The 54680-nt window shown below is 61.8% G+C and carries 60 protein-coding genes (2 of these 60 cut by a window edge); 30 read left to right on the top strand and 30 right to left on the bottom strand.

From position 1 onward, the window contains the following. Together BM131_RS06055 and BM131_RS06050 are read left to right on the top strand one after the other, a co-directional pair. Nucleotides 1–445, top strand: the end of a protein-coding gene (locus BM131_RS06055) for a LysR family transcriptional regulator (protein WP_090187029.1). 461 nt of this gene lie to the left of the window's left edge; only the last 445 of its 906 coding nucleotides appear in the window; its start codon lies beyond the left edge, outside the window; the stop codon is at nucleotides 443–445. A 124-nt stretch (nucleotides 446–569) separates the two neighbouring features. Next, on the top strand, nucleotides 570–908 hold the full coding sequence (locus BM131_RS06050) for a VOC family protein (protein WP_090187025.1): 339 nt from the start codon (nucleotides 570–572) through the stop codon (nucleotides 906–908). On the opposite strand, the gene BM131_RS06045 is transcribed toward BM131_RS06050, so the two are convergent. The 4 genes from BM131_RS06045 to BM131_RS06030 are packed head-to-tail and all read right to left on the bottom strand — an operon-like array spanning nucleotide 905 to nucleotide 3850. Beyond that, complete coding sequence (locus BM131_RS06045; RefSeq protein ID WP_090187022.1) at nucleotides 905–1840, bottom strand: OmpA family protein; 936 nt, start codon at nucleotides 1838–1840, stop codon at nucleotides 905–907. The genes BM131_RS06050 and BM131_RS06045 overlap by 4 nt on opposite strands. Next, nucleotides 1837–2403, bottom strand: coding sequence for a peroxidase-related enzyme (locus BM131_RS06040; protein WP_411914390.1), 567 nt, complete (start codon nucleotides 2401–2403; stop codon nucleotides 1837–1839). The genes BM131_RS06045 and BM131_RS06040 overlap by 4 nt, the downstream gene beginning before the upstream one ends. Before the next feature lie 8 nt (nucleotides 2404–2411). Then, nucleotides 2412–3131 (bottom strand): GNAT family N-acetyltransferase, encoded by a 720-nt coding sequence (locus tag BM131_RS06035; protein WP_090187017.1) that lies wholly within the window; start codon nucleotides 3129–3131, stop codon nucleotides 2412–2414. Continuing rightward, on the bottom strand, nucleotides 3128–3850 hold the full coding sequence (locus tag BM131_RS06030; protein ID WP_090187015.1) for a competence/damage-inducible protein A: 723 nt from the start codon (nucleotides 3848–3850) through the stop codon (nucleotides 3128–3130). Before BM131_RS06030 ends, BM131_RS06035 begins: the two co-directional genes overlap by 4 nt. On the opposite strand from BM131_RS06030, the gene sfsA reads away from it, so the two are divergent. The 4 genes from sfsA to BM131_RS06010 all read left to right on the top strand — a co-directional run bounded on the left by sfsA (nucleotide 3819) and on the right by BM131_RS06010 (nucleotide 7806). Further along, complete coding sequence (gene sfsA, locus BM131_RS06025; RefSeq protein ID WP_342713947.1) at nucleotides 3819–4589, top strand: DNA/RNA nuclease SfsA; 771 nt, start codon at nucleotides 3819–3821, stop codon at nucleotides 4587–4589. The genes BM131_RS06030 and sfsA overlap by 32 nt on opposite strands. Nucleotides 4590–4654: 65 nt before the next feature. Next, the gene (map, locus tag BM131_RS06020; RefSeq protein ID WP_090187012.1) at nucleotides 4655–5524 is read left to right on the top strand and encodes a type I methionyl aminopeptidase; all 870 of its coding nucleotides are present in this window, start codon (nucleotides 4655–4657) and stop codon (nucleotides 5522–5524) included. After that, nucleotides 5521–6678 carry an MFS transporter gene (locus tag BM131_RS06015; protein ID WP_090187009.1) on the top strand — a complete coding sequence of 386 codons (1158 nt, stop codon included), beginning with the start codon at nucleotides 5521–5523 and terminating at the stop codon, nucleotides 6676–6678. Before map ends, BM131_RS06015 begins: the two co-directional genes overlap by 4 nt. Before the next feature lie 90 nt (nucleotides 6679–6768). Continuing rightward, the gene (locus BM131_RS06010; RefSeq protein ID WP_090187006.1) at nucleotides 6769–7806 is read left to right on the top strand and encodes a TRAP transporter substrate-binding protein; all 1038 of its coding nucleotides are present in this window, start codon (nucleotides 6769–6771) and stop codon (nucleotides 7804–7806) included. A gap of 40 nt (nucleotides 7807–7846) precedes the next feature. Here the strand turns inward: BM131_RS06010 and BM131_RS06005 are convergent, their stop codons facing one another. The 3 genes from BM131_RS06005 to BM131_RS05995 are packed head-to-tail and all read right to left on the bottom strand — an operon-like array spanning nucleotide 7847 to nucleotide 10247. Further along, the gene (locus BM131_RS06005; RefSeq protein WP_175499198.1) at nucleotides 7847–8488 is read right to left on the bottom strand and encodes an HAD family hydrolase; all 642 of its coding nucleotides are present in this window, start codon (nucleotides 8486–8488) and stop codon (nucleotides 7847–7849) included. Continuing rightward, on the bottom strand, nucleotides 8485–9039 hold the full coding sequence (gene rsmD, locus BM131_RS06000) for a 16S rRNA (guanine(966)-N(2))-methyltransferase RsmD (protein ID WP_090187210.1): 555 nt from the start codon (nucleotides 9037–9039) through the stop codon (nucleotides 8485–8487). The genes BM131_RS06005 and rsmD overlap by 4 nt, the downstream gene beginning before the upstream one ends. Further along, complete coding sequence (locus tag BM131_RS05995; protein ID WP_090187000.1) at nucleotides 9036–10247, bottom strand: NAD(P)/FAD-dependent oxidoreductase; 1212 nt, start codon at nucleotides 10245–10247, stop codon at nucleotides 9036–9038. Before BM131_RS05995 ends, rsmD begins: the two co-directional genes overlap by 4 nt. A gap of 84 nt (nucleotides 10248–10331) precedes the next feature. Between BM131_RS05995 and BM131_RS05990 the strand changes: the two genes are divergently transcribed. Next, nucleotides 10332–10823 carry a peroxiredoxin gene (locus tag BM131_RS05990; RefSeq protein ID WP_090186998.1) on the top strand — a complete coding sequence of 164 codons (492 nt, stop codon included), beginning with the start codon at nucleotides 10332–10334 and terminating at the stop codon, nucleotides 10821–10823. Nucleotides 10824–10923: 100 nt separating this feature from the next. On the opposite strand, the gene BM131_RS05985 is transcribed toward BM131_RS05990, so the two are convergent. The 8 genes from BM131_RS05985 to BM131_RS05950 all read right to left on the bottom strand — a co-directional run bounded on the left by BM131_RS05985 (nucleotide 10924) and on the right by BM131_RS05950 (nucleotide 18377). Further along, nucleotides 10924–11553, bottom strand: a complete 630-nt coding sequence (locus BM131_RS05985) for a hypothetical protein (RefSeq protein ID WP_090186995.1) — start codon at nucleotides 11551–11553, stop codon at nucleotides 10924–10926. 159 nt (nucleotides 11554–11712) lie between these two features. Next, nucleotides 11713–12564, bottom strand: a complete 852-nt coding sequence (locus BM131_RS05980; protein WP_090186992.1) for a mechanosensitive ion channel family protein — start codon at nucleotides 12562–12564, stop codon at nucleotides 11713–11715. Then, nucleotides 12565–12852: a 4a-hydroxytetrahydrobiopterin dehydratase gene (locus BM131_RS05975; RefSeq protein WP_090186989.1), complete on the bottom strand. Its 288-nt coding sequence runs from the start codon at nucleotides 12850–12852 to the stop codon at nucleotides 12565–12567. Beyond that, nucleotides 12849–14027 carry a GNAT family N-acetyltransferase gene (locus BM131_RS05970; RefSeq protein ID WP_090186987.1) on the bottom strand — a complete coding sequence of 393 codons (1179 nt, stop codon included), beginning with the start codon at nucleotides 14025–14027 and terminating at the stop codon, nucleotides 12849–12851. The genes BM131_RS05975 and BM131_RS05970 overlap by 4 nt, the downstream gene beginning before the upstream one ends. A 31-nt stretch (nucleotides 14028–14058) precedes the next feature. Beyond that, entirely contained in the window at nucleotides 14059–14808 is a 750-nt protein-coding gene (locus tag BM131_RS05965) for a glycerophosphodiester phosphodiesterase family protein (protein ID WP_090186984.1), read from the bottom strand. Beyond that, nucleotides 14808–15269, bottom strand: a complete 462-nt coding sequence (locus tag BM131_RS05960) for a RidA family protein (protein WP_090186981.1) — start codon at nucleotides 15267–15269, stop codon at nucleotides 14808–14810. Before BM131_RS05960 ends, BM131_RS05965 begins: the two co-directional genes overlap by 1 nt. Before the next feature lie 61 nt (nucleotides 15270–15330). Beyond that, the gene (locus BM131_RS05955; protein WP_090186978.1) at nucleotides 15331–16635 is read right to left on the bottom strand and encodes an HlyD family type I secretion periplasmic adaptor subunit; all 1305 of its coding nucleotides are present in this window, start codon (nucleotides 16633–16635) and stop codon (nucleotides 15331–15333) included. Next, complete coding sequence (locus BM131_RS05950; RefSeq protein ID WP_090186975.1) at nucleotides 16632–18377, bottom strand: type I secretion system permease/ATPase; 1746 nt, start codon at nucleotides 18375–18377, stop codon at nucleotides 16632–16634. Before BM131_RS05950 ends, BM131_RS05955 begins: the two co-directional genes overlap by 4 nt. 222 nt (nucleotides 18378–18599) lie before the next feature. Between BM131_RS05950 and BM131_RS05945 the strand changes: the two genes are divergently transcribed. After that, nucleotides 18600–19028, top strand: coding sequence for a hypothetical protein (locus BM131_RS05945; protein ID WP_245754149.1), 429 nt, complete (start codon nucleotides 18600–18602; stop codon nucleotides 19026–19028). 8 nt (nucleotides 19029–19036) lie between these two features. On the opposite strand, the gene BM131_RS05940 is transcribed toward BM131_RS05945, so the two are convergent. Further along, a complete protein-coding gene (locus BM131_RS05940; protein WP_090186972.1) occupies nucleotides 19037–21175 on the bottom strand; it encodes a transglycosylase domain-containing protein in 2139 nt (712 codons plus the stop codon). 273 nt (nucleotides 21176–21448) lie between these two features. On the opposite strand from BM131_RS05940, the gene BM131_RS05935 reads away from it, so the two are divergent. From BM131_RS05935 to BM131_RS05890, 10 genes are all read left to right on the top strand, one after another. Further along, nucleotides 21449–21787: a P-II family nitrogen regulator gene (locus BM131_RS05935; protein WP_090186969.1), complete on the top strand. Its 339-nt coding sequence runs from the start codon at nucleotides 21449–21451 to the stop codon at nucleotides 21785–21787. Nucleotides 21788–21817: 30 nt separating this feature from the next. Further along, nucleotides 21818–23185: an ammonium transporter gene (gene amt, locus BM131_RS05930; protein WP_090186966.1), complete on the top strand. Its 1368-nt coding sequence runs from the start codon at nucleotides 21818–21820 to the stop codon at nucleotides 23183–23185. Between the two features lie 211 nt (nucleotides 23186–23396). Beyond that, nucleotides 23397–24131: a DKNYY domain-containing protein gene (locus tag BM131_RS05925; RefSeq protein WP_090186963.1), complete on the top strand. Its 735-nt coding sequence runs from the start codon at nucleotides 23397–23399 to the stop codon at nucleotides 24129–24131. A gap of 249 nt (nucleotides 24132–24380) precedes the next feature. Beyond that, the gene (locus BM131_RS05920; RefSeq protein ID WP_090186960.1) at nucleotides 24381–24719 is read left to right on the top strand and encodes a P-II family nitrogen regulator; all 339 of its coding nucleotides are present in this window, start codon (nucleotides 24381–24383) and stop codon (nucleotides 24717–24719) included. A 25-nt stretch (nucleotides 24720–24744) separates the two neighbouring features. Continuing rightward, on the top strand, nucleotides 24745–26055 hold the full coding sequence (locus BM131_RS05915; RefSeq protein ID WP_090186956.1) for an ammonium transporter: 1311 nt from the start codon (nucleotides 24745–24747) through the stop codon (nucleotides 26053–26055). Nucleotides 26056–26152: 97 nt separating this feature from the next. Further along, nucleotides 26153–27154 (top strand): N-acetyltransferase DgcN, encoded by a 1002-nt coding sequence (gene dgcN, locus BM131_RS05910; RefSeq protein ID WP_090186953.1) that lies wholly within the window; start codon nucleotides 26153–26155, stop codon nucleotides 27152–27154. Nucleotides 27155–27234: 80 nt separating this feature from the next. Continuing rightward, nucleotides 27235–28200: an N-acetyl-D-Glu racemase DgcA gene (dgcA, locus tag BM131_RS05905; RefSeq protein WP_090186950.1), complete on the top strand. Its 966-nt coding sequence runs from the start codon at nucleotides 27235–27237 to the stop codon at nucleotides 28198–28200. A gap of 67 nt (nucleotides 28201–28267) precedes the next feature. Then, nucleotides 28268–29128 (top strand): D-amino-acid transaminase, encoded by an 861-nt coding sequence (locus BM131_RS05900; RefSeq protein ID WP_090186947.1) that lies wholly within the window; start codon nucleotides 28268–28270, stop codon nucleotides 29126–29128. Between the two features lie 156 nt (nucleotides 29129–29284). Continuing rightward, nucleotides 29285–30451, top strand: a complete 1167-nt coding sequence (locus BM131_RS05895; protein ID WP_090186944.1) for an MFS transporter — start codon at nucleotides 29285–29287, stop codon at nucleotides 30449–30451. Between the two features lie 63 nt (nucleotides 30452–30514). Then, on the top strand, nucleotides 30515–31537 hold the full coding sequence (locus tag BM131_RS05890; RefSeq protein ID WP_090186942.1) for an aspartate-semialdehyde dehydrogenase: 1023 nt from the start codon (nucleotides 30515–30517) through the stop codon (nucleotides 31535–31537). Nucleotides 31538–31620: 83 nt separating this feature from the next. On the opposite strand, the gene BM131_RS05885 is transcribed toward BM131_RS05890, so the two are convergent. Beyond that, nucleotides 31621–34113, bottom strand: coding sequence for a methyl-accepting chemotaxis protein (locus BM131_RS05885; protein ID WP_090186939.1), 2493 nt, complete (start codon nucleotides 34111–34113; stop codon nucleotides 31621–31623). Between the two features lie 142 nt (nucleotides 34114–34255). Continuing rightward, nucleotides 34256–34903 (bottom strand): carbonic anhydrase, encoded by a 648-nt coding sequence (locus BM131_RS05880; protein ID WP_090187208.1) that lies wholly within the window; start codon nucleotides 34901–34903, stop codon nucleotides 34256–34258. A 147-nt stretch (nucleotides 34904–35050) separates the two neighbouring features. On the opposite strand from BM131_RS05880, the gene BM131_RS05875 reads away from it, so the two are divergent. From BM131_RS05875 to BM131_RS05865, 3 genes are all read left to right on the top strand, one after another. Further along, nucleotides 35051–35425: a hypothetical protein gene (locus BM131_RS05875; protein WP_139222588.1), complete on the top strand. Its 375-nt coding sequence runs from the start codon at nucleotides 35051–35053 to the stop codon at nucleotides 35423–35425. A 61-nt stretch (nucleotides 35426–35486) separates the two neighbouring features. Beyond that, the gene (locus BM131_RS05870; protein WP_090186935.1) at nucleotides 35487–36866 is read left to right on the top strand and encodes a leucyl aminopeptidase family protein; all 1380 of its coding nucleotides are present in this window, start codon (nucleotides 35487–35489) and stop codon (nucleotides 36864–36866) included. Then, nucleotides 36863–37711 carry a C40 family peptidase gene (locus tag BM131_RS05865; protein ID WP_090186933.1) on the top strand — a complete coding sequence of 283 codons (849 nt, stop codon included), beginning with the start codon at nucleotides 36863–36865 and terminating at the stop codon, nucleotides 37709–37711. The genes BM131_RS05870 and BM131_RS05865 overlap by 4 nt, the downstream gene beginning before the upstream one ends. A gap of 108 nt (nucleotides 37712–37819) precedes the next feature. Here BM131_RS05865 and BM131_RS05860 read toward each other — a convergent pair whose 3' ends face one another. The 3 genes from BM131_RS05860 to BM131_RS05850 form a co-directional block, all read right to left on the bottom strand. After that, the gene (locus tag BM131_RS05860) at nucleotides 37820–38161 is read right to left on the bottom strand and encodes a DUF2794 domain-containing protein (RefSeq protein ID WP_090186930.1); all 342 of its coding nucleotides are present in this window, start codon (nucleotides 38159–38161) and stop codon (nucleotides 37820–37822) included. 205 nt (nucleotides 38162–38366) lie between these two features. Further along, the gene (locus BM131_RS05855) at nucleotides 38367–38681 is read right to left on the bottom strand and encodes an I78 family peptidase inhibitor (RefSeq protein ID WP_090186928.1); all 315 of its coding nucleotides are present in this window, start codon (nucleotides 38679–38681) and stop codon (nucleotides 38367–38369) included. Beyond that, the gene (locus BM131_RS05850; protein WP_090186925.1) at nucleotides 38672–38962 is read right to left on the bottom strand and encodes an I78 family peptidase inhibitor; all 291 of its coding nucleotides are present in this window, start codon (nucleotides 38960–38962) and stop codon (nucleotides 38672–38674) included. Before BM131_RS05850 ends, BM131_RS05855 begins: the two co-directional genes overlap by 10 nt. A 108-nt stretch (nucleotides 38963–39070) precedes the next feature. Here BM131_RS05850 and BM131_RS05845 point away from each other — a divergent pair, with 108 nt between their 5' ends. The 5 genes from BM131_RS05845 to mbfA all read left to right on the top strand — a co-directional run bounded on the left by BM131_RS05845 (nucleotide 39071) and on the right by mbfA (nucleotide 43778). Next, nucleotides 39071–40183 (top strand): S-(hydroxymethyl)glutathione dehydrogenase/class III alcohol dehydrogenase, encoded by a 1113-nt coding sequence (locus tag BM131_RS05845; protein ID WP_090186923.1) that lies wholly within the window; start codon nucleotides 39071–39073, stop codon nucleotides 40181–40183. Between the two features lie 364 nt (nucleotides 40184–40547). Then, nucleotides 40548–41108, top strand: coding sequence for a hypothetical protein (locus BM131_RS05840; protein WP_090186920.1), 561 nt, complete (start codon nucleotides 40548–40550; stop codon nucleotides 41106–41108). A 278-nt stretch (nucleotides 41109–41386) separates the two neighbouring features. Next, nucleotides 41387–41917, top strand: coding sequence for a redoxin domain-containing protein (locus BM131_RS05835; RefSeq protein WP_090186918.1), 531 nt, complete (start codon nucleotides 41387–41389; stop codon nucleotides 41915–41917). 64 nt (nucleotides 41918–41981) lie between these two features. Continuing rightward, nucleotides 41982–42731, top strand: a complete 750-nt coding sequence (locus BM131_RS05830) for an NYN domain-containing protein (protein ID WP_090186915.1) — start codon at nucleotides 41982–41984, stop codon at nucleotides 42729–42731. Between the two features lie 69 nt (nucleotides 42732–42800). After that, nucleotides 42801–43778 carry an iron exporter MbfA gene (mbfA, locus tag BM131_RS05825; protein ID WP_090186914.1) on the top strand — a complete coding sequence of 326 codons (978 nt, stop codon included), beginning with the start codon at nucleotides 42801–42803 and terminating at the stop codon, nucleotides 43776–43778. Nucleotides 43779–43859: 81 nt separating this feature from the next. Here mbfA and BM131_RS05820 read toward each other — a convergent pair whose 3' ends face one another. The 5 genes from BM131_RS05820 to BM131_RS05800 form a co-directional block, all read right to left on the bottom strand. Further along, nucleotides 43860–44438, bottom strand: coding sequence for a GNAT family N-acetyltransferase (locus BM131_RS05820; RefSeq protein WP_245754148.1), 579 nt, complete (start codon nucleotides 44436–44438; stop codon nucleotides 43860–43862). After that, complete coding sequence (locus BM131_RS05815; protein WP_090186911.1) at nucleotides 44435–46531, bottom strand: molybdenum cofactor synthesis domain-containing protein; 2097 nt, start codon at nucleotides 46529–46531, stop codon at nucleotides 44435–44437. Before BM131_RS05815 ends, BM131_RS05820 begins: the two co-directional genes overlap by 4 nt. Next, nucleotides 46528–47031, bottom strand: a complete 504-nt coding sequence (gene mobB, locus BM131_RS05810) for a molybdopterin-guanine dinucleotide biosynthesis protein B (protein ID WP_090186908.1) — start codon at nucleotides 47029–47031, stop codon at nucleotides 46528–46530. The genes BM131_RS05815 and mobB overlap by 4 nt, the downstream gene beginning before the upstream one ends. After that, nucleotides 47028–47609, bottom strand: coding sequence for a molybdenum cofactor guanylyltransferase MobA (mobA, locus tag BM131_RS05805; RefSeq protein WP_090186906.1), 582 nt, complete (start codon nucleotides 47607–47609; stop codon nucleotides 47028–47030). Before mobA ends, mobB begins: the two co-directional genes overlap by 4 nt. A 205-nt stretch (nucleotides 47610–47814) precedes the next feature. Beyond that, nucleotides 47815–48693, bottom strand: a complete 879-nt coding sequence (locus tag BM131_RS05800; protein WP_090186903.1) for a formate dehydrogenase accessory sulfurtransferase FdhD — start codon at nucleotides 48691–48693, stop codon at nucleotides 47815–47817. Nucleotides 48694–48753: 60 nt separating this feature from the next. Here BM131_RS05800 and BM131_RS05795 point away from each other — a divergent pair, with 60 nt between their 5' ends. Beyond that, entirely contained in the window at nucleotides 48754–49449 is a 696-nt protein-coding gene (locus BM131_RS05795; RefSeq protein WP_090186902.1) for an AzlC family ABC transporter permease, read from the top strand. Continuing rightward, nucleotides 49446–49781, top strand: coding sequence for an AzlD domain-containing protein (locus tag BM131_RS05790; RefSeq protein ID WP_090186899.1), 336 nt, complete (start codon nucleotides 49446–49448; stop codon nucleotides 49779–49781). Before BM131_RS05795 ends, BM131_RS05790 begins: the two co-directional genes overlap by 4 nt. Nucleotides 49782–49802: 21 nt before the next feature. On the opposite strand, the gene BM131_RS05785 is transcribed toward BM131_RS05790, so the two are convergent. The 4 genes from BM131_RS05785 to BM131_RS05770 all read right to left on the bottom strand — a co-directional run bounded on the left by BM131_RS05785 (nucleotide 49803) and on the right by BM131_RS05770 (nucleotide 53080). After that, entirely contained in the window at nucleotides 49803–50417 is a 615-nt protein-coding gene (locus BM131_RS05785) for a hypothetical protein (protein ID WP_245754147.1), read from the bottom strand. Continuing rightward, nucleotides 50417–50551, bottom strand: coding sequence for an aa3-type cytochrome c oxidase subunit IV (locus BM131_RS05780; protein WP_090186896.1), 135 nt, complete (start codon nucleotides 50549–50551; stop codon nucleotides 50417–50419). The genes BM131_RS05785 and BM131_RS05780 overlap by 1 nt, the downstream gene beginning before the upstream one ends. Nucleotides 50552–50636: 85 nt before the next feature. Further along, nucleotides 50637–52019 carry an HD-GYP domain-containing protein gene (locus BM131_RS05775; protein ID WP_245754146.1) on the bottom strand — a complete coding sequence of 461 codons (1383 nt, stop codon included), beginning with the start codon at nucleotides 52017–52019 and terminating at the stop codon, nucleotides 50637–50639. Between the two features lie 35 nt (nucleotides 52020–52054). Continuing rightward, nucleotides 52055–53080 carry an MBL fold metallo-hydrolase gene (locus BM131_RS05770; RefSeq protein WP_090187197.1) on the bottom strand — a complete coding sequence of 342 codons (1026 nt, stop codon included), beginning with the start codon at nucleotides 53078–53080 and terminating at the stop codon, nucleotides 52055–52057. A 161-nt stretch (nucleotides 53081–53241) separates the two neighbouring features. Here BM131_RS05770 and BM131_RS05765 point away from each other — a divergent pair, with 161 nt between their 5' ends. Further along, nucleotides 53242–53991: a 5-oxoprolinase subunit B family protein gene (locus BM131_RS05765; RefSeq protein ID WP_245754145.1), complete on the top strand. Its 750-nt coding sequence runs from the start codon at nucleotides 53242–53244 to the stop codon at nucleotides 53989–53991. Next, nucleotides 53988–54680 carry the 5' portion of a 5-oxoprolinase subunit C family protein gene (locus tag BM131_RS05760; RefSeq protein WP_245754144.1) on the top strand. Its footprint extends 321 nt past the window's final position, so 693 of the gene's 1014 nt are visible here — the first part of the coding sequence; it begins with the start codon at nucleotides 53988–53990; its stop codon lies beyond the right edge, outside the window. Before BM131_RS05765 ends, BM131_RS05760 begins: the two co-directional genes overlap by 4 nt.

The raw sequence follows: 54680 nt of genomic DNA, 5'->3' as shown, positions 1-54680 counted from the left end.
CGCCCGCAAGTTGACCGATACCACGCGGCGGATGATCGCCTCTCCGGGGTATTTCGCAAAGCATGGCCGCCCGGAAAAGATCGACGATCTTAACGATCACAAGCTGCTGCATTATTCCAACGCTGCGAACTCTGCCGTGTGGAAGCTGACTGCGCCGTCGGGTGAAAAGCGCCAAGTGCGCACCGCAGGCTGGCTGACCGTGAACGACGGCCAGTCCTTGCTGAACGCCTGCGTTGGCGGCCTTGGTATCGCTTACCTGCCCAGCTTCCTTTACGGCGACGCGCTGGCTAAGGGCTTGGTTGAAGAGGCTATTCCCGATCTGCCCGTGGAAACCCAAGGCATCTATGCGGTCTATCCGCCGGGCCGTTTCACCCAGCCCAAGGTCCGCGCCTTCATTGATTTTCTGGTCCACGCCTTCGCCGACAAAGGTCCCGAAGCCTGGTAGCTACCCCCGTTTCTGCACCGGAGCGTCCCGCTCCTACCTTACGCGGCCCCATTGTGGGCCGCGTTTTTTCTTTGTCGAACGGGCGCAGGGTGCCACAATCCGGGCAACCAAAAGGAAGCCCGCCATGTCCGATTTCCCGACCCGCATTGATTATGTCGAACTGTCCTCGCCCAAGCTTGAGGATACGCAGGCGTTCCTGACCAAAGCCTTCGGCTGGTCCTTTATCGACTACGGCCCCGACTATCGCGACGTGCAGGACGCCGGCCTTGGCGGCGGCATTGAACGCGGCGAAGTGCGTGCGCCGCTGGTGATCCTATATGCCGACGATCTAGAGGCCGCCTTGGCCCGTGTGAAAGACGCAGGTGCGAGCATCACGAAAGAGATTTTTACCTTTCCCGGTGGTCGCAGGTTTCAATTCCTCGAACCGGGCGGCACGGAAATGGGTGTCTGGACGAAACTTTAATCAATCGGCCCGGTGACAACAGCCTCGACCCGGCGGTTCGCCTCTCGCCCCTCGGGCGTCAGGTTGCTGGCGATGGGCGCAAGATACCCCATGCCTGCAGGCGTCAGCCGCGCGCGGGGGGCGCCGTAGTCGGCGACCAGCCGTTCGATCACCGCTGCGGCGCGACGTTTCGAAATCGCGATATTCCCATCAAGGCCGCCGCTGCTGTCGGTATGGCCGACGATGCTGATCGTCTGATCCGGGTTCTGCGCCATGTAATCCGCCAGCGCCCGCAAGGCGGGCATGTCAGTATCCATTAGCGCCACGGCCCCAGTTTCAAACGCGACACCGTCCAGCAGGGCATGGCCCGTATCTGTCAGCGCCTGCGCCAGATCACCAGTCGGCGCGGGTGCAGCGGCGCGGGCGGTGGGGGCATCGGCGGCGGTCAGGGCGGGGGCATCGGTGCCCGTCGGCACAACGCGGATGATCTGCACAAACCCTGCTTGCGGCGTGCGGCTGACCATCAGGCTCACCGCGCGGGGGCCATCCGCGCCTTGCCGGATCGCGGATAAGAAGCGGTAATCGTTCAGGTCCACCTGCATCGCAGGCGCGGGCGCGATGGGCGTGCCAAAGCGGAAATCGAAACCGCCGCAGTCCAGCGTGTCGCATTCGAAAATCACCTCGTACCCCGCCGTGCGCAGCTGTTCGCGCAGGGGGCGCATCAGTTGCAGGCTAGCCAGCCCGCTGGCTGCGACGCGCCAAACCTGCCGCGTCATCGCGCCCTCGACCGTGCGGGTCGGTACAGTGGTGCCGTCCCACGCACCCGTGGGCAGCGGATAGCTGTCCAGCGGCACGTTCTCCTCAACCTCGATCGCGGCGTTGCCAGGCAGGGTTAGCACCTGCGCGGACAGCGCAGCGGGCCACAGCAGGATCAGGCAAAGGCTGCGGATCATCGCGCCTGTGCGTGGTATTCGGGGTTAGGCCGCATATCGGTGGCGGATGCGACGCGGTTGGTCATGTTAAAAAAGGCCGCGACCGATGCGATGTCCCAGATGTCCCGGTCGTCAAAGCCGGCGTCGCGCAGCGCTTGGCGATCCGCCTCGACAATGCGGGCGCTGTCCACGGTCAGCTTTTCCGCAAAGGTCAGCATCGCGGTTTGCCGCGCATCCAGATCGGCGGCGCGCCAGTTCATTACCATCATTTCCCCCAGCGCGGGATCGCCGGACAGCTGCCGCACGGCGGCCCCGTGGGCGGTCAGGCAGTAAAAGCACTTGTTGATCGACGACACCGCGACGGCGATCATCTCGCGCTCTAGCTTGCTTAGGCCGGAATTTGCCAGCATCAGATCGTTGTAAAGCCCTGTAAAGGCGTCCAGTTTTGCGACATCAAAAGCATAGGCGCGCAGCACGTTCGGCACCATGCCCAGCTTGTCCTGACACACATCAAAGTATTTTTGCGTCGCAGGCGGCAGCGGGTCCACCTGCGGCAGATCAAGGGCGGTGGGGCGGCCTGTCATGGTGTCGGTCATAAACTCTCCTGCGGGGCAGCGCGGTAATGGTAGCGGGCAGCTTCGCCCAAGCCGAGCCCTGCGTAAAGGGCGTTGGCACCCCCGTTGGCCGCGGTCACCAGCAGAGCGAACTGATCTGCCCCTTGCCGCTGTGCCCAGCGGGCGGCGGCGCGGGTCAGGTGGCGGGCAAGACCCTTGCGGCGGTGGTCCTGCGTGATTTCCAGCGCGTGAAGCATGGCGATGCCGTCATGAATCGCAACGAACAGCGTGCCCGCGGGCCGGTCGTCGATCCGCCCAAAGATCGTGGTTTTCGGCCCCTGCACCCGGTCCATGATCGCCAGCCTTGCGGGGCCAATGCCGCCGCTTGCCCAGATATCGCGCTGTGCGGCCAGCGGCGGCCAGACGGTAAAGGCGGTGACAGGGGGCACGGGATCGGCGGTCAGCCTGGCGGTCAGGCAGGCGCGGATCAAGGTTTCGTCCCGCTTGATATAGCCCGCCTCCGCCAGCAATGCGTCCAAGGCATCCTCGCCGGGGCGGACCATGAACAGCGCCTCTTGCCCCGCTGCGCGCATGGCATCTGCCGCAACGCTGATGTCTTGCGCACGAACAGGTCCATTTGCGGTCGCTGCACTGACGCGGTTGCCGCCACCCGCGCCGCTGCGCAGGGTCCACGGGCCGACCTGCTGCACCGCAGCGGCAGGCCAAGTGGCGTCAATCACCGCGCCCCAGTCGGTCATGCGGGGAACAGCGCCTGCAACTGGGCCATTGCCGCCGCGACGCGGGTCTGATCGGTGCCGCGAATGACGATATTGGTGCCGTAGGCCCCGTCCTTTTGGAACGGGTAGGACCCCAGCGACAGGTCAGGATGATCCGCCGCGATCTGCGCCAATGGCGCGGCGACATCGCCTTCACCGCGCATAATGCGCCAGTTTTCCGACAATAGCGGGGCACCGTGCGCCAGCTTGCTGATCACGCTCGCCACCATCGCCTCGAACACGGATGGCACGCCGGCCATGACGTTGACGTTTTTGATGGTAAAGCCAGGCGCGGTGCTGACGGGGTTGTCGATCAGGGCCGCGCCGTCGGGAATACGGGCCATGCGCAAACGCGCCTCGTTCAAGGTCGTGCCTGCGCGGTCGTAATGCGCCTGAAGCAGGGCGCGGGCATCATCGCGCACGCCGACATGCGCGCCAAAGGCGGCACCGATCGCGTCTGCCGTGATGTCGTCATGCGTTGGCCCAATGCCGCCGCTGGTAAAGACGTGATCATAGGCGTCCGACAGCGCCTTTACGGCCGCGACAATAGCAGACTGGTCGTCGCTGACGACGCGGGCCTCTTTCAGGTCAATGCCGACGTCGGTCAGCGCCTTAGCCAGATAGTTGGTGTTGGAATCGCGGGTGCGGCCTGACAGGATCTCGTCTCCGATGACCAACATGGCGGCGGTGGGGTTTGACATGGACTTCTCCTTGGGTTCGCCTGTTGGTATAGCCCGCCGCATGGACTTTGCCACGCCCCTGATCCCCGCCACGCTGATCCGCCGCTACAAACGGTTTCTGGCCGATTGCACGCTGCCGGATGGGCGCGAGGTGACGGCCCATATCCCCAATCCCGGCGCGATGACCGGCACCGCTGTGCCCGGAAGCCGCATCTGGCTAGAGCCGAACGACAATCCTAAGACCAAGCTTGACTACGGCTGGCGGCTGCTGGAACTGGGGGCCGATTTTGTCTGCGTCGATACCGCGCTGCCCAACCGCATCGTGGGCGAAGGGCTGCGGGCCGGACGGGTCCCGGGGCTGGAAGGCTATACCGAGGTCAGATCAGAAGTACCCTATGCCGATAAAAGCCGTGTGGATTTCCTGCTGACGGGCGGCGGCCCTGATTTGTATCTAGAGGTTAAAAGCGCCAATTTTTGCCGGACCGCGCCGCTGGTTGAATTTCCCGACAGCAAAACCCTGCGCGGCGCGCGGCATATGGCGGATCTGGCGCAGATGGTGGCATTGGGGCACCGCGCGATGGTGTTTTACCTGATCACCCGCACCGATTGCACCCGCGCCGGCATCGCCCGCGACATCGACCCAGCCTACGGCGCAGCCTTTGACGCCGCCCGCGCAGCAGGGGTGGAGGTGCTGGCAATGGATTGCAATATCACCCCGCAGGGCATCACATTAGGCGAAGTGCGCAGCGTGAATCCCTGACGGGGTGGCCGTGCGGCATAAAAAGCCCTATGTGGGCGATAGACAGCAAGTACAGGTATGACGCGATGACCGACACCACACAACTCACCCGCGACGGCATCCGGCTGCACGCGCTTTCGGACTTTGGCGGCATGAACCGCGCAGGACGCCTTGCCGCGCAAATCCTTGACGATATCGCCGATCACGTCGTGGTCGGCCAGACAACAAGCAAGCTGGACCAGCTGATTACCGAATGGGTAGAGCAAGCAGGCGCGACCTCTGCCACCATCGGGTATCGCGGTTATCAGCACGCCAGCTGCATTTCGGTGAACCACGTCGTGTGCCACGGCATCCCCGGCGCGCCGATCCCCAAGGCCAAAGACGAGACGATTTCCAAAAATCTTGAAAAGCGCCGCGATGACGACAAGCTGAAAGATGGCGATATCCTGAACATCGACGTCACCGTCATCGTCGATGGCTGGTACGGCGACACCAGCCGCATGTATGTCGCCGGAACCGCGTCGCCCAAAGCAGCCCGCTTGATCGAGGTCACGCACGACTGCCTGATGCTTGCGATCGAGGCGGCAAAGCCCGGCAATACCTTTGGTGATATCGGCCATGCGATCCAAGCCTACGCCGAATCCCAGCGCTGTTCGGTTGTGCGCGATTTCTGCGGCCACGGCCTTGGCCGGGTGTTCCACGCACCGCCAAACGTGCTGCACTATGGCCGCGCTGGCACCGGCCCAGTGCTAGAGGAAGGCATGTTTTTCACCATCGAGCCGATGATCAACTTGGGCCGCCCTGAAACGCAGGTCCTGATCGACGACTGGACTGCCGTGACCTTTGACAAGTCGTTGTCGGCCCAGTTCGAACATTCCATCGGCATCACCGCACAAGGCTGCGAGGTCTTTACGACATCGCCCGCCGGACGGTTCTACCCGACCCAAACAGAGTGACCACGCCGCCTCGGCTGATCCCGGTCCTGTCGGCGGCGAATTTCGTCATCGGCATGGGGGCCTTTGTGCTGATCGGCATGCTGACACCCGTGGGCCAGGATTTCGGCATTGCGCCGGGCCGCACGGGCTGGCTGATGACGACCTATGCGCTGGCCTACGCCGTGCTGTCGCCGCTGCTGGTGTCGCTGACCGGATCGGTCGGGCGCAGGCGCGTGCTGGCCTATGCGCTGACCGGGTTTGCCGTTGCGAACCTGCTGTCGGCCATCGCGCCGACGGAATTCACCTTGCACCTGACCCGCATTCTGGCCGCCGCTGGCGCTGGCATGCTAACGCCCGTCAGCGCGTCCGTCGCCGCTGGCCTGTCTGCGCCCGAACGCCGGGGCAAAGCGCTGGCCGCTGTCATCTTCGGCCTATCGCTGGCGCAGGTGCTGGGTGTGCCAGCGGGCAGTTTCATCGCCTATACCTTTGGCTGGCGCGCGGCCTTTGTCGTTGTGGCGCTGCTGGCCCTGCCGATCATCCCGCTTATTTGGCGCACCGTGCCAAGCGGCCTTGCGTTTCAAACGGTCACCTTGCCAGAGCTGGGGCGCACCCTGCGCGACGGCCCCACGATGCTGGCCGTCAGCTTTACCGCGACGTTCCTTGCGGCGGCCTATGTGCTTTATACTTACCTTGCGCCGTTGCTGGAACAGACCATGGGCTATGGCCGCGACGGGATCACCGCGATCTTGCTGGTGTTTGGCGCGGCGGCGGTCATCGGCAATCTGGCGGGCGGTGCGATTGCAGACCGGATCGGGCCATTCCGCACATTGCTGATCTTGTGCGCAGGCCAAGTCGCGACCCTGCCGCTGTTTTCCCTAATGCCGCTGCCCAGCCCGGCGCTGGTGGCGCTGATCGCGCTGTGGTCGCTGTTCATCTGGTCGATGATGGCAGGCCAGCAGATGCGGATCATCGCCCTGCGCCCCGCCGCTGCGCCCATCGTTTTGGCACTGAACGCCGCCGCGATTTACATCGGCGCGGCGGCTGGATCGGCGATTGGCAGCGTTGTCATGGGCATCGGCGGCGTGCAGGCGCTGGGCCTTGGCGGCATGGCTGTGGCATTGCTGGCGACCGGGCATATCTTGTGGTCAGAGCGGCTGAGCGGCAAAAAATCCTGATCTTCACTTGCAATCCATTCGCAACTGACCCATATCAATGTCACCACTAGCGGTGGCACCCCCCAACATTACCAATTCAAGGATGCAGTTATGCACCAGTCTTTTGCTGCCGCTTTTGCGGCCACGCTTGCCCTGTCCACCCCCCTTGCCGCGCAAGAGGTCACGCTGCGCTTTCAGCACTTCGTGTCCCCCGCCAGCGCGAACCCGACCTATTTCATGCAGCCATGGGTCGACGCGGTCGAGGCGCAGTCGGATGGCCGCATTAAGGTCGAACTCTACCCTTTCATGCAGCTGGGCGGGTCCGCGACCAGCCAGTATGACCTGATCCGCGACGGCGCCATCGACGGCGGCTGGGTCATCCCGTCGTACGAACCCGGCCGTTTCCCCGAAGCCGAGGCGCTGGAGCTGCCATTCATGACGCCCAAGTCGGGCGAAGAGGCGTCCGACGCCGCGTGGCATTACACGGAGGCGCATCTGATGGATGACTTCGCTGACATCCACCTGATCGCGGCCCATATGCACGGCCCCGGCATCATCCACAAAAAAGGCGCGGCCCCGCAAACCATCGAAGATATGGCAGGCGTCAAGCTGCGCGGCCCGTCGCGCCCCGCCACAGACCTGCTGACCGCCATGGGCGCGCTGCCCGTCGGCATGCCGGTCCCGTCCTTCACAGAGGCGCTGTCGCGCGGCGTGGTTGATGGCGGTGTGATCACATGGGAAATGGCCCCTAGCCTGAAACTGGACGAGCTGACGGACAGCCACACCGACGTCGCTGGCGATGACGCGCTGTATAACCTGTATTTCCTGTGGGCGATGAACAAGGACGTCTATGACGCGATGCCTGACGATTTGCAGGCCGTGATCGACGCCAATTCCGGCCTGATGGCTAGCCGCTGGGCAGGCAAGGCGCATGACATCGGCGACGCCGAAGGCCGTATCGTGATGGAAGACGCCGGCAACGAAATCGCCGTGCTGTCGCCCGAAGAAACAGATCGCATCAAGGCGCTGGGCGAGGACGTCCGCGCAACTTGGATCGCCGACATGGACGCCAAAGGCTTTGACGGCGCGGCCTTGGTCCAGGACGCCACCGACGCCATGACCGCCGCGCGCGGCACAGCGACAGAGTAACCGATTTAAGCGCCGCCCGGGTTTCACGGGCGGCGCTTTTTTACAGGTTCAGCGCCGCTGCGATCTGATCCATATGCGTCACGGGTACTGCCGTATGGCCACCGGCCCGCGCAGCGCCGCCTTCAGCGACATAGGCGAAGCAGCCGCATCTCGCTGCCGCCGCCGCATCCCAACCCGCAGGCATATCGTCAATCATCCACGTCGCCACTGGCGCAGCGCCCGCCACATCCATGGCGTGCAGCAACATCGCGGGGGCGGGTTTGGGCGCATAATCGTGGCCCGAATAAATCCGCCCGGCAAAGCGGTCCAGCAGGCCAGACGGCGTCAACGACACCTTCATCTTGGCCAGCGGCCCGTTCGACGCGATGGCCGTCGGGATCCCTGCGGCATCAAGCTTGTCCAGCAGATCCACTACGCCGGGCATCACATCAACGCCAAGCGCGAGCGCCGCAAACACTTCGTCATAGGTCTGGTCTAGCCAGTTGCCGGGCAGGTCCGCACCCATGCGCCGGGCCTCTTCACCGATGCCCATCAAGGTGCCACCGCCAAACATCTTGTGCACCATGTCGGGCGCGATGTTCAGCCCATAGCGCGCAAGGTTGGCCGAGATGACGCGGTCCGTCGTCGGCTCTGTGTCCACCAGCACGCCATCGCAATCGAAAATCACCAGTTCAGGTGTCATATCGCCTCCATTAGCGTGATCCATGTGTCGCCGTAGCGGCGTGTGTCGAGGGATTTGAACCCTTGCGGCGCGATCTGGGTACTGCGTTCTTCCCAGACCACGACCGTGCCCGCTGCGATCCAGCCTGCCGCCCGCGCCGCGCGCAGGGCGGGCAGGCCGAGTTGTTGGTCATAAGGCGGATCAAGGAACACCAGCCCGCACACTTTTCCAGGTGGCAAAGTGTCGGCGCGGCAGCGCAGGACGGTGCAGTCGGCCCCGCGCTTTACCTTGGCGATATTACCCGCAATCAGCCCCTGCGCGACCTTGCCGTCATCCACGAATGTGACGTGGGATGCGCCGCGCGATAGTGCCTCTAGCCCCAGCGCGCCGGTCCCTGCGAACAGGTCCAGCACCGCCGCGCCCCGGATCGGATCGCCAAAGCGCCCGCCTTGCAGCACGTTGAACAAGCTTTCGCGCACGCGGTCCGTGGTGGGGCGCAGATGCGCGCCTGCGTCGCCTGCGCCGACGGGAACCAACGCCGTGCCGCGGTGTGTGCCTGCGATAATCCTCATGTGCGCAGCAAGGCCTTCATATCCGTGCTCGGGTCGATCACCACACTTGGCGCAGGGCTGATACCGCCCTCTATCAGGCGCTTGCCGACCATGTAATTGCGTACGTCCGACATGGCGTCGATGGCGATCAACTGATCGCCTTTGTAATACCAATGCGACCGGGCCAGCCCGTCGCCCGGTTTAACATAGACGTCGGTATAACCGGTGTTCAGCCCCGCAATTTGCAGTTTCACATCGTATTGATCCGACCAGAACCACGCCGCAGGCTGATAGGTCACATCATGCCCCAGCAGGTTCTGCGCGACGATTTCCGCTTGATCAATCGCATTGCCCACACTTTCGATCCGCACGCGCCCGCCCGGCACTGGGGTAGATGCGCAATCGCCTGCCGCCCAGATATGCGGATCCGATGTGCGGCCATGGGCGTCGCAAGCAATGCCGTTAAACAGCGTCAGCCCGGCCCCGTCCGCCAATTCCGTTGCAGGCGCAATCCCGACGCCGACCACGGCAAAATCGATGTCCAGCACAGTGCCATCCGCCAGTTCGGCCCCTGTGACCGCGCCGTCGCCCGTCAGCCGCACAAGGCCGGTGCCTTCGCGGATATCGACACCGTGGCTGCGGTGCAGGTCGCGGAAATAGTCAGAGGTTTCGGGGCAGGCGACGCGCTGCAAGATACGCTCTGCCGCTTCGACCAGCGTGACTTTGACGCCGCGCTTGGCCGCCACGGCTGCCGCCTCTAGCCCGATATAGCCGCCGCCGACGATCAAACAGCGCGCGCCTTGCTTGAAATGCGGTGCCATCGCATCCGCATCCGCCAGATCGCGCACGGCAAAGACGTTGTCCAAGCTGCCGCCAATACTGGCGGGCAGGGTGCGCGGCCATGCGCCGGTGGTCAGCACCAGATCGTCGTAGTCCAGCACATCGCCGCCGCTCAGCGTCACCTGCTTCAACGTCGCATCAACGCCAACAGCCCTTGTGCCCAGCCGCAGGGTCACGCCGTTATCCGCATACCACGCCGCGGGCCGGAAAAAGAGCCGGTCCTGCGCCATGTCACCCAGCAAATACGCCTTGGACAGGGGCGGGCGCTGATAAGGGGCGTGCGGTTCGCCGCTGACCAGTGTGATTCCCGACGTCACGCCATTCGCCACCAGCTTGCCAATCAAAGCCGCCGCCGCTTGACCGCCGCCAATCACCAAAATCCTGCGCATATCGTGACTTCCCTCTACTGGCCCTGTCGCCGCGCACCCTATATGCCTATGCGTGACAGAGGCAATTCAGATAGGGAAACGCTTATGACCATCACAACAGGTGACACGCTGCCGGATGCCAGCGTTCTGACCATGGGCGCTGATGGCCCGCAGTCCGTCGCGATGGCGGACAAACTTAAGGGCCGAACCGTCGTCATCTTTGGCCTGCCCGGCGCCTATACCGGCACCTGCACCACGGCCCACGTCCCCAGCTTTATCCGCACGCTGCCACAGCTAAAGGCCAAAGGCGTGGACGAGGTGATCTGCATCTCCGTCAACGATCCTTTCGTGATGAAGGCTTGGGGCGATGCGACCGGCGCGATTGACGCAGGCATCACCATGCTGGCCGACGCCGAGGCGACATTCACCAAAGCTATCGGCATGGAATTCTCTGCGCCGCCCGTCGGCTTTGTGAACCGGTCCAAGCGCTATGCGATGCTGGTCAAGGACGGTGTCGTCACCATCCTGAACGAAGAGCCCGGCCCCGGCCAATGCGACATCTCTGGCGGGGAAAGCCTGCTGGACGCGATGGGCTAAGCCTTGCACGCTTGAACGACAAAGGGGCCGTGCGATGCGCGGCCCCTTTTTGTATGCGACTTTGCCGCGGCACCAACAAAAGTGGTCATTTGTGCCGACGTCAGGCCGCGCGAAGGCCCGCGTCGTTCCGGCCCCATTTGCAGATCGCGAAAATCAGCGACAGCGCAAAGCAAAGCTCCAGTATCTCCTCTACAGCAGTCCAAATTGGCGCATCCGCATATGGCAGCGTCACGCCGATCGCGGCCAACTGCCTGTCGGCCCCATCAACCAAGACCGACGCAACAGCAAAGCAAACTCCGCCCATGATGGCCCAGGCCCAGCCTTGACCGTTCCGCAACGCATGAATGAGAGGCCGCGTCCCGCGCATCACAAGCAGCACGAGCGTTAATAGTATGCCGCCCATGGCAGCGGCTGACACGCCCTTTTGCCACAGCGGGGCTGCGCTGGTGAAGATTTTGGTCTGCAGCAGGCCGGGCGTAAAGAACGCGTCATGCACGTCCAATTCGCGCAGGCAGAACAGAACGAAGACTGTCGGAATTGGCCACCAACGGCGCCATGTGCCCTTTGGCATGCGCCAAAGTGAAAGCACAGCGCCAAGCGCGAATACAATCAGCCCCGCCAGCTCGACCATACCGCTTTCAGATGTCAGGGTAATTTCCCATCCAACCCACAGTGTCGATACAATCAAGCTGCACGCGACAAGGACACAGATTATAAGAAACAAGCGCATAGATATCTTACTTTTAGGAAGGATGATTTTTGTGCTGCAGCGCCACATCGCCGCGCCGTATGACCCCGCGACAGATAGCATAAATCGACGGTCGAGGCATTAAGCATTCCGGCGGGGGCCATCCATCGCACGGCCCCCGCGTTTTGGCACAGTCCTGCGCTAGTCGTCGTCCTTGGCCATGATCATCGTCCGGGTCGGAAAGGGGATGTCGATGCCAGCGGCGTCCAGCGCCTCTTTGACCTTGCGGGTCATGTCAGCCTGATACTGGAAATAATCCGTCCGCGCGCACCAAACGCGCACCAGAAAATCAACAGAGGATGCGTTCAGATTGTTCACCTGAATGAACGGCTCTGGATCAGACAGGCTGCGCGGGTCGGCCATGATCGTGTCGATGATCGCGCGCTCTGCATCGGCCAGATTGGCCCCATAACCCACGCCAATCGTCCATTCAGCCCGGCGCTGGGGATAGACGGAATAGTTCACGATCGTATTGCCCCACACCTCGGAATTCGGGATGATGATCTGCACGTTTCCGATGCTCGCCATCTCGATATAGTTCAGGTTAATCGCCTTTACCGTACCGCTTTCATCATCAATCGTGACGAAATCACCCAGTTTAATCGGGCGGAAAAAGATGATCATCACGCCCGCTGCGATGTTCGACAGCGTGCCTTGCAGTGCCAAACCAATGGCCAAACTGGCTGCACCGATGATCGCAACAACGCTTGTTGTCTGCACACCAAAGGTGTTCAGCACGAAGAGGAACGAAAACCCGATGATGACGTAGCGGACGATATTGCCCAAGAAAATGAACAGCGTCTCGTCCAAATGCTTGTGGTTGCGCCCAATGTTTTCGATGCGGCGCGACACCCAGCCACCGACGGTAAAGCCGACAATCAGGATGATAATCGCCGTCAGGACCGACCCCACGGCAGATGCAATGAATTCGACAGTCAGCACATCCATAATCGATGTCCCGTTAATGATCGGTGTCGTTAGCAGGTTTTCCATTTAACCCTCCGCAAGCTGGTCCATCTTTTTTGCCAGTTTGGCATCTAGGGCGGTCAGACCGTCTGCGTCATGTGTGGTCAACGCGACCTCTACAGTTTTGTAAACGTTGGACCATTCGGGGTGATGGTTCAGCTTTTCCGCATGCATTGCGACCTGTGTCATCCAGCCAAAGGCCTGCACGAAGTTTTTAAACTCAAAGGTCTTGGTGATCGCCTCGCCATCGTCGGCCAATGTCCAGCCAGCAGCCTGCAGCGGGGCGATGTCGTCTTGGGTCAGTTTGTCAGTCATTGCTGTTCCTCTCTTTTGTCGCGTTTGAACGGACCGTAGGCGGTCAGCACTTCGATTTCTTCGTCCACCGCGCGGGTTTCCGCGATCAAGTAACGCGCAATCGCGTCACGGAAAGCTAAATCCCCAATCCAGTGCAAGGAATGCGTCGCAACGGGTAAGTATCCACGCGCCAGCTTATGTTCGCCCTGCGCGCCAGCCTCGACCCGAGAGAGGCCGTTTTTGATCGCGTAATCAATGGCTTGGTAGTAGCACAGTTCAAAGTGCAACGAGGGGTAATATTCCGTGCTGCCCCAATAGCGGCCAAAAAGCGTTTCGCGCCCGATAAAGTTCAGCGCCCCCGCCACGGGCCGGCCATCGACCAGCGCCAGCACCAACAGCATGTCATCGCGCAGACTTTCCTGCGCGCAGTCAAAGAACGCCCGCGTCAGATAGGGGGTGCCCCATTTGCGGTTGCCAGTATCTTGGTAGAACCGCCAAAATGCGTCCCAATGTTCGGGCTGAATATCATTGCCCGTCAATGCCAAGATCTGCCCGCCAAACCCCTGCGCCTCTGCCCGTTCACGGCGGATGTTTTTACGCTTGCGGCTGGACAGATCGGCCAGAAATCCGTCGAAATCGGCGTAGTCCCGGTTCACCCAATGAAACTGCTGACCCACGCGGGACATCAAGCCCATTTCCGCGCCCGCCAAGGCTTCGGCTTCGGTGCAGAATGTGATGTGCAGCGACGACAGCTCGTTATCCGACGCGACCTGCACCGCGCCTTGGATCAGCGCGGACATGCCCATCGCCTCGAACCCCGGACGGGTCAGAAAACGACGGCCTGTGGCGGGCGTAAAGGGCACGGCGATCTGCAGCTTGGGGTAATAAGCGCCGCCCGCATTCTCGTAGGCCTGCGCCCAGTTGAAATCAAAGATGTATTCGCCTTGGCTGTGGCTCTTGGCGTACATCGGCGCGCAGGCAATCACCTGCCCATCCGCGCGCGCAACAAGGTAACGCGGCTGCCAGCCGGACCTGCCGCCGACGGACCCGCTATCCTCTAACGCCTTCAAAAAGCGGTAGGTCGTGAATGGATCCTCGGGCCGCCCGCCCTCCGGGTTGGCGCAGGCGTCCCAGTCGCTGGCAGAGATTTCCGCCAGCGACGGGTGCAGGGTGATTTCGATCGTGGGGGTGTTCATGTCGCCTTAACTGGTGGCAAAGCGCCGGGGGTCAAGCGTCATATCCCTCGAACGTGATGTTATCGGCATATTGCCGGGCGGTGGCGGCGTCTTCGGCCGACCGGATCGTCCAGCACAGAATGGCCGCGCCTTGGGTGTTCAGCTCTGCCACGCGGGGCTGATTCAGTTCCTTGTGATAGTGGCTGATAAAGCTGGCCCCGACGTGATCGTAGTCGGGGATTAGGCTCAGCCGTTCCAGTGTGGGCTGCGCAATCGTCGGCCAATCGGCCGGATTGAACGACCCCGTCGTCAGCCCGCGCGGCACATCTGGTAGCAGCCGCGCCATTTCGGCCATGGCATGCGGGTTGAACGACATCACCGCGACCGGGCCTTTGTAGGCTTCCAGCACTTGCACCACAGCCTTGCCCATCGGGCCCGTATTGGGGCCAAGACCGCCGTCTTGATCCTTCAGCTCGATCAGCACAGGCACGCGGCCCGCCACCAGTTCCAGCACCTGCGCCAGCGTCGGGATTGTCGTGCTGTCACCCATCAGCGGGATCATCGCCAACTGCGCCGAGGACCGCTGCGCCAGCGGTCCTTGTTCAATCGTCAGCCGCCGCAGGTCATAATCGTGAAACACCATTGGCACGCCGTCGCTGGCCAGCTGCACGTCAATTTCGATCCCGTAACCATGTGTAATGGCGGATTTGATTGCGGTCAGACTGTTTTCCACCCGGCCGTGCGCCTTGTCGTGATGGGCACGGTGGGCCAGCGGACGGGCCAGAAAGGACTTTGGCAGCATCAAGCGATCTCGAACACGGCTTCAATTTCGACCATGACGCCCATCGGCAACCCGGCCACACCCACGGCAGAGCGGGCGTGATGCCCTTTTGCGCCCAGCGCCGCGACAAGGAAATCGCTGGCCCCGTTGATGACCTTGGGCTGGTCGGTGAAATCAGGCGTGCAGTTGACCATGCCGACCAGTTTCACAACGCGCACCAAACGGTCCAGATCGCCGCCGCATGCCTTTTTCAACTGCGCCAGCAAGCTGATCGCACAGGCCTTGGCCGCCGCTGCGCCGGTGTCGATATCAACGCCGTCGCCAAGTTTGCCCACCATCAGGCCATCCGGACCCTGCGAAATTTGGCCGGACACCCAGACCTGATTGCCGGTCTGCACAAAGGGGACGTAGTTCGCCGCGGGGGCAGGGGCGTCTGGCAGTGTCACGCCCATTTCGGTCAGCTTCGTTTCAATCATGCTCATGGCTTTGGCCTTTGTCTGGTGGATTTGCCAGACCCTAGGCCGCAGCGCGGGCGGCGTCCATCTAGGACTCGCGGAATGCCTTGGCAAAATAATCCGCAAAGGGTTTCAGGAAGTAATTCATCGGCGTGCGATCCGCTGTGCGGACATAAGCCTCGACCGGCATGCCGGGGATCAGGGTCATGCCTTCGGGCAGTTTTTCGATCTCTCCTTCGTCCATGCGCACTTCGGCGCGGTAGAAGGACGCGCCGTTCTGTTCGTTCTGAAATGCATCGGCCGACACCTGCGTCACATGGCCCGTCAGTTCCGGCGTGCGGCGCTGATCAAATGCGGAAAAGCGCAGAATCACATCCTGCCCCAGATGGATTTGATCGATATCCGTCACCTGCACCTGCGTCGCAATCACCAGCGGGCGATCCTGTGGCACCAGATACAGCAGCGGATCAGCCGCGCGAATGACGGATCGCGGCGCAAAGACGTTCAGCCCGTAAACCACACCGCTAAGCGGCGCGCGGATATCGAGCCGGTCAAGTTGTTGGCGCAGCGTGCGGCGGCGTTCGGACAGTTCAAGTTCGTTGTATTGTAGATCGCGCAGGCGCGTGATCGCCTCTTCCCGACGGGTGCTGGTGAGGCCAAGCACCTGAATTTCAATCTCTGTCCGGCGCTCGGCCGCCTGCGCGGCCTGCGCAGTCAATTCGCCAACTTGGCCTTTCATGTTGGACGCCTCGCGCCGCAGGGCCAGCACGCGGCTGGCCTGTGCAAGACCGCGATCCAGCAGGCTTTGCTGATCGGCCAGCTCTTCTTCGATCAAGGCGGTCTGTTCGGTCATCGCCTGTTGCTGGGCCGTGATGCCATCGATTTGGCTGGCGATCTGCATCTCTTGTTGCTGCAACTGATCGGTGGCTTTCAGCAGGCTATCAAGGCGCGCCTCGAACAGGCGCGACTGGCCTTCGGTTAAATCGGCGGCGGCTTCGCCAGCCTCTTGCAGCAGGGGATTGAATGTCAGTTCGGCCGCGCCGTCACGCTCTGCCTCGAACCGGGCGCGGCGCGCGAGGATTTCGTAAAGCTGGCCTTCGACGACAGCCAGCTCGCTGACAATGTTTGACGAATCCAGCTTAATCAGCAGATCGCCAGCCTGCACCTCTTCACCCTCATCGACTAGGATCTCTTCGACGACGCCGCCATCGGGGTGCTGAATGACCTGCCGATTGCGGTCTACTTCGATCTGGCCATGCGTAATGACGGCCCCGGTCAGGTTGGCAAAGACGGCCCAAGTGCCAAAGCCGCCAACCAAAACGATGAGCGCAATAAGGCCAGTCACCATCGGCTTGGTCGCCGACCAGCGGTTGCGGGGATCTGCGTTTGTCATTGCACGCCCCCCGCTTGGCCGGTGGTCGCGGTGATTTGCTGGGCGTTGCGCAGCACGTCTTTCATCACTTCATCCTTGGGGCCAAAGGCGCGGCGGGTGCCGTTTTCGATCACGAGCAGCATGTCGCATTCCTGAATAGCTGCCGGGCGGTGCGCCATGATAAACACAGCCTTACCTTCTGATTTCGCGACCTTAATCGCATTGTTCAACGCCACAGAGCCATCGTTGTCCAAGTTGCTGTTCGGCTCGTCCAATACAAGAATCACCGGATCGCCGTACATGGCACGCGCCAGCCCGACGCGCTGTATCTGCCCCCCCGACAGCCGCCCGCCATTTGCCGTGACCCGGGTGTCATAGCCGTCGGGCAGTTTCAGGATCATGTCATGTGCCGCCGCCTTTTTCGCGGCGCGCACGACGGCGGCGTCATCAGGTGTCATCGACATGCGGGCGATGTTTTCCTTAATCGTGCCGTCAAACAACTGCACCCGCTGCGGCAGATAGCCGATATACTGCCCCAGCGTATCGGCATCGTATTGTTCCAGCGATGCGCCATCCAGCCGGATTTTCCCGCCCGCAGGCCGCCAAACGCCAATTAACGCCCGCGCCAGCGTCGATTTGCCCGCGCCAGATGTACCAATGACGCCAACGGCTTGGCCCGGCTGCACCTCGAAACTGATCATGCGCAGGCTGGCTTGCTGTTCGCCGGGTGGCACCACGGTCACATTTTCGGCTGTCAGGATTGCGCGAGGGGCGGGCAGGGCGGTGCGGGCTTCGTCCTCTGACACAGACCCCAGCAGGCGCGACAGACGCGTCCAGCCTTCGCGGCCCTTTTGAAACACAGCCCATTGGCCCACGATCATCTCGATCGGGGCCAGCGCACGGCCCATCAGGATCGATCCGGCGATCATTGCGCCTGCGGACAACACGCCTTCTAGGACCAAAAGCGCGCCAAGACCCAGCATGGCGGATTGCAGAAATAGGCGGAACGTGCGGGTCATCGCGGTGAATGTGCCCGCGGAATCCGCAGCCCCGATTGTCGCATCAAGCGACGCGCCGCGCGCGATCTGCCAGCGATCAAAGGCCGCGCCGCGCATGCCAAGGGCGTGAACGAGTTCGCTTTCGCTACGGATCTGCGCGCCCAGCGCCTCTGACTGGAATGACGCGGCATTTGCGGTTTCCAGTGGCTTTTTCGTGCTCATCTGGTTGGCGATGGCCACCACAACCAGCACCGCGCCGCCCGCAATCGCTAAAATCCCCAGCGCCGGGTGAAAGATGAAAATACCAAGGAAAAACAAAGGTGTCCACGGCAGGTCGAACACCGCCATCAAGGCGGGGGACGTGATCAACCGCTGCACCGCTTCTAGATCGCGTAGGGCGGTGCGCGCCTCTTCGGGGGGGCGGCTTTGGTTGCTGGCGCGCAAGGACGCGGCAAAGACGCGGCGGTCTAGGCGGGCCTGAAACCGGGCCCCCAGCCGCCCCATCACACGGCCGCGCACGAAATCAAGAATACCCATCATACCGTATAAAAACGCGACCAGCACCGACAGTGCGATCAGTGTTTCTAGGCTACGGCTGCCCAGCACGCGGTCGTAAACGTTCAGCATATACAGCGGGCCGGTCAGCATCAGCAGGTTGACGAAAAAGCTGAAGATCGCGACGGACCAATACAATGGCCGCCCTTCGCGCCGGACGGCGGCTAGTTCTGCTGCGCCGCGCTGGACGGCCTGATCATTGCTACGCATCGCGTCACACCCTTTATAAGGCTGAGGAACAGCCCTAACATATTGTAACCAGCAAACTTCGTGATCACACCTGATTTCTGCGCTGATCCGGGTGCGCGTGATACTGTCGCCACAACCTAAAGCGGATGGGGTTAATAAATCGCTGCCGCAGCCAAGAGGTGACAGGTGCAAAATGGCGCGCTAGTGTCACCGGCGCAGCTATGACGCGGTGCAGGAGCAGCGATGAAAACGATCCTTAGTGCGACGATCTTGTCTGTGTTTGGTGCGCAAGCCGCGCTGGCCGGACCCTATGACGGGGTCTATAAACAGGCCGCGAATGCCGAATGCGCCATGATCGGCGTGGATGGCGGGGCGGTGCGGATCGCGGATGGCATCTTTTACGGGGTCGAAGTCGAATGCCGCATGGCGGACCCCGTTAACGTCTTGGACATGGATGCGCTGCTATACACGATGCAATGCAGTGGTGAGGATCAGGTTTTTTCCGAACGCGCGATGTTGATGAACAAGGCCGAAGGCAATGGGATCATCATGGTCTGGGACGGCTATGCCTTTGTCTATGACCGCTGCCCAGAGCCGGGCGCAGTCGACGTGGACGCGCCTGCAACGGATGATGCGGCAGCGCCGGTCACCGACGCCGCCGCAACCGAATAGGGCGGGGGTTAATTCCCCAGACCGCCCAGAATGTTGTTCAACACATCCATGATCTGACCGTCAGCGACGATGCCAGTGTCTTCTAGCACGCCGCCTGTGGTGCTGGGGCCGGGGATGTCCATCGGCAATGGCTTTGGAGTCTCTCCGGTCACGACGTGCGACATCGTTGCCTGCCAGATTTCCGCAGGCAAACCGCCGCCAGTGACGCCGGTCATCGGGCTGTTGTCGTCGTAACCCATCCAGACGCCAATCACGTAGTCGGCGTTAAAGCCAATGAACCACGCATCGCGCGCGCTGTTCGTGGTGCCAGATTTGCCCGCCAGCTCCCACCCGGGGATCTGCGCCCGCGTGCCGGTGCCGCGTGCGACGACTTGGGACATCATGTAAGTCAGTTCGCGCGCTGCGCTTTGCTGGATGACCCGTTCCTGCAAGCCTGTGCCGATATTGTCCATCAGCGGTTCGGTTTCGCCCTTAAGCCGCAGATCAATCAACCCGTAGGGCTGCACCGCAGAGCCGCCGTTCAGGATGCCCGCAAAGGCCCCTGACATCTCGAGCAGGGTGCTTTCAGACACGCCCAGCGCCAGCGCGGGACCGGCGGCCAGATCGCTTTCGATGCCGAATTTCTGCGCAACTGTTCGCACCAGATCGCGGCCGACTTCCTCTGACAGCAAGATCGCAGGAATGTTGCGGGATTCGTATAGGGCCTGCGTCAGGGTGATCGGGCCCTTGAACTTTCGGTCATAGTTTTCGGGGACCCATGGGCCAGAGCCGGGCACGTTAATCGTCAGCGGCGCGTCGTCGATCATGTCGTTCGGGCTGAACCCTAGGTCAAGCGCCGTGGCGTAGATAAAGGGCTTAAAGGCCGATCCGGGCTGCCGCCGCGCCTGTGTGGCGCGGTTGAACACGCCGGACGCCCGCACATCGCGCCCGCCAACCATGCCGCGCACTGCGCCATCCGCGCTCATCACGATCACAGCGGCCTGCGCTTTGGAGCTTGGCTTCAGCTTGGTTTCAAAGATGCTCGTCAGCGCCGTTTCCGCCGCCGTCTGAATGCGCTGGTCCAGCGTCGTGCGGATCACCACGTCTTCGGTCGTGTCGCGGGTAAAGAAATCGGGGCCTTGTTCCATAACCCAATCGGCAAAGTATCCACCCGCCCGCGCCTGTGCCGCCTGAGACAGCTGCGCTGGACGCGCGCGCGCATCGCGCGCTTGCTCTGGCGTGATATAGCCCTGATCTTCCATCAGCCCGAGCACGATATTCGCCCGGTCCACCGCGCGCTGCATGTTGTTCGTCGGCGCGTAGCTGGTCGGCGCCTTCAAAAGACCTGCCAGCATCGCGGATTCCGCAGGGTTCACATCGGCGGATGATTTGCCGAAATAACGGTTGGCAGCGGCTTCAAAGCCCCGGCTACCCGCACCCAGATAGGCGCGATTAAAGTAGATCGTCAGGATGTCTTCCTTGGAATAGGCGACTTCCATCCCCATGGAATAAATGGCTTCTTTAACTTTGCGCCAGATCGTCGTGCGGCGGCAGTCGTCCTCATAGGCGGCCTCTGTCTTCCATGTCGCCGCGTCGTAAGGCACGCCAAGGCACAGCAATTTCGCCACCTGCTGCGTGATGGTCGAACCGCCGTTACCCGACAGCGGACCGCGCCCTTCGCTTAGGTTGATGCGCACAGCGCTGGCGATGCCGCGCGGGCTGATGCCGAAGTGGCCATAGAACCGCTTATCCTCGGTCGCGACCACAGCGTCGTGCAGATAGCGCGATACGGAATCCGCCGTCACCATCCCGCCAAACTGGTCGCCGCGCCACGCAAAGACCGCGCCGTCCCGGTCCAGCAGTGTCACCGACCCCTTGGTGCGGGCGTCCACGATCGCCTCGATCGGGGGCATTTGCGACGCAAAATACAGCACGCCTGCGCCGATGAGCAGCGCGACCACGACTCCCAGCTTCCACGTCAGGCGCAGGATCAGGCGCAGCGCCCATGTGAACGGGAACAGGATCCACCCCACCAGACCGCGCTTGCGCGGGGCGGCTTTCTTGCGGCTCGCACGCTTTTTAGGCGCAGGTTTTGCCCGCTGCTCTGCCTGTGCGTTATAGCGCCGCTCTGCAACGAGTGGTTTTCCTGATTTTGGTGGTCGTGCCATCGGCTGCCCGGTCCGTCTTTTTGTGCATTTTGTCGGTTATACCGACGCAGCCTCGTGTTGTCCCGCGCTGTTGCCGATTCTGTTGCCGCTTTTTTATGTGGCTTAATAATTGGGCATTTCGCGCTGTTTGTGCAAAAATTGTGCAACATTGCGCGTTTTCACCCCCGTTGCCCTGCCAGTTTCCTTGTCACTTTGGCGTCCCTGCGCCCTTTTCTTAGGCATCCGCATCGCCGGGGGCTGGGTCTCCGCCATAGGGAACGAGGGAAACAAGACGTGAAACTGATTATTGCAACGATCAAACCGTTCAAGCTCGAGGAGGTCCGCGAGGCGCTGACCTCGATCGGCGTGCGCGGCATGATGGTGTCCGAGATCAAGGGCTTCGGCGCCCAGTCCGGTCACACCGAAATCTATCGCGGGGCTGAATACGCCGTGAACTTCGTGCCGAAGGTCAAACTGGAAATCGTCGTCTCTGACGCGATGGCAGAGCAGGTCGTCACCACGATCGCACAGACCGCCAAGACCGACAAAATCGGCGACGGCAAGATCTTTACCCTCGACGTCGAAGGCGCCCTGCGCGTCCGCACCGGCGAGCTGAACGACGACGCGCTGTAAAAGCCGCTTCCAAAAGGGACATTTCATCCGATGAACAAGACACTTCAAAAAGCACTACTGGTCGGGGCCGCATTTGCCGCCTTGCCCGTGGTGGCCTTTGCGCAGGATACCACTGCCGTAGACGCCGCCGCCGATGTGGTAGAGGCCGCGGCCCCGACCTTTGACGAAATCGGCCCCTACATCATGACCACGCTGCTGTTCTTGATCGGCGGCTTCTTGGTGATGTGGATGGCCGCTGGTTTTGCCATGCTAGAGGCAGGCCTTGTCCGGTCCAAGAACGTCACCACCCAGCTGACCAAGAATGTCGCGCTGTTTGCCATCGCGGGCATCATGTATTGGCTGATCGGCTACGGCATCATGTATCCGGGCGACGACTGGACGATCACGGGCTACCTTGGCAACCTGTGGTCCCCGGCCTCGCTGGAACCTGTCGGCCTTGCTGCTGCTGACGCTGATCTGGGCTACGCCTCTGTCGCATCTGACTTCTTCTTTCAGTTGATGTTCTGCGCCACGACCGCATCCATCGTGTCCGGCACCTTGGCCGAGCGCGTCAAACTGTGGCCCTTCCTGGCCTTCACAGTTGTCCTGACCGGTGTCCTGTACCCGATCGAGGCATCGTGGCAGTGGGGCGGCGGCTGGTTGTCCGAAATGGGCTTCTATGACTTCGCCGGCTCCACCCTTGTGCACGCTGCTGGTGGTTTTGCAGCGCTGGCCGGTGCCATCGTGCTGGGTCCACGGATCGGTCGCTACAAGGACGGCAAGTCCTTCCCGATGCCGGGTTCCAACCTTGCACTCGCCACGCTGGGTACGTTCATCCTGTGGCTGGGTTGGTTCGGCTTCAACGGCGGCTCGCAGCTGGCTGCTGGCACCGTGGGCGACATCACTGACGTGGGCCGCATCTTTGCGAACACCAACATGGCAGCCTCTGCCGGTGCGATCGCAGCCTTGGTCCTGACGCAGCTGATGTACGGCAAGGTCGACCTGACCATGGTGCTGAACGGCGCGCTGGCTGGCCTCGTGTCCATCACCGCAGGTCCGCTTGACCCATCCCTGTTCGGCGCACTGCTGATCGGCGCTGTGGGTGGCGGTATCGCAGTCGTGGTCGTGCCGATGCTGGACAAGCTAAAGATCGACGACGTCGTCGGTGCGATCCCGGTCCACTTGGTTGCTGGCTTCTGGGGCACAATGATCGTGCCATGGAACTCTGCTGACACCTCTTATGTCACGCAGTTCGTCGGCTTCGCATCCATCGGTATCTTCATGTTCGTCGTATCGCTGGTCGTCTGGCTGATCCTCAAAGCAGTCGTCGGCATCCGCGTCAGCGAAGAAGCAGAGATCAACGGCCTCGACATGCACGAACTTGGCATGGAAGCCTACCCGGAGTTCTCGAAGGGCTGACCTCCCACAGACCTTTTGAGGTGGCCCGGGCAGCAATGCCCGGGCCATTTTTGTTGGGGATGATAGGGAGGGCTTGGATGATCGGAACCTATCGGGGCGGGTAAGGTCCGGTCTGAGCCCAAACCTACCGCCCTGTTGGACAAATCAAGAAAGTGTCTTTAAATCAGGTCGAAATACGAGGACCGCCAATTTGCCGCGAAGAATATACTGCTTGAGGATAAGAGTTTTTGTTTTTGCCGCATTCTTGTCGGCGCTTCTTACAGTCGTGTATTTATTTATAGATTTCAGTAGCGGCGGTCGCCCCATGCTATATTTGTTCTCGAAGCCTGTTTTGCTTGATGGTTCAAAAACCCTATTTTTCAGATTTGGCGACGAGATATATTATGCGAACCAAGGCAATATTGTCGCTGATTATCGTGTTCTGCCAGGAGCAGATTCAAAGACATTTGAGGTAATTGATGGTATTTGGGCAAAAGACAAAAGCCATGTCTACTTGAGGTACGAACAAACAGATTTTTCACCAAGCAAATTTTCAGTGCTAAGCTGCTATTTTAGTGATGGGCATTCTGTATACTACGATGACTTCCCCAAAGGTACGGTTACGGTTTCCGTTGATGCAGAGAACTTTAGGATAATCGGCGAAGAACAATATTCAGTTCCTAAAAGTGATTGCAAGGCAAAGGACAGTGAAAATGTATACTTTTGGACGAGGATAATAAAATATGCGGATCCCGCAACATTCCAGTTTTTGAATCAAGTATGGGCAATTGATTCCACCGGCGTTTTCATGGATGGATATTTGGTAAAAGAATTATCGCCCGAAGAAATGCACGCCATTGGAAGGCGCCATGTTACTGATGGCATAACAGTCTTCGCACCGTTGTATGAGCCTCCATATTTTACCGATCTTAAAACGACACCAGAAGCTTTCCGACTTCAATTGTAAGGTAGATAAGTGGCAGCTTCCTCCGCATAGCGGCCCAGCAGTACTCCTGGCATCGCGACATGGATCGGCAGTGCTACTTGCTTTCAAGCAACTTCTCAAACCGCACAAAAATACAGCATATCGCCACATAACCAAGCGGCGTTAACCCATTTTGGTGTTATTTTAGGCACCCTGACAACCGAATCCCTTGTCCGCCCGCCCGCCCGGGCGGTTCCTACGCTCAAGGTGCATGGGACAAGGGAGTCTGTCATGAAACTGATTATCGCCGTCATCAAACCATTTAAACTCGACGAAGTGCGCGTCGCGCTGACCGCCATTGGCGTGCGCGGCATGATGGTGTCCGAAGTCAAAGGCTTCGGCACGCAATCCGGCCACACCGAAGTCTACCGCGGTGCGGAATACGTCGTGCAATTCGTGCCCAAGCTACGGCTTGAAATCGTCGTGCCCGATGATCTGGCCGACCAAGTTGTTGCCACCATCGCTGCCACCGCCAAGACCGACAAAATCGGCGACGGCAAAATCTTCACCCTCGATGTTGAAGGCGCCATGCGCGTCCGCACCGGAGAGACGAACGACGACGCGCTGTAGTCAGCGCTTTGGGGAAAACCGGGACATGAAACGCAATACACTTATCGGTGCCAGCGCCTTGGCCTTGCTGCCAACGCTCGCACTGGCCCAAGATGTGACCGAAACGGTCGACAAGGGCGACGTCGCTTGGATGATGACTGCGACCTTGCTGGTCCTGTTCATGATCCTGCCGGGCCTGTCGCTGTTCTACGGCGGTCTTGTGCGCACGAAAAACATGCTGTCCGTGCTGATGCAGTGCACGCTGATCACCGCGATGGTCATGGTGATCTGGGTGGTCTGGGGCTACTCCTTTGCCTTCGGCGGCAGCACATCGCCCTATTGGGGCGGCATGAGCAAGATGTTCTTGGCGGGCGTCACGCCTGACAGTCTGGCTGCGACCTTTACCGATGGCGTGATGATCCCCGAATACTTGTTCATCGCCTTCCAGATGACCTTTGCTGCGATCACCCCTGCGCTGATCGTCGGTGCCTTTGCGGAACGGATCAAGTTTTCCGCCCTGATGGTCTTTGTCCTGCTGTGGGTCACCATCGTGTATTTCCCCATCGCCCACATGGTCTGGGACGCGAATGGCCTGATCTTCAACATGGGTGCCATCGACTTTGCAGGCGGCACGGTTGTGCACATCAACGCCGGTATCGCAGCGCTTTGCGGCTCAATCATGATCGGCAAGCGCGTCGGCTTTGGCCGCGACAACATGGCTCCGCATTCCATGACCCTGACCATGGTCGGCGCGGCCATGCTGTGGGTCGGCTGGTTCGGCTTTAACGCCGGATCGAACCTAGAGGCGACATCAGGCGCGACGCTTGCGATGATCAACACCTTCACAGCCACCGCTGGCGGCATCCTTGCCTGGTGCGCGATTGAAGGGCTGACCCGCGGCAAAGCCTCTATGCTGGGGGCCGCATCCGGCATGGTCGCGGGCCTTGTCGCCGTGACGCCTGCTTGCGGCACCATCGGCCCGGTTGGCGCGATTGCACTGGGCGCGATTGCCTCGGCGGTCTGCTACTTCTTTGTCGACGTGGTGAAACGCAAAGCGGGCTATGATGACAGTCTCGATGTCTTTGGCGTGCACGGCATCGGCGGCATCGTTGGTGCCATCGGCACCGGTATCTTTACCGCCCCCGGCCTTGGCGGCACAGGCGGCGACGATTATTCCCTGCTGGGCCAGACGTGGATCCAGACCGAAGCCGTCGTGATCACCATCGTCTGGTGCGGTATCGCGTCCTTGATCCTGTACAAGCTGATCGACATGACCATGGGCCTGCGCGTCACTGAAGAAGAAGAACGCATCGGCCTCGATCTGTCGTCCCACGGCGAACAGGCCTACCACGGCTGATTTTTTACCGAAGATTCAAAAACGGGCGGCGTGCCGGGTGGCGCACCGCCCGTTCCCGTTCTAGGCTTTGCCCATCACCCAAACCGGAGACCATCCGATGATCCAGACCCCATACCTTTTGTTCCTTGGCGACGCGCCAGATATGCTGGCCTGCAAGGTGGCCATCGGCATCCGCGACTGGCGCCCAGATCACGCCGTCGGCCAGCTGCGTCTGCCCGAATGCCGCGCCGATCTGGGCCTGACCGACATGACGCTGCAGGACGGTTTGGCCGCTGGCGCGAAAACGCTGGTTATTGGCGTCGCGAACCGGGGCGGCGTGATTTCCCCCGCGTGGCGCACCCTGCTGCTAGAGGCGCTGGCCGCTGGCTATGACATCGCGTCTGGCCTGCATAACCTGCTGCGCGACGACGCCGAACTGGTCGCCGCTGCCGTCCACCACGGCCGCATGCTGCACGACGTCCGCGTCCCCACAGTCGCCTACCCCATCGCCAACGGCATCCCGCGCAAAGGCAAGCGCGTGCTGACCGTCGGCACCGATTGCTCTGTCGGTAAGATGTATACGGCGCTGGCGATGGACGCGGAAATGAAGGCCCGCGGCCTCAAATCCTCTTTCCGCGCGACGGGCCAGACCGGCATCTTGATCACCGGTGACGGCGTGCCACTGGACGCTGTCGTCGCCGATTTCATGGCTGGCGCTGTCGAATGGCTGACCCCCGACAACGACGACGACCACTGGGATCATATCGAAGGGCAGGGCAGCCTGTTCCACGTCAGCTATTCTGGCGTGACACTGGCGCTGGTCCACGGCGGCCAACCCGACGCGCTGATCCTCGCGCACGAGCCCACCCGGACCCATATGCGCGGCTTGCCGCACTACCACCTGCCCACGCTGGAAGCCCTGCGCGACACGGCCTTGCCGCTGGCCCGCGTCGCCAACCCGGATTGCAAAGTGGTTGGCGTATCGGTGAATACCCAGCACCTATCTGATGATGAATTCGAAGCCTATCTGGCTGAGGTTGAGACGCGCATGGGGCTGCCTGCAGTTGATCCGTACCGTCAGGGTGCGGCGCGTTTGGTGGATGCGCTTCTGGCGGTTTAAGTGCAGCTTTGCGGTGCAAAGCAGCAGGCCTCCGGCGGGAGTATTTTTGGGCAAGATGATGGGCTGAAAGAAGGCATGGGATGAAGATTGAGGTGACGCGGGATGTGTTCGCGCTGGCGCAGGTCTTTACGATCTCGCGCGGGTCGCGGACGCAGGCGCAGGTGTTGACTGTGACGGTAAGCGATGGCGATCTGATGGGGCGCGGCGAATGCGTGCCCTATGCGCGCTATGACGAAACGCTCGATAGCGTCACGGCGCAGATTGCGGGGCTGCCCGGGAATGTGACGCGGCAGACGCTGCAAGGGCTGCTGCCCGCTGGGGCGGCGCGCAATGCCGTCGATTGCGCCTTGTGGGATTTCGAGGCAAAGCGCGCGGGGCTGCGCGTTTGGGATCTGGCCGGATTGCCCGCGCCGCAGCCCGTTGTGACGGCCTATACGCTGTCTCTTGATACGCCAGACGCGATGCAGGCGCAGGCCGCCAAGAACGCGCATCGCCCGCTGCTGAAGATCAAGCTTGGCACCCCCGATGACATGGCCCGGCTCGAGGCTGTGCGCCGGGGTGCGCCGGATGCGGTCATCATCGTCGACGCAAATGAAGGGTGGACCGCCGACGTTTACAGCGATCTTGCGCCGCATCTGCTGCGCCTTGGCGTCGCTATGGTCGAACAGCCGCTGCCCGCCGGTGCCGACGATATGCTGAGCGAGATTGACCGCCCGCTGCCCGTGTGCGCCGACGAATCCTGTCACGACCGCGCCAGTCTGGCCGGTTTGCGCGGCAAGTACGACATGGTGAACATCAAGCTGGACAAGACCGGCGGCCTGACCGAGGCGCTTGCCTTGCGGACCGCAGCCATCGCGCAGGGATTTGACGTGATGATTGGCTGCATGGTCGGATCATCGCTTGCCATGGCCCCGGCGACGTTGCTGACGGCGGGTGCGGCCTTTGTCGATCTGGACGGCCCTTTGCTGCTGGCGCAAGATCGCACCGCACCGCTGCACTTTGACGCCGCAGGCGTGCATCCTCCCCTTGCTGCGCTTTGGGGCTAAGCGCCCTCTGGACAAGCCGCGCCGCAGTCTTGATAGATACTGCCACCCAACACCGAAAGGCCTGCCCATGACCCGCACCGTCTATCTGAACGGAGAGTACCTGCCCGAGGACGAGGCGAAGATCAGCATCTTTGACCGCGGCTTTCTGATGGCCGATGGCGTCTACGAGGTCACGTCAGTGCTGGGCGGCAAGCTGATCGACTTCGAAGGTCACGCCCTGCGCCTGCAACGCTCGCTGGACGAGCTTGAAATGCAGCATCCGTCCAGCCGCGATGACCTGCTAGAAGTTCACCGCGAGTTGGTTCGCCTGAACGACATCACTGACGGCATGATCTATCTGCAGATCACCCGTGGCAGCGCCGGGGACCGCGATTTCGCCTATCCGTCCAAGGACACTGCCCCAACAATCGTGCTGTTCACGCAGGCCAAGCCGGGCATGGCTGACAGCCCCATGGCCAAGACGGGGATGAAGGTCATCAGTATCGCCGACCAGCGCTGGGGCCGCCGCGATATTAAAACCGTGCAGCTGCTTTATCCATCAATGGGTAAGATGATGGCCAAGGCCGCTGGCTGCGATGACGCTTGGATGGTCGAAGACGGCGCCGTCACCGAAGGCACGTCCAACAACGCCTATATCGTCAAGGGCAACACGATCATCACGCGCCAGCTGAGCCATGAGATCCTGCACGGCATCACCCGCGCTGCCGTCCTGCGCTTTGCGCTTGAGGCGCAGATGAAGATCGAAGAGCGCCCCTTTACCATCGAAGAAGCCCAAGGCGCGGACGAGGCGTTCATTACCTCTGCCAGTACCTTTGTGATGCCTGTCGTTGAAATCGACGGCGCGGCCGTTGGCGCGGGCACCCCCGGTCCCGTCGCCGCCCGCCTGCGCGAGATTTATCTGGACGAAAGCCGCAAGGCCGCCCTGTAACGGGGCGGGCAAAGGGGACGGCACCGCTGCGCCGTCCCCTTCTTCTGGTCAAAAATACCTCGGGGTTTGGGGCGGTGCCCCAATCCGTCCTATCCTCTTGCACACCGCCGCCCGCTCATGCACCACTCGCGCAACGCCAAGCACGAAGGGGCAATCATGACCAAAGGCCTGATCGTGCTCGCGCTATCGTATGCGCTGTCACAGTTTTATCGCGCGTTCCTGCCGGTCCTATCCCCGATCCTGAAACAAGACCTCGGGGCGACGCCGCAGGATCTGGCCACCGCCTCTGGCGTCTGGTTTTTGGTCTTCGCCGCCATGCAAATCCCCGTCGGTTCTGCATTGGACCGGTTCGGCCCCCGCTGGACGGCCTCAATCCTGTTTGCGCTTGGCGGGGCAGGGGGCGCGCTTGTTTTCGCGCTGGCGCAGACCCCGGCGCATATCATCTGGGCGATGGCACTGCTGGGCATCGGCTGTTCGCCTGTTTTGATGGCGGCTTATTACATCTTCGCGCGCCAATACCCTGCGCGCCTGTTTGCGACGCTAGCGACGGCGATGATCGGCCTTGGCTCTTTGGGAAATATCGCCGGGGCATCGCCGCTGGCATGGTGCGTCGAAAGCTTTGGTTGGCGCCCAACACTCTTGGCGCTGGCCGCGATCAGCCTTGCCACCGCGCTGGGCATCGCCGCCCTGGCACGCGACCCTGAACGGACGCCGGGCCCGTCCCGCGGCTCGGTCATTGATCTGCTGAAAATGCCAGCCCTTTGGCCCATCTTTGCATTCATGTTCGTCTGTTACGCCCCCTCTGCCGGGCTGCGCGGCCTTTGGGCAGGCCCCTACGCGGCAGAGGTGTTCGGCGCAGACACCCAGATCATCGGCCGGGTGACACTTGTGATGGGCCTTGCGATGATCGCGGGCAGCTTTGCTTACGGCCCGATGGACCGTCTGCTGGGCACACGCAAATGGGTCGTGGTGGCGGGCAATGCGCTGGCGCTGGCGGCGCTGATTGCGCTGGCGCTGGACCCGGCGGCAAGCCTTGTGCGCAGCACCGTGCTGCTGGCGGTGCTCGGTTTCGGCGGCGCGGCTTACGGCATGATCATCGCCCATGCGCGGGCCTTCTTTCCGCCGCACCTGACGGGGCGGGGCGTGACGCTGATGAACCTGTTCGGGATTGGGGGTGTGGGCGTCATGCAGAACGCCACCGGCCCGATCTACCGTATGGGCACCACGCCGGAACAATCCTTTACGCTGATCTTTGCCGCCTTCGCTGTGCTGCTGGCCGCCGGGTTGCTGATCTACCTCACTGCGACCGACCGCACCGACTGACCCCTTTCCCTTTGCCCCGATGGGGCGTAAGACCCGCCGGGTCGCAACCAAGGAGCCTGACAGATGGGTTACAAGATCGTCGTCGTTGGCGCCACGGGTAACGTGGGTCACGAAATGCTGAACATCCTGGCGGAACGCGAATTCCCCGTGGATGAAATTGCCGCACTCGCCAGCCGTCGTTCGCTGGGGACCGAGGTAAGCTTTGGCGACCGAACTTTGAAAACCACCGATCTGGATACCTTCGATTTCACCGGCTGGGATATGGCCCTGTTCGCCGTCGGATCGGACGCGACCAAGAAATACGCCCCCAAAGCGGCGGCCGCTGGCTGTGTCGTCATCGATAACTCGTCGCTGTATCGCTATGACGCCGATGTGCCGCTGATCGTGCCGGAAGTGAACCCGCAGGATGTGCACGGCTACGCCAAGAAAATGATCATCGCGAACCCCAACTGCTCGACCGCGCAGATGGTCGTCGCCCTAAAGCCTTTGCATGACCGCGCCACGATCAAGCGCGTTGTCGTCAGCACCTACCAGTCCGTGTCCGGCGCTGGTAAAGAAGGCATGGACGAGCTTTGGGACCAGACCAAGTCGATCTATAACCCCACTGATTCCAAGCCCGCCACGAAGTTCACCAAGCAGATCGCCTTTAACGTGATCCCGCATATCGACGTGTTCCTCGACTCTGGCGAGACGAAGGAAGAGTGGAAGATGGTCGCCGAGACCAAGAAGATCCTTGATCCCAAGATCAAGGTCACGGCCACCTGCGTGCGTGTGCCGGTCTTTGTCGGCCATTCCGAATCGATCAACATCGAATTTGAAAACCCGCTGGACGCAGACGAGGCGCGTGACATTTTGCGCGAAAGCCCCGGCATCATGGTGATCGACAAGCGCGAAGACGGTGGCTACGTCACGCCCGTCGAATGCGTTGGCGATTATGCGACGTTCATCAGCCGCATCCGCGATGACAGCACGGTCGAAAACGGCATCAACTTGTGGTGCGTGTCTGACAACCTGCGCAAGGGCGCTGCCCTGAACGCAGTGCAGATCGCAGAGCTTTTGGGCCGTGAAGTGCTGAAAAAAGGCTAATCTGCTTCGCCAGATCAATCCTTAAAGGTGGGCCAGTGGCCCACCTTTTTTTATGCCAATCCTACTGTTTTACGTGCGGCACCCTAAGCCACCGCTGGATCAGAGCTGATACGTGTTTTTCCCGCGCCAGCACCTGCAGTCTTGAACTGCCGTGTCATTTTGGCCAGCGATTCCGCCTGCGTTGACAGAAGATGCGATGATGCGGTCACTTCTTCAAACGATGCGGCCTGCTTTTGCGACCGATCGTCAATCCGCTGGATCGAAGATGCAATGGATTGGATGCCCGCGGATTGTTCGGCAATCGCCGTCGATACCTCGTCAAAGTTTTCCGAAATGGCGATGACACTTTGCGCGATGGCCTGCAGGGATGTGCGGGCCTCGGCAACGGTGCGCACGCCGTCGCTGACATCACGGTCGCTTTGGGTGATGACCTTGGTGATCTGGCGCGCTGAATCACCGGCATCCTGCGCCAGTTTGCGCACTTCTGCCGCGACCACGGCAAAGCCGCGTCCTGAATCCCCGGCGCGCGCGGCTTCGACCCCGGCGTTTAGGGCCAGCAGATTGATCTGAAAAGAGATGTCGTTGATGATATCCACAGCGCGGCCAATTTCCTTGGACCCCTGCGCGATACGGTCCATCGCAATGGTGGCCTCTGTCGCCACGGCTTCGCTGGTGGCTGCTGTACTGCGCGCTGTTTGCGCGCTTTCGCTGGCCTGCGTAATGGCTTCGTGGATCAATCGCACGCGGCTCGACAGATCTGTCAGGGCGGCGCTGGTTTCCTCTAGCGCGGCGGCGTTCTGTTCGGCCTGGCGCGACAATACGCCAGAGGTTTGGCGCAATTCGCCAGAGGATGCGGTCAGTGTCGTGCTGCTATCAGTGATGTCTTCAACCAGATTGCGCAGCGAATCCACCATGCCGTTCATGCTGTCCTGCAAGTCTGCGAAATCACCATGAAATGCCCCATCCATGTAGTGGGTCAGATCCCCCTCGGCGATGCTTTTCATTACTGATCCGGTGCTGCTGAGGTTGTTGTCGATCGATTCCATCAACGCGTTGATATTACGCGCGAGGTTGATCAGGATCGTATCCTCGAAATCCGCCTCGACCCGGGTCGAAAACTCGCCTTCCAACGCGGCCTCTACGACCTTGCCAAAGGATTCGCCAAGCTGGCGCATCATGGCTTCGCGCTGCGCAACAGCGGCGCGGTCGGTGGCTTCGCGCTTCTGCGCCAGTTCAATTTCGCGTGCGCTCGCGGCCTCTCGCTCTGCTGACATGACCTGCATGGCACGGCTATTCTCTTCCTGCTCTGCACTTAGGGTGCTAATTTGCAGGGCGTTTTGCCGAAACACCTCTGTCGCGCGGGCCAGCTGGCCAATTTCGCAGCCGCGGTCGGTGCTTGGGACTGGGATATGGTGATTGCCCCCGGCGATCTGATTAACTGCCGTCGTCAGGTCCCCCATGGGGCGGGTGATGCTGCGCGATATGCCAATGCCAATGCCAATCGCAATTGCCAGAATGATAAGCCCTAGAATTTGCTGCAAAATCGCGGCCCTGTTGAGGCCAGCAACTAAATCCCGTGTGCTGATCTGGACGACGGCAACGTAATGTGCGCCCAAAAAGCTAACGGGCTCTGCGTATCCTATGATCTGGCGACCGTTTCGGTCCACACTGCTATAGCCACGTGCTGTGCCCTCTAAAATCGATAGAATGTCAGGCGATTCCACTTTTGTGGTCAGGATATCATTGATGTCTGACCGAATAGAATCCGTGCGCAAAAAGCCGTCGCTGCCGACGAGGAATCCGTCAGCCGATTCTGGCAGACTTGCAAGGTCACGCATCGCCGCATTGATCGCTCCAACCGGCATTTGGTAGGCAAGCACACCAAGCCTTTCGCCATTATCCAATATAATAGGCCGTGCAATAAAGGCCGCTGGCGATTGGGCGCTTGGTGGATAAGGCGCAAAATCGACAAAGACCGAAGCGGCTTCTTGGTCAAGTTCGCTGGCTTGCCGGAAAGCATCCCCCAATCCAGTGTCGGCCCATTCGCCCGTTAACAGATTGGTGGCAAAGTCGTTTTCCTTGAATACCGAATAGACGATGTCGCCGTCATTATTGATCAGAAAAATGTCATAGTACCCCATCTGCTGTTGCAGCAGGCGTAGCCCCGGATGGTGCGTGCGATGCAGAAACCCATAGCTCGACCCCGTCGTCGCGGCGATAAGGTTATCCTTTTGACCCAGCGGTTCTGTATTTTCAGTGATATAGACCCGCTGCAGGGTGTCTGTGGGGTTTTCTGTCGTTTTATAGGCGTCAGATAGGGCGGTTAAAATGCGTGCCGTCGACGGCGTCGTCGCGCGCGCTTTGATTTCGTTATCAATGGTATCTAAAAGCGTTTTGACCTGTTTAGCTTGACCGTGCGCCACGCCTTTCAGGTTCTGCGCGGCCTGTTCCGTGATCAAAGCGCGGGACATGACATAAGACGCGACGGACAATGTTGCGACCGCCAGTGTCAGCAGCAAGCCAATGGCAAGCGGCAGCCTGCGGCCGATTGCCATGTTTCGAAACCAAGTCCGCATGTTCAGTCCTACCTTTTCGACGGGCGGACTGTGCGTTCATACGTCAGCCTCGCTTGCCCGAGGCCAAAGATTTGGCCCGCAATGCAAGCAAGGCTAATGCGCAGGTGTTACTGGATCATTTACGCTGCCAAAATGTCGGCCCCTAGACGGCGACAAAGGCCTTTGCGCCGGGATCGTAGCATTCCAGCGACCCTTCGCCGATGTGGTTCCAAAGCCCGTGCAGCGACAGCATGCCATCCTCGACCGCAGATTTCACGAAAGGAAAGGTCATCAGGTTTTCCAGCGACACCAAGACGGCCTCTTTTTCCAGCGCCCGCAGCCGGTCTTTCGGCTCTCCGGGGGCGAGGCGTTCATAGCCGGGGCGCAGAATGTCCATCCAACGCCCGACAAAGCTTGTCTTCTCGTCCAGCTCTGGCGCGTGACCTTCGCACATATCAAAACAGCCCTGCACACCGCCGCAAGACGAATGCCCCAGCACCACGATATGCGCGACCTTCAGCGCCGTGACGGCATATTCCACCGTTGCAGATGTGCCGTGCTGTTTGCCATCCGCCGCATAGGCCGGGACCAGATTGGCGATATTGCGGTGAATAAAGAATTCGCCCTGATCCGCGCCAAATATAGAAGTCACATGCACCCGGCTGTCGCAGCACGAGATCACCATCGCGCGGGGGTGTTGGCCGTCTTCGGCCAGACGTTTGTACCAGCTTTTGTTCTCGGCGTAGGTCGTTGCTTTCCAGCCCTGATAGCGTTTGACTAGATATTCGGGCAGGGGTTTTGCGAATTCCACGGGGCGCGCTCCTTGCGATTTTGTCCCAATGTTATGCTGAATTTGAAAGGATTTCGAGCGATTTTCTGGGTTTGCGTCAACCAAATGGTGACCACCGTTTGTCTAGAACAGGATCACAAGAACGCACCCATCGCAAAGGTTTACCCCATGAATACCGTCACCGTCCTTGAATGTAACCGTAGCCCCCTGATGGACCCGGCACCGCTGTCTGAAATTTACCGCGACCTTGGCGACAAAGTGGCAGAGGAAACGATTTGCCGGGCCCTCGAAGACCTCGCCATTCGGCTGAATCGCCTGCAAGATATCCGCGCGATTGCCGAATTTGACGAACTGACGCGGCAGGCGAACCGCATGGCCGCCGTCGCGCAGGGCATCGGTTTGACCGAAGTGTCCACCGCCGCCCGCCATGTGGCCGTCTGCGCCCAGCAGAAAAACGGCGTCGCGCTTGAAGCCACGCTGTGCCGGCTGGAACGCGGCTTTGATCTGGCGATTTCCCAAGTCTGGGACTTCCGCGACTTCTGATCCGGGCTTGCTGCCGCGGGCCAAGACGTTAGGCTGAGGGGGACTAGAATGGACCCCCAAAATGACCAACTCTTCCCTTCCGATGTTTGCCGCTGCAGGCACGACCGCCACGCCGCTGCATGTGATTGACGCCGATCACTTGGACACGATCCCCGCCGCGGCGCGCACCTGGGCTGACACCTGCGGCTTTAAGGCTGCTGCGGGCGCGACCCTGTGCATCCCCGGCCCGGATGGCACGATTGCTATGGCGCTGGTGGGGCAGGGCACAGCCACGAGCCGCAAACGCACCCGCTTTGCCGTCGCCGCTGCCGCGCGCAAACTGCCTGCTGGGACCTATGCCATCGCGTCCGGCCTGACCGGCAGCGACCTGACCGAGGCCGCGCTGGGTTGGCTGCTGGAATCCTACGACTTCGCCCGTTACCGCAACGCCAAATCTGCCGCAGCCCAGCTTGTCGCGCCGGATGGTGTCGATGCAGATCGCCTGCAAATCATCGCCGCTGGTGAAGTGCTGACTCGCGATCTTATCAACACCCCCACAAACGACATGGGTCCCGCCGACCTGGAAACCGCCGCCCGCAGCCTCGCCGATCAACACGGCGCGAAAATCAGCGTGACCACGGGTGACGACCTGCTGACCCACAACTTCCCCCTGATCCACGCCGTCGGCCGCGCCAGCGCCACGCCGCCGCGTCTGATCGACATGGCTTGGGGCACCACCGGCCCCCGCCTGACCCTTGTCGGCAAGGGTGTCTGCTTTGACACCGGTGGCCTGAACATCAAACCCGGCTCCTCTATGGGGCTGATGAAAAAGGATATGGGCGGCTCTGCTACCGTCTTGGGCCTTGCCCATATGATCATGGCGCTGAACGTGCCGATCCGTCTGCGCGTCCTGATCCCGGCGGTGGAAAACTCTATTTCCGCCAATGCCTTCCGCCCGCAAGACATCCTGCCCTCGCGCAAGGGGCTGACGGTCGAGATTAATAATACCGACGCCGAAGGCCGCCTTGTCTTGGCCGACGCGCTGGCCTTGGCAAGTGAAGAGGACGCGGACCTCGTCATCTCTATGGCGACGTTGACCGGGGCTGCCCGTGTCGCCGTTGGCCCCGATATCTCGCCCTTCTTTACCGACACCGACGATCACGCTGCCGCCCTGACCGCCGCCGCATCCCGCATCAAGGATCCGGTCTGGCGCCTGCCATTTCACGACCCCTACGAGGATCTGATTGAACCGGGCGTCGCCGACTTGGACAACGCGCCAGCGGGCGGCATGGCGGGGGCGACGACCGCTGCCCTGTTCCTGCGCCGTTTTGTGGATCGCCCCTATATCCACTTTGACATCTATGGCTGGAACGCCGCCGCCAAGCCCGCCCGCCCCAAAGGCGGCGTCGGCATGGGCGCGCGCGCGATCCTTGACGCCCTGCCGGACTTGCTGGGCCTATGACCGCCCCCGCAAACCGTGACCGGCGCCTTTGGCCCGCCAATGCCCGCGTTGCCCTGCGTAGCCTTGGCGCGCAGCCGGGCTTGGCTGTTGTGGACGGTACCCCCGCCACCCTGTCGCGATCCGTCACCGACCTGATGACCGCGCCTGATGGCCGCCGCGATCGGCAACTGCTGCTGGGCCATCCGGTCAAGGTGATAGAGGATCGCGCTGGTTGGTCGTTTATCCAGGCCAGCGATGGCTATGTCGGCTACGTCCCCTCGGACCGCCTGACAACGGGTGCGGTGCCAACCCACCGCGTCGGCGCCTTGGCCACCCACGCCTATGCGGCAGAGGACCTCAAATCCCCCGATGTCATGCAGCTGCCCTTTGGCACGCGCTTGCAAGTGCTGGACGAGCGGCGACACTTTTTCGAGACGCCGCAAGGCTTTGTCCCGAAAAAGCACCTGCGCCCGCTGGATCGTCCCTTCACCAGCCCCGCGACGATTGCGCAGTTGCATTTTGGCGTGCCCTACCTGTGGGGCGGCAATTCAACGCGCGGGCTCGATTGTTCTGGCCTGATTACAGCAGCCCTGACAGCCTGCGATATCCCGTGCCCCGGCGATGCTGACCTGCAAGAAAACGCGCTTGGCGAACGGCTCGCGCCAGATGCCCCCTTGCAGCGCGGCGACATCATTTTCTGGCGCGGTCACGTCGGCATGATGGTGGACGAAGACACTCTGATTCACGCCAATGGCAACGCCATGGCGGTCACCTACGAACCCCTTGCCAACGCGATCCTGCGCATCCGCACGGTCGAGGCGTCAGAGGTCACATCTCGCCGCCGCATCCCCGGACTGGCCGTTTAGGATTTGCGCACAAAGGTTAAGTATCTGTTTAAGTTTACATAATATGTATCGCATGCGAAACATTTAGTTTTTGAAATGTATTTTGCGGACGCGGGTCCGGTCGGTGGTTCAGTCGACCGACCGGATCAACTTCCGCTCCAGCACACGCAGCACCGCGGTCAGATCATTGCCCCGTTTCAGCGTCTGCCCGTCCATGCCCACGACCGCATATTGCCCTTGCTTCAGCCGTAGCTTGGGCCGCTTTTCGATGCGGTAAATCGGGTTTTCTGCCGTGCGGCGAAACACGCTGACCACCGCCATATCGCGCAGCGCAGAAATCCCATAATCGCGCCATTCGCCAGCGGCGACCATGCGGCCATAAAGGCTTAGGATCGGGGCAAGCTCTGTACGGTGAAATGACACCCGGTCATCGGGGCCGGCGGGGAACTGCAGGGGGTCTAGAATGCTCATCCTAAAGATTTGCGCACTGCCGAGCGTAAATCAAGGCGCGGCCATGGTTTCGCCGCGAAAGAGCCCCGCAATCGGCATGAGCAGCCCATCTTTGCGCCACGACCCACCGCTAATCAGGTTTTATTGCAAGACCCCGGCGGTGCGTGTCATATTGCCCCCACCCAGTACGCGCTGCCGGGACTTGCAATAATTCCCCAGATTGAAATCAGCCGCAGGTGATATCTGTGATGGTCCCATTGGGCCCGATGATGAAATTCACCCGGTCCTGCTGAAAATCCTGCGCGGCAATGCTGCCGGGCCGCAGCACCTGTACCGGCCCAAGGATTAACGTGCGTTCTAACGCTGTCGCATCCTGGCCCCGCAGGCTGCCGTGCCGCTGCGCACCGCAAGTGTCCGCCACGACCGGGCTAGCGGGCAAGGCCGCCTCGCTCGCAACTGCGCCGGGCATCGCCGTGCGCAGGGCAGGGGTGCCGCCGCAAGCCGCCAGCAGCGTGAGCGGCAGGGCAAAGATTAACCGCATGTGACAGCTACAACGCGGCCCGCTTTGTCGATCTCGATGTTTAGGCGTTCTGGATTGAATTCCATGGTCACCATTTCACCGGGATTGATCAGCCGGGTTTCACGGCTCGGCGGATAACGCAGGTCGCCCATCGGGCCGCCCACTTTATCAGCATATTGCGCCGCATTGCAGGCATCGCCGCCAATCGGGCGTGCGCCGGACGCTGCGTCGACCGTACCCGTCGGAGCGGGCTGACATGCCGCAAGGAGCGGCAAAACGAAGAGGAAAGATGATGTTTTCATACCGTCAATACTGCCGCGAGGTCCGGGGGCTTAGCAAGGGGCGGGCTTGAACTTTCGCGCAAATTCGCAGACTTTGGCGCAAACGTTTCCCCAGTAAAGGCAATCCTCATGCGTACCCGTGCAGCCGTGGCCCTGAAGGCCGGACAACCGCTTGAAGTGATGGAGGTCAACCTAGAAGGCCCCAAGGCTGGCGAGGTTTTGGTCGAGATCAAAGCAACCGGCCTGTGCCATACCGATGAATTTACCCGCTCTGGCGATGACCCCGAAGGTGCCTTTCCCGCGATCCTTGGCCACGAAGGCGCCGGTGTCGTGCTAGAGGTGGGCGAGGGCGTCACATCGCTCAAGCCCGGCGATCACGTGATCCCGCTTTACACACCCGAATGCCGCGAGTGTGACTATTGCCTGAACCCCAAAACGAACCTGTGCCAAAAGATCCGCACGACCCAAGGCGCGGGCGTTATGCCCGACGGCACCTCGCGGTTTTCCATGCTCGATGGCACGCCGATCCTGCACTACATGGGCTGTTCGACCTTTGCGAACCACACGGTCCTGCCGGAAATCGCACTGGCCAAAGTCCGCGACGACGCGCCCTTTGATAAGATTTGCTACATCGGCTGCGGTGTCACCACCGGCATCGGTGCGGTGATCAACACGGCCAAAGTGGAATACGGCAGCCGGGCGATTGTCTTTGGCCTAGGCGGTATTGGTCTGAACGTGATCCAAGGCCTGCGGATGGCGGGCGCCGCGCAGATCGTGGGCGTGGATATCAACCCAAGCAAGGTCGAGATGGGCAAGCGTTTCGGCATGACCGATTTCGTGAACCCCAAAGAGGTGAAGGGCGATCTGGTCGGCCATCTGGTCGAACTGACAGGCGGCGGTGCGGATTATACGTTCGACGCGACCGGCAATGTGAACGTCATGCGCACCGCGCTTGAGTCCGCCCACAAAGGCTGGGGCGAAAGCATCATCATCGGCGTGGCCCCTGCGGGCGCAGAGATTACCACCCGGCCATTCCAACTGGTCACCGGACGCAGCTGGCGCGGTACGGCCTTTGGCGGTGCGCGCGGGCGGACGGATGTGCCGAAGATTGTCGATTGGTACATGCAGGGCAAGATCGAGATCGACCCGATGATCACCCACACCATGCCGCTGGAAGACATCAACAAAGGCTTTGATCTGATGCACAAAGGCGAAAGCATCCGCGGCGTTGTGATTTACTGATCTAGTATAATATTGCGTGAAAGGCCCGGTCGGTTCGGCCGGGCCTTTTGCGTTGTTTTCGGTGTGAAGCTGGGTGCGGCAGGCGGGGACGGAAGCGGTTTTGGTGCGGCGAGCGACGAAGGTTGGCGAGACGTTTGCGCTTGCCTAAATATTTATGTGCAGCGAGAGAGATGGTCTCTAAGGCCGTCAAAAACGTTCGGAAACTATAAGGATTTTGAGCGGGTTTGAATAACCGCATCGCTTTAGGTACATTTGACACCATCGCGCATTAACGCTTTGCTGTTTCTGGCCACATCTAAAGGATTGGATCCCTCATGTTTTCTTTCGCATCTTTTGCCTGCGCGTTTACGGCCGGACTAAGGTGATGCCAGAGGGTGGGAAAAACCTGTCTGCCCTCAGCGAGGCTATGGCAGGCAAATCAATCGCCTTGGTGGGCAATGCATCCAGCTTTGTTGAAACGCCGAAAACGCTCGAACGTCATCAGTTCGTGATCCGTATGAACAAGGGCGCGCATATAGCCAGTGAGAAGGGCAATCTGCGTACCGATTGTTTGCTGATCTCTGCTTTTCGTGGCAAAAAGTATTTAGAGGCAGCACCGCATGTCGTGTGGATGACTCCCAAGAAACGCGATGAATTGAGCGTTAAAGAAATCGCCGCAATGTATTTCTACCCTGTGCCCGCATGGGAAGAACTTTTTGCGGAAATCGGTGATCGGCCATCAACCGGTTGTATGGGCATCGATCTGATCTCCCGCCGGCTCCGTGGCGGGGAATTATGGCTATACGGATTTGATTTTTGGCAAAGCCCAACCACGTACACCGGGGTTATTAGACCTGGTCCACACTCCCCCGATGCAGAAGAGCGGTTTGCTAGGTCACGGGTGCCGTCCAGCCAAATCGTTGGTCTTGACACATCTTCGCGTTGAGGAACCTTTTCCCTGCCTCGGGAGAGGGTTTATTCACAGCTCCGTGATCCATGGAGAAGCTCCCAAAACCACCGTTTGTTGAAAAGTTCGAAAAAACAGACACAAGCGCGCTTACTAAGGGTGCTCAGTGCCTGCTTATCGAAGGCATATGGCGCAACGGTTGTGATGGCCCCCTTTGCGCAATTCTCTTGTGACACACCCACGCGCGATCCTGTGATGGAACAGCGGGCGGTCCGCGCCGTTGTGTCGATGAAAAGACATAACCAAGGATAAATATCATGCCTAAGACACTGACACCCGGCGCCGCTTTTCCGAAACAGACCGTGCAGACGGTGGACGGCAGCCAAGTTGTGCTGGGAACGCCCGATGCGGCGAAGGGCGATTGGCAGTTGGTCATTGTTTACCGCGGCAAGCATTGCCCGATTTGCAAAAACTATCTGACAGAGCTGAACGGCATGTTGTCCGATTTCAACGCAATCGACGTGGATGTCGTCGCTGTCTCGGCTGACCCGCTGGAAAAGGCCAAGGCCGAGGTGGATGAGATTGGTTACAATGGCGTTGTTGGCGTCGACCTGAGCATTGCGCAGATGCATGACTTGGGGCTTTTCGTGTCCGATCCGCGCAGCCCGGAAGAGACGGATCGTCCGTTTGCAGAACCCGCCGCTTTTGTTGTGCGCGGTGATGGCGCGTTGCAGATTGTCGACATTTCAAACGCGCCGTTTGCGCGGCCTGCGTTGAAGGGGTTGCTGGACGGTCTGACGTTTATCCGCAAGAACGATTACCCCGTGCGCGGCACCCACGGCGTCTAAGCAGCGGGCTGGCGGCACCGGGCGCTGTGCGCTAGGTCAGGGGAAAGATTAAAGGATCCTTTCCATGCCTGAACAACGCCCGCTGCTGGCCGTACTGATTGACGCGGATAACACCTCTCCGAAATTTGCGGCTGCGATCTTTGAAGAGGTCGCGAGTTTCGGTGAGGCGAGCGTGCGGCGCATTTATGGCGACTTTGCCAGCCCGCAGCTGGGCGGTTGGAACAAGATCTTGCTAGAGCATGGTTTGAACCCGCAGCAGTCGCCGGCCTATACGACGGGCAAGAATTCGAGCGATATCGCGCTGGTGATCGACGCGATGGACCTGCTGCACACCGGGCGGTTTCAGGGCTTTGTGCTGGTCAGTTCCGATAGCGATTTCACGTCCCTTGCCAGCCGGATCAGGGAACAGGGTCTGGACGTTTACGGCATCGGGCAAAAGAAGACGCCTGATGCGTTTCGCCGGGCGTGTAAGCGGTTTATTTTCGTTGAAAACCTAGGCTCTGACGCGGTTGAGCCATCCGCGCCAAGCGACGCGAGCGCGCCCGCGCCGCGGAGCAATGGCGATGGCGGGAATGCGAAAGAGCAGCCAAGCAAGGTTGTGCCGCTGGTTATTCAGGCGATGAACAGCATTGATCCTGACGGGGATTGGTATTCGCTGGGCCAGCTGGGGCAATACATGGTCAGCGCCCACCCCGAGTTCGATCCGCGCACCTATGGCAGCGCCAAGCTAAGCGATTTGCTGCGTAAATCGGGCCGGTTCGAGGTCGCGCAGCGGCAGGGCGGCAATCATTTGGATGTGCGCCGTCTGGACTAGGACTGAGGGCTTGGCAGCGGCTCGAATTGGCCCTAGTTTGGAATCATTCTAAACTAGAGGGCCGCCACCATGATTCCAGGTTTTGCCAACCGCCGCCGGTTTTCCGAGTTGAGCGAGCAAGAGGTCTTGGCACTTGCGATTTCGTCTGAAGAGGATGATGGCCGCATTTATCGCAGCTATGCCGAGATGTTGCGTGCGGATTACCCCGCCTCTGCCGCCGTGTTTGACGGTATGGCAGAGGAAGAGGACGGGCATCGGCGGCGGCTGATTGCGCTGCATCAGGAACGCTTTGGCAATGTAATCCCGTTGATCCGGCGCGAACATGTGTCGGGGTTTTACGCGCGCAGGCCGGTGTGGCTGACGCAAAACTTGGGGCTGGAGCGGATCCGCGAAGAAGCGGGCCAGATGGAACGGGACGCGGCGCGGTTCTATCACACGGCGGCGCAGGCCACATCGGACGCGGGCACGCGGCGGCTGCTGGGCGATCTGGCGCAGGCCGAAAGCGGTCACGTCGAGAAGGCCGATCAGCTGATCGAGCATAATTTGGGCCCGGACGCGAAGTCCGAAGAAGAGGCTGCGGCGCACCGCCAGTTCGTGCTGACTTGGGTGCAGCCGGGCCTTGCGGGACTAATGGACGGCTCGGTCAGTACGCTGGCCCCGATCTTTGCCACGGCGTTCGCCACGCAGGATACGCATACAACGTTTCTCGTGGGTCTGGCGGCGAGTATCGGTGCGGGTATCTCGATGGGGTTCACCGAGGCGGCGTCGGATGATGGCGCGATTTCGGGCCGAGGCTCGCCCATCAAGCGCGGGATCGCGGCGGGTGTCATGACCACGTTGGGCGGTCTGGGGCACGCGCTGCCCTATCTGATCACCGACTTTTGGACAGCGACAGTGATCGCGATGATCGTGGTGTTTGTGGAGCTTTGGGCGATTGCCTGGATCCAGAACAGGTACATGCAGACACCGTTTTTGCGGGCGGCGTTTCAGGTGGTTGTCGGCGGGGCGCTGGTCTTTGGCGCGGGCGCCTTGATCGGGGCGGGGTAGGCGATTTTTCCAAGAAAAATCGTGTTGGGGCGCTGCCCCAAGCCCCGAGGTATTTTTGACCAGAAGAAGGGGTCGGCACGCTCAGACTGGGCGGACCATCGTGATAGTGCGGCGGAAGTGGAAGATGTGACGCAGGGGGCCGATTTGCGTGGTCTTGGTTTCGATGAAGCCGAGGCGGGCATAGAGCGCCCTTGCGCGCGGGTTGGTGTCGACGACGTCAAGGCGCAGGGCGGGATAGTTGCGGCTGCGCGCCTCGATTGACAGGGCGTCCAAGAGCGCGGTGCCGACGCCCTGACTGCGGGCAGGGGCCGCGACGGCGAGGCCGTCGGTGAGGAAGTTCAAGTTTTCTGTGTCGCGCGAGAGCAGCGAAAGCAGGGCGCTGCGCCACAGCGCGCCGGGCCACCCGTAGTGCCTCGCCAGATCGCGGAGCGTGCCCCCGACGAAGGCTCCGCGGTGGGTTTTGAAGCCGGCAATACCGATGAGGTGGCCTGCCTCATTCGTGGCGCTGATGACGTGGCTGGGGTCGATGACGCCCGCAATAAAGTGCAGGGCGCGGGGCGCGGGGCCGAGGACGCGGCCGAGTTTGGGGCCGAAGGCGTCCCAATAGAGTGCGGCGGCTTGTTCGGTTTGGCCTGCAGGGATGCCCGGCGCGATGATCACAGATCGAAGCTTGCGAAGGGAATATAGGTCACTGGCGTACCTGGGGTGATTTGCGCGGCTGCGTCGGGCAACACCACAAGGCCGGTGGCCCATGACAGGCCGGAGACGCGGCCGGAGCCTTCGGAGGGGAAAACCTCTGCTGCGCCGTCTGTGATGCGGGCGCGGAGGTATTCGCGGCGGCCCGCCTTTTTCGATTTGCTGAAAGCGGCGGGCAGGGAGAAGCCTTGCGGGGTTGGCCACTGTGCGCCCGCGAGGTGGGCCAGGGCCGGGTGGGCGAAGACGAGGGCGCAGACTTGGGCGGCGACGGGGTTGCCCGGCAGGCCGAAGACGGGCGTGTTTTGCCACAGGCCAAGGGCGAGGGGGCGGCCCGGTTTCATCGCGATGCGCCACAGGGCGAGGGTGCCGGTGCCTTGCAGTAGGGCGGACATGTGATCCTCGTCCCCAGCCGATGCGCCGCCAGAGGTGAGGATTGCGTCGCAGCGATCGGCGGCATCGTCGAGGATGGTGCGCAGTTTAGGGCGGTCGTCCGGGGCGATACCGAGGTCGATCGCCGCGTGGCCCCAGCGCTCAATATCGGCGAGCAGCATGGCGCGGTTGGCGTCGAAGATCTGGCCGTCTGCGGCGTGCTCGCCGGGGGCGCGCAGTTCATCCCCGGTGGACAGTACGCCGACGCGCAGGCGTTTATGGACCGTGACCTGCCCGGTGCCGCAGGCGGCGAGGGTGGCGAGGTCAGCGGGGGTGAGGCGGCGCTGGGCGGGCAGAACGTCGCTGCCTGCTGTCATGTCCTCGCCTGCCTTGCGGGCGTTGGCGCGCTGTTTGAGCGGGCCGTGCAGGGCGATGTGGGTGTCGTTGGCGGCGGTGTCCTCTTGCAGGACAACGGTGTCGGTGCCGTCCGGGATATTCGCGCCGGTCAGGATACGCAGGGCGTGGCCGTCAGGGACGGTGCCGTTGAATGGATCGCCTGCGGCGGCGCGGCCGGGATGCAGGGGCAGGGTGCGCGGGCCATCCGGAAGCGGCCCCGCAAAGGCGTAGCCATCGACGGCGGCATTGGCGTGCGGCGGGTGGCTGCGGGCGGCGATGACGGGGGCGGCGAGGATGCGGCCGGCGGCTGCGGCAAGGGGGATGGTTTCGGTTGCTGTGATGGGGGACAGCTGGGCGCGCAGGTGGGCGAGGGCATCGTCCACGGGGGTCCAATGCGCGCCCTGCGGCATGGCGAAGCAGTCGTTGCGCAGGGGCGGCGGGGTCAGGTCGGGCATGGCAGCGCCTTTCAACAAGTCTTGGTGGCCGAGGCCGAGCACCCAGCCTTCGGCCGTTGGCACGACGTCGAGGACGGTTTGCCACTGGTCCGGTGTGAGGGCGGAAAGCGCGCGGGCGTAAAGCGCGACCTGCGCTGCGTCGCGGATGGCGTGGCCCGTGAGGTAGGAGGCGGGGAGCAGGGAGAAGTAGGATTCGGCAAGCACGATATCGGCGGTGGGGGCCTCGAATGGCCAGACTGAGAGGGCCGCGCCGAAATGGTGGCGCAGGCGTGATAGCATGGGCAGGCCCATGATGACTTGGCCGCCGACGGCCCCCGCGCCAGAGAGCTGCCAGGGCGAGAAGGCACCGGGGGCGGCAAGGTCAGTGGCGCGATGTTCGGGCAGGTCGTGACCCGTGCGATCGCGGCCCTTGCGCGGCAGGTGCGGGACGTCGTGATTGGGTCGTCCATTGCCCCAAAAGGGGCCTGTGCCGGGAAATTGTGTGTTGATTTGACCTGCGAGGTCAAAGCGGTTGTTGAACCCCGGGGTGTCAGTGACGCGGGCGGCGAACCAGTCCCACAGGGCGAGGGGGTCGTCCGATCCGGTCAGTTTTTCGGCAAAGCCAGCGGGGTAGGCGAAGCACAGATCGAAGGCGGCAAGGGTGCGGCGGCCTGCGGTTTGCTCTGCTGTCAGGGTGCCTTGCAGATAGGTTTCCGCGATCTGGCGGTTGCGGTGGTAAAGGGGCGGCTCTGCCTGTCCAGCGCGGGCGATGCAGGTCCAGATCGCGTCTTTTTTCGGCGTGGCACCGCGATCATTGCCGCCGGACCAGTCGACCATGATGACGGTATCAAAGCTCATTTACGCAGCGGCAGGCCGAGGTGGCCGAGGATGAAGTCGGCGATGGCTGCGGTGTCATCAAGGTCGAATTGCGGGCGGTCGGTTGTCAGGGGTGTATCGGTGGCGATGGCCTTGATCGTGGGGTCATGCGTGGCAATCAAAGGGTTGCCGGGTTCGGCGCGATACGCCTCAACCTTGGGGTGGGTGTCGCGTTTGTAGCCCTCGATCAGGATCAGATCGACGGGGTCGAGTTTGGTCAGCAGGTCGGTCAGGCTGGGCTCGGGGGCGCCGCGCAGCTCGCTCATCAACGCCCAGCGGGTGCCGGAGGAGAGCAGCACTTGGGACGCGCCCGCTGTGCGGTGGCGGTGGCTGTCCTTGCCGGGGTGGTCGACGTCAAAGCTGTGGTGGGCATGTTTGAGGGTGGAGACAGTGAAGCCGCGCGCGGTGATGTCGGTCACGAGCCGTTCCATCAGGCCGGTTTTGCCCGCGTTTTTCCAGCCGGTGACGCCGAAGATGTTCATAGCATGGCCTTTGCGGTCAGGAGGTCTTCGGGTGTGTTCACATTGAAGAAGGCGGTGTCGTCCGGGAATTCCGCCGTACCTGCGCCGTGGGCGCGGGTGAACTGGACGATTTTCCGCAGCCCGTCATAGAGCGCCTGGCGGAGGGGATCGCGCAGGGTGACGGGCCAGAGGCCGAAGGTCGGCTGGCGCCCCGACGGGGAAGCGGCGAGGGCGAAGCCGGCGTCCCCGCCGGCAAGCAGTAGTTGCGGGACCAGATCGCAGGGCAAGAACGGCGTATCAGCGGCGGCGGTGACGATGTGGGTCGCGCCAAGGGCGGCGGCCCAGTCGAGACCTGCAAGCGTGCCCGCAAGCGGGCCGGGGTGATCGGGGATGCTGTCTGGCAGGATCGGCAGATTGAGGTGTTTAAGGCGGGCGGGATCGCCGTTGGCGTTCAGCGCGGTGCGGTCAACTTGCGGGGTGAGGCGGTCCAAGACGTGAGACAGGATTGTGCTGTCACCCAAGGGCAGCAGGCCCTTGTCGCCGCCGCCCATGCGCGTGGCTTGCCCGCCCATCAGAATGAGGCCGAAGGGTTGCATCATCGGGTGGTGCCTTTTGCGTTGATTTTGCAGGGGGCGCTGCCCCCGCGGCTGCGCCGCCCCCCGCGGTATTTTTGACCAGAAGAAGGGGGAGCGTGGTGATCTGCTGACAGGGGTGCAGGGGGCGCTGCCCCCGCGACTGCGTCGCCCTCCGGGATATTTGGGACGAGAAGAAGGGGGGTGATTTGTTGTGCTGTGGCGGGCAAGGTCATTCTGCAGCCTTGCGGGATTGTTTGCGCGGCTCGTCCGGGACGGCGGCGGGGTCGGCGTCGCGGATGAGGCGGTGATCGCCGGCAAGGCAGGTGAAGCGCTGGCCTTTCATACGGCCAATCAGGGTCAGGCCGACTTGGGTCGCGATTTCAACACCCCAAGCGGTGAAGCCGGAGCGGGAGACGAGGGTGGGGATGCCCATCAGCGCGGTTTTGATCACCATTTCTGAGGTCAGGCGGCCTGTCGTGTAGAGGATTTTGTCGTCCGGACTGATGCCTTCCGCGAACATCCAGCCTGCGATTTTGTCGACGGCGTTATGGCGGCCGACGTCTTCCATATAGACTAGCGGCGTGTTGCCTTGGCATAGGACCGTGCCGTGGATTGCGCCGGCTTCGAGGTAGAGGCTGGGGGTGCGGCTGATGGTGGCGGCGAGGGCGTAAAGGTCGGAGGTTTTGAGCGGCGTTTGCGGCAGCTCAAGGTTTTCGAGACCTTCCATCATATCGCCAAAAACGGTGCCGACGGCGCAGCCCGAGGTGCGGGTTTTCTTTTGCAGCTTTGCCTCGTGGTTCGTCTCGACCTTTGTGCGGACGACGACGACCTCGAGCTCTTCGTCATAGTCGACGGCGGTGACCACGTCGGTGGCGGACAACATGCCTTGGTTGCGCAAAAAGCCCAGTGCCAAATAGGTCGGGTAGTCGCCGATGGTCATGGCGGTGACGATTTCGCGGCTGTTGAGGTAGATCGTCAGCGGGCGTTCTTCGACAACGCGCAGGTCAACGCTGGCCCCGGTTTGGTCGGTGCCGGTGACGGCGCGGGTCAGGCGCGGCAGGCTAGGCTGCGGGGCAATCAGATAAGGCGTGTCTGTCAGGGTGGCCAATTGTCAATCCTTGGACGCGGGGGTAGGCAGGGCGCGATCACATAAAACTAGGCCAAACCTATGACCGCTGCCACCGTGAAATCCGTCTATCTGCGCGGCCTGCGCGCGGGTGCCCCATTCGTGATCGTGGTCGTGCCGTTTTCGCTGCTGTTTGGCGTGGCCGCCACGGATGCAGGGCTGACGCTGGGGCAGGCGATGGGGTTCACGGTCTTGGTGATCGCGGGGGCGTCGCAGTTTGCGGCGTTGCAGATGATGGTGGATCAAGCGGGCATTGCCTTTGTGCTGTTGGCGGCGCTGGCGGTGAACCTGCGGATGGCGATGTATTCGGCGGCCTTGGTGCCGCATATCGGGGCCGCACCGCTGTGGCAGCGGGCCTGCGTGGCGTATTTGTTGTTTGATCAGACCTATTTGGCGAGCGTGAAGGCCTATGAAGAAGAGCCGGATCTGACATTGCGGCAGAAGGTCGCGTTCTTTTTCGGGGTGGCGACGCCGATCACGCCGGTCTGGTGCGCGATGACGGCGGTGGGCGTCTTGGTCGGGGCGACGATCCCAGAGGCTGCGGCGTTGGATTTCGCCCTGCCGATCACGTTTCTGGCGATGGTCGCGCCGATGTTGCGCACGTCGGCGCATTTGGCGGCGGCGGCGACCTCGGTCGTGGTGGCGCTGGCGCTGAGCGGGTTGCCGTCGGGCTTTGGCCTGTTGATCGCGGCGGCCTGCGCCATGGCGGTCGGTGTGTTGGTGGAGGACCGGGTATGAGTTATTCCGCGCTACAGATTTGGGGCATTATCGGGGCGCTGGCGATTGGCACTTTCCTGATCCGGTTTTCGTTTTTGGGGCTCATTGGCAACCGCGATATGCCGCCGATTGTGCTTCGGTTGCTGCGTTATACGCCTGTTGCCGTCTTGCCAGGGCTGGTCGCGCCGCTGGTGCTTTGGCCTGCGGCGACAGGCGGGCAGCCGGATGCGGTGCGTCTGATTGCGGCGGCGGTGGCGCTGGCTGTGGGGCTGTGGACCAAGCAGGTGATCTGGGCGATCCTTGCGGGGTTCGGCGCGCTTTATACAGGTTTGGCTGTGGCGCAGCTGCTGTAGGGCGGGCGCAGATGAGCTAATCTAGCGGAGCTGCATTTCGATTTCAGCGAGGGCGAGGGCCTTGTTATCGGGGTCGTTTTCGCGCCATTCGCGCGATGTAACACCGGGCAGTTTGCGAAAGCGGTTCGCCAGCGTGTTGGGAAAGAACGTTTGCGGCAGGCTGCTAAAGCCCGGCAATTGGCGCATCAGGCGGGCGGTGGAATTGGTGCAGAAGGATTGCGCCACAGGCCCGTTGGTCAGGGCCAGATCAAGGGCCTGTTCAGCGACCGCGTCGCTGACTTGCACGGTTTGGCCGATGACGTAGTAGGTCTCTCTCGCGTGGTAGGAGACGTAGTAGGCCTCTACCTCTGGCGTGACACCAAACAGGACGTCGTTGCGTTCCGCGATCGTGGAATGGCGAAAGCTGCCCGCGGGATCGAAGATGACCCGCTGGCTGGGCGCGTCGATCAGCAGGCTGCTATGCGCGCCGCTGCCCGTGGATACGCTGCGCATCGTATAAAGTGTCAGCACGCGCGGACCCAGCCCTGCGAATCGTTTTGACGCGATCATGGCGGGCGGGGAAGACGTTTGCGGCGCAGAACAGGCCCCGGCGGCTGCCAATGGCAGGCCGAAGACCAGCGCGCGGCGCGAGATCATTAGGCGCCGACGAGAGCGAGGAAGATCAGGAAAACGATTATTCCGATGGTGCCGCGCGATACGAACCAGATGAAGCTGTCAAAGGTTTTTTCCTGAACAGTGATGTCCATTTCGCCGTGCTTGTGGTCTGCCATGGGATGCGTCCTTGTCTGCCTATTTCGTCATGTCCTAGCCGATTGCAGCGGGGCTGTCACGCCCCGCATGTGCCAAAGCGCTGCGTCAGTGCGCCGCTTTGGCAAGGTCATCAAGGCCTGCGCGTAGGGCGTCGATGCAGTCTGGATCAAAGGCGGTGCCGCGATCTTTGTCCAAGATGGCCAGCACGTCGGTGATGGGCATCGCGTCCCGGTAAGGGCGCGTGGCCGACAGGGCGTCAAAGACATCACTGACGGTCACGATCCGTATGTCTTGACCAAGGTCATCCGCGCAGCGCCCGTTTGGATAGCCCGTGCCGTCCAAACGTTCGTGATGATCGCGGGCAATGGGGGCAATATCAGCGAAGGCGCTAATGCGGGTCAGGATCGCGCTGCCCGCGCCGGGATGTTCGCGGATACAGGCCCATTCGGCCGCATTCAGTTTGCCCGGTTTATCCAGCACCTGATTGCTGACGCCAAGCTTGCCCAGATCGTGCAGCAAAGCACCGCGCCGCAGCCAGCGGCGGTGGGCGGCGCTATGGCCCATTTGTTCGGCGATCATGTCGGCGTAAAGCGTCACGCGGCTGGAATGGTCGGCGGTAAAGCTGCTTTTGGCATCGACCACATCGGAGAACGCCTGTGCAATGTCGTCAAGGTAACTTTCGTCGACCGGGGTACTGCGCTGGGCGGCGGGCAGGGTGAAGACGGCTGCCTCTAGCTGAGGGTTGGTCAGGTCCGCCCAGAAGCCGGGGTCGCGGGCGAGCTTCGTAAAGGTCGCGATCAGGGCGGGGTCGAACCATGTGCCAGCGCGGCGGGTAGCCTCAACCCGGGCCGCATCGCGCCCGCCAGCAGTGTGAAAGATATCGATGATCTGCGCCAGCAGCGCGATCTGGGCGTTCAGCGGGATCGCCGCGCCCATCAGCCCAAGGGGGCGTCCGCCGCCGTTCCAGTGTTCATCCAGATTGCGGATGCCGTCCTGAACGGTGGCCGAAAACCGCAGGCGGGCGGCGATGTCGGCACCGCGGTGGCAGCGCGTTTCGATCAGGTTGCGGGCGATATCGCCGCCGTTTTGCAGGATGTTGACGATGGCCCGAAACCGTTCTGACAGGCCGGAATCGAGCCCGGTCTGGGCAAAGACGAACCGCAGGGCGGCGGTCAGGCTGGTGTCGATCGTCTTGAAGTCGCGCTTGAAGGTTAGGTCGTCGGCTAAGTAAAGCTCGCAAATGCGGGCAGCGTTGGAAGAACACCCCAGATCCTTGAGCAGCAGGGTGTAAAAGAGGTCATCCATGTCAGGCGCGCTAAGCCCCAGCGCGTCACCGATGCGGGTGCCGATATAGGTGCAGCGCACGCAATGGCCGGGCGCCTGTCCTTCGGTCAGGTCAAGCGCGTGGGACAGCGGGCCAAGAACATCGGCCAAGCGCAAGGCCGGAACGGGCGAGGCGGGGATCATGGGGGCGGGATGCAGCAACATGGCCGTAGGTTGCACAGTAAAAGGTTAAGGCTGGGTCACTCGATTGCCTGAAAATACCACGCATTGTCGGGACCCAAGGTGCGGGTGGCGCGGCCTGTTTGGTGCAGATGGTTCAGGTGGGCCACGGCCTCTACTATCGCAAGGCCGTAAACCTGCGGCCCGATGGTGCGTTTGAACAGCGGGGCAAAGCAGTCGCCAGCGGTGCGCGGGGCGCTGATATGGGTGTGCAGGCGGGCCAAGGCGGCGTGGTGGTTTTCGATCATCTGCGACAGGCGCAGGGGCAGGCCAGTGTAGGGCAGCTTGTGTCCGCCAAGGATCAGTTGGTCAGCGCGCGCATGGGCCTGAAAACGTTGGCAGCTGTCGATCCAGTCGCGAACGGGGTCGGCGTCAGGCTCTGTCGGATAGACGCCAAGGTTGGGGCTGATGGACAGCAGCAATTGGTCGCCGCCGATCACAAGGTTATCGTCGCGTGACCAGAAGGTTGCGTGTTCCGGCGCGTGGCCGTCGCCCATGCGGATGTCCCATGTGCGCCCGCCGATTTCGATGGTGCCGCCGTCTGTCAGGCGGGTGAACCCAAGCGGCAGGGGGTGGACACAGTCGGCGAAGTTGAAAGGCTTTTCCGTGCGGCGGCGGGCAAGGGTGTCAGCGTCCATTCCGGCGCGTTCCCAAAAGGTGACCTGCGCCGCAGAGGCGGTGTCTTGGGCGTCCAGAGTCAGCATCCGCGCCATTAGCCATGCGGTGCGGGGCATCAGCAGTTCGGCGCCGTTCACGATGAACCATCCGGCAAGGCCGACATGGTCGGGGTGGTGGTGGGTGACGATCAGGCGGGTCACAGGTTTGCCGGCAAGCGGACCCGCCAGCAGGTCGGCCCAATGGGCGCGGGTAACAGCGCTGTCAAAGCCGGTATCGATGACGGTCCAGCCGTCCCCATCGTCAAGGGCGTAGATATTGACGTGATCCAGCGCCATCGGCAGCGGCAGGCGCATCCAAAGCACGCCGGGGGCGACGGTGATGGCGGTGCCGGGAGCGGGCGGATCGGGAAAGGGGGTTGTGATTTTCATGGGGGTGGCGTGACGGATTTTCGGGGCATGGTAAAGGGTCGGCGCTGCGGCGCTGTTGCCCCTTTGGGGCAAGACGCCCCGCCCGCCGTCCCATCTGCCTTTGTGCGTTGACAATGACGCTGGGGGTTTCAAGATGGGCGCTTACTGGGAAAGTTTGCGTTTTGTTAAGTTTGCCTGATGATACTCGGCCCGCGGAGAACTGGACGCTGTCCGCTTTGGGGCAGGACGGCATTGTTGTGCGCTTTGGCGATGGGCGGCAGGCGCAGACGGCGGCGGCGATTGGGTTTGGCGCAGCGGTGCGCGCGGCTGAGTTAGAGGGCGTGGTAGAGGTTGCGACGGCGCTGACCTCTGTCCTAGTGCGGTTCGATCCGATGCTGGTGGCGCGAGCGGCGGTCGAAGCAAACTTGCGCGATGTGCTGGTTGCGCCGCGTGTCGCAGGTGCGACGCAGGGCCGGCTTTGGACGATCCCCGCGTGTTTCGGCGGGGAAAGCGGGCCGCAGTTGGCGGATGCAGCGGCGCTGGCTGGGATGAGCGAGGCGGCTGCGCGGGCAGAACTGGCGGGTGCAGAGGTGTCGGTCCTGGCGATCGGCTTTGCGCCGGGGCAGCCGTATCTGGGGCATTTGCCGCAGGCGTGGGATTTGCCGCGCCAGCAGGCGTTGACGCCGCAGGTGCCAGCGGGCGCTTTGGTGGTCGCATTGCGGCAGTTGGTGCTGTTTGCGAACCCCAGTCCGACCGGCTGGCGCTGGGTCGGGCGCTGTGCATTTCGCCCGTTTATGGCAGAGCGTGCCGCGCCTTTTGCCATGCGGGCAGGGGACCGAGTGCGCTGGGCCTTGACGGATGAGAGTACGATTGACGCGCTGGGAGCGGAGCCGGACGGGCTGGGCGGCGCGCTGTGCGAGGTGGCGCCGTGACGGTGCGGCTGTTCGTTGACGCGGCCGGGCCGCTGATGTCGGTGCAGGACCTTGGGCGGCCGGGGCGGATCGATGTGGGCTTGTCCCGCGGCGGGGCGATGGACCGCACGGCGCTACTAGGCGCAGCGGCTTTGCTGGGCGGGGGCGTGCGGGCCGGGATCGAGATGGCAGGCATGGGCGGCACGTTTCGTGTCGATGCGCCGCTGCGCTTTGCCCTGACCGGGGCGGTCATGCGCGCAAGTGTGGACGGGCAAGCGCTGCGTTGGAACGCCTCGCACATGCTGTTGCCGGGGCAGGTGCTGGTGATCGGCGCGGTGCGGGCGGGGAGCTATGGCTATCTGGTGCCTGCGGGCGCTGTGCTGGGGCGCGATGTGCTGGGGAGCGCCGCGGCGCATCTGTCAGCGGGCCTTGGCGGGCGGTTGCAGGCTGGCGATGTGGTGCAGATAGGCGCAGTTGGGGCGGGCGCAGGCCAAGTGCTGCCGGACCGGGACGATCTGGGCGGCGGTACGCTGCGGCTGATGCCGGGACCGCAGACGCAGATGTTCAGCGCGGCAGAGCGGGCGCGCTTTGCGCAAACGGTGTTTCACCGCAGCCCGCAGGCGAACCGGACGGCGCTGCCACTGATGAAAGATGGCGCTGGGTTTGCGGCGCTGGGGGGTAATCCGGTGTCAGATTTCATCGCGCCGGGC

The sequence above is a fragment of the Loktanella salsilacus genome (assembly GCF_900114485.1).
GTDB classification, from domain to species: domain Bacteria; phylum Pseudomonadota; class Alphaproteobacteria; order Rhodobacterales; family Rhodobacteraceae; genus Loktanella; species Loktanella salsilacus.
The sequence above is the reverse complement of the archived record's forward strand: the minus strand, read 5'-3'. Positions and strand labels throughout refer to the sequence as shown.

Coding starts and splice junctions, on each gene's coding strand:
- BM131_RS05770 (WP_090187197.1), bottom strand. CDS start 53,080: ATGAAAATCACAACCCCCTTTCCCGATCCGCCCGCTCCCGGCACCGCC.
- BM131_RS05845 (WP_090186923.1), top strand. CDS start 39,071: ATGCGTACCCGTGCAGCCGTGGCCCTGAAGGCCGGACAACCGCTTGAA.
- rsmD (WP_090187210.1), bottom strand. CDS start 9,039: ATGAGGATTATCGCAGGCACACACCGCGGCACGGCGTTGGTTCCCGTC.
- BM131_RS05980 (WP_090186992.1), bottom strand. CDS start 12,564: ATGGAAAACCTGCTAACGACACCGATCATTAACGGGACATCGATTATG.
- dgcN (WP_090186953.1), top strand. CDS start 26,153: ATGATCCAGACCCCATACCTTTTGTTCCTTGGCGACGCGCCAGATATG.
- BM131_RS05995 (WP_090187000.1), bottom strand. CDS start 10,247: ATGCGCAGGATTTTGGTGATTGGCGGCGGTCAAGCGGCGGCGGCTTTG.
- BM131_RS06045 (WP_090187022.1), bottom strand. CDS start 1,840: ATGATCCGCAGCCTTTGCCTGATCCTGCTGTGGCCCGCTGCGCTGTCC.
- BM131_RS05990 (WP_090186998.1), top strand. CDS start 10,332: ATGACCATCACAACAGGTGACACGCTGCCGGATGCCAGCGTTCTGACC.
- BM131_RS05780 (WP_090186896.1), bottom strand. CDS start 50,551: ATGGCAGACCACAAGCACGGCGAAATGGACATCACTGTTCAGGAAAAA.
- BM131_RS05970 (WP_090186987.1), bottom strand. CDS start 14,027: ATGAACACCCCCACGATCGAAATCACCCTGCACCCGTCGCTGGCGGAA.
- sfsA (WP_342713947.1), top strand. CDS start 3,819: ATGACCAACATGGCGGCGGTGGGGTTTGACATGGACTTCTCCTTGGGT.
- BM131_RS05875 (WP_139222588.1), top strand. CDS start 35,051: ATGAATACCGTCACCGTCCTTGAATGTAACCGTAGCCCCCTGATGGAC.
- BM131_RS05865 (WP_090186933.1), top strand. CDS start 36,863: ATGACCGCCCCCGCAAACCGTGACCGGCGCCTTTGGCCCGCCAATGCC.
- BM131_RS05840 (WP_090186920.1), top strand. CDS start 40,548: ATGCCAGAGGGTGGGAAAAACCTGTCTGCCCTCAGCGAGGCTATGGCA.
- mbfA (WP_090186914.1), top strand. CDS start 42,801: ATGATTCCAGGTTTTGCCAACCGCCGCCGGTTTTCCGAGTTGAGCGAG.
- BM131_RS05795 (WP_090186902.1), top strand. CDS start 48,754: ATGACCGCTGCCACCGTGAAATCCGTCTATCTGCGCGGCCTGCGCGCG.
- BM131_RS05885 (WP_090186939.1), bottom strand. CDS start 34,113: ATGCGGACTTGGTTTCGAAACATGGCAATCGGCCGCAGGCTGCCGCTT.
- BM131_RS05960 (WP_090186981.1), bottom strand. CDS start 15,269: ATGAGCATGATTGAAACGAAGCTGACCGAAATGGGCGTGACACTGCCA.
- amt (WP_090186966.1), top strand. CDS start 21,818: ATGAACAAGACACTTCAAAAAGCACTACTGGTCGGGGCCGCATTTGCC.
- BM131_RS06040 (WP_411914390.1), bottom strand. CDS start 2,403: ATGACAGGCCGCCCCACCGCCCTTGATCTGCCGCAGGTGGACCCGCTG.
- map (WP_090187012.1), top strand. CDS start 4,655: ATGACCGACACCACACAACTCACCCGCGACGGCATCCGGCTGCACGCG.
- BM131_RS05790 (WP_090186899.1), top strand. CDS start 49,446: ATGAGTTATTCCGCGCTACAGATTTGGGGCATTATCGGGGCGCTGGCG.
- BM131_RS05965 (WP_090186984.1), bottom strand. CDS start 14,808: ATGCTGCCAAAGTCCTTTCTGGCCCGTCCGCTGGCCCACCGTGCCCAT.
- BM131_RS06010 (WP_090187006.1), top strand. CDS start 6,769: ATGCACCAGTCTTTTGCTGCCGCTTTTGCGGCCACGCTTGCCCTGTCC.
- BM131_RS05975 (WP_090186989.1), bottom strand. CDS start 12,852: ATGACTGACAAACTGACCCAAGACGACATCGCCCCGCTGCAGGCTGCT.
- BM131_RS05945 (WP_245754149.1), top strand. CDS start 18,600: ATGAAAACGATCCTTAGTGCGACGATCTTGTCTGTGTTTGGTGCGCAA.
- BM131_RS05985 (WP_090186995.1), bottom strand. CDS start 11,553: ATGCGCTTGTTTCTTATAATCTGTGTCCTTGTCGCGTGCAGCTTGATT.
- BM131_RS05950 (WP_090186975.1), bottom strand. CDS start 18,377: ATGCGTAGCAATGATCAGGCCGTCCAGCGCGGCGCAGCAGAACTAGCC.
- BM131_RS05915 (WP_090186956.1), top strand. CDS start 24,745: ATGAAACGCAATACACTTATCGGTGCCAGCGCCTTGGCCTTGCTGCCA.
- BM131_RS06030 (WP_090187015.1), bottom strand. CDS start 3,850: ATGTCAAACCCCACCGCCGCCATGTTGGTCATCGGAGACGAGATCCTG.
- BM131_RS05920 (WP_090186960.1), top strand. CDS start 24,381: ATGAAACTGATTATCGCCGTCATCAAACCATTTAAACTCGACGAAGTG.
- BM131_RS06050 (WP_090187025.1), top strand. CDS start 570: ATGTCCGATTTCCCGACCCGCATTGATTATGTCGAACTGTCCTCGCCC.
- BM131_RS05850 (WP_090186925.1), bottom strand. CDS start 38,962: ATGAAAACATCATCTTTCCTCTTCGTTTTGCCGCTCCTTGCGGCATGT.
- BM131_RS05860 (WP_090186930.1), bottom strand. CDS start 38,161: ATGAGCATTCTAGACCCCCTGCAGTTCCCCGCCGGCCCCGATGACCGG.
- BM131_RS05830 (WP_090186915.1), top strand. CDS start 41,982: ATGCCTGAACAACGCCCGCTGCTGGCCGTACTGATTGACGCGGATAAC.
- BM131_RS06035 (WP_090187017.1), bottom strand. CDS start 3,131: ATGACCGACTGGGGCGCGGTGATTGACGCCACTTGGCCTGCCGCTGCG.
- BM131_RS05955 (WP_090186978.1), bottom strand. CDS start 16,635: ATGACAAACGCAGATCCCCGCAACCGCTGGTCGGCGACCAAGCCGATG.
- BM131_RS05870 (WP_090186935.1), top strand. CDS start 35,487: ATGACCAACTCTTCCCTTCCGATGTTTGCCGCTGCAGGCACGACCGCC.
- BM131_RS05940 (WP_090186972.1), bottom strand. CDS start 21,175: ATGGCACGACCACCAAAATCAGGAAAACCACTCGTTGCAGAGCGGCGC.
- mobB (WP_090186908.1), bottom strand. CDS start 47,031: ATGAACATCTTCGGCGTCACCGGCTGGAAAAACGCGGGCAAAACCGGC.
- BM131_RS05815 (WP_090186911.1), bottom strand. CDS start 46,531: ATGAGCTTTGATACCGTCATCATGGTCGACTGGTCCGGCGGCAATGAT.
- dgcA (WP_090186950.1), top strand. CDS start 27,235: ATGAAGATTGAGGTGACGCGGGATGTGTTCGCGCTGGCGCAGGTCTTT.
- BM131_RS05775 (WP_245754146.1), bottom strand. CDS start 52,019: ATGTTGCTGCATCCCGCCCCCATGATCCCCGCCTCGCCCGTTCCGGCC.
- BM131_RS05855 (WP_090186928.1), bottom strand. CDS start 38,681: ATGCGGTTAATCTTTGCCCTGCCGCTCACGCTGCTGGCGGCTTGCGGC.
- BM131_RS05900 (WP_090186947.1), top strand. CDS start 28,268: ATGACCCGCACCGTCTATCTGAACGGAGAGTACCTGCCCGAGGACGAG.
- BM131_RS05895 (WP_090186944.1), top strand. CDS start 29,285: ATGACCAAAGGCCTGATCGTGCTCGCGCTATCGTATGCGCTGTCACAG.
- BM131_RS05890 (WP_090186942.1), top strand. CDS start 30,515: ATGGGTTACAAGATCGTCGTCGTTGGCGCCACGGGTAACGTGGGTCAC.
- BM131_RS06005 (WP_175499198.1), bottom strand. CDS start 8,488: ATGACACCTGAACTGGTGATTTTCGATTGCGATGGCGTGCTGGTGGAC.
- BM131_RS05785 (WP_245754147.1), bottom strand. CDS start 50,417: ATGATCTCGCGCCGCGCGCTGGTCTTCGGCCTGCCATTGGCAGCCGCC.
- mobA (WP_090186906.1), bottom strand. CDS start 47,609: ATGATGCAACCCTTCGGCCTCATTCTGATGGGCGGGCAAGCCACGCGC.
- BM131_RS05835 (WP_090186918.1), top strand. CDS start 41,387: ATGCCTAAGACACTGACACCCGGCGCCGCTTTTCCGAAACAGACCGTG.